Annotated in this window: 56 protein-coding genes, 1 tRNA gene and 4 pseudogenes (1 of these 61 only partly in view); 23 read left to right on the forward strand and 38 right to left on the reverse strand. The window is 39.8% G+C overall.

Annotation, left to right across the window (positions count from 1 at the left end; genetic code table 11):
* The first annotated feature begins 297 nt into the window (after positions 1-297).
* The 7 genes from AC0L6R_RS10955 (at position 298) to AC0L6R_RS10985 (ending at position 6,444) form a co-directional block, all read left to right on the forward strand.
* Positions 298-810, forward strand: coding sequence for a gamma carbonic anhydrase family protein (locus AC0L6R_RS10955; RefSeq protein WP_283411808.1), 513 nt, complete (start codon positions 298-300; stop codon positions 808-810).
* Positions 811-908: 98 nt separating this feature from the next.
* On the forward strand, positions 909-1,421 hold the full coding sequence (locus AC0L6R_RS10960; RefSeq protein WP_473271250.1) for a hypothetical protein: 513 nt from the start codon (positions 909-911) through the stop codon (positions 1,419-1,421).
* 117 nt (positions 1,422-1,538) lie between these two features.
* Entirely contained in the window at positions 1,539-2,252 is a 714-nt protein-coding gene (locus tag AC0L6R_RS10965) for an alpha/beta fold hydrolase (protein ID WP_473271251.1), read from the forward strand.
* Between the two features lie 21 nt (positions 2,253-2,273).
* Complete coding sequence (locus AC0L6R_RS10970; protein ID WP_473271252.1) at positions 2,274-3,230, forward strand: ATP-grasp domain-containing protein; 957 nt, start codon at positions 2,274-2,276, stop codon at positions 3,228-3,230.
* A gap of 24 nt (positions 3,231-3,254) precedes the next feature.
* The gene (locus tag AC0L6R_RS10975; RefSeq protein WP_473271253.1) at positions 3,255-4,373 is read left to right on the forward strand and encodes a carboxylate-amine ligase; all 1,119 of its coding nucleotides are present in this window, start codon (positions 3,255-3,257) and stop codon (positions 4,371-4,373) included.
* A gap of 43 nt (positions 4,374-4,416) precedes the next feature.
* Positions 4,417-5,247 (forward strand): type 1 glutamine amidotransferase, encoded by an 831-nt coding sequence (locus AC0L6R_RS10980; protein ID WP_346771393.1) that lies wholly within the window; start codon positions 4,417-4,419, stop codon positions 5,245-5,247.
* A gap of 6 nt (positions 5,248-5,253) precedes the next feature.
* Positions 5,254-6,444: a hypothetical protein gene (locus tag AC0L6R_RS10985; protein WP_473271254.1), complete on the forward strand. Its 1,191-nt coding sequence runs from the start codon at positions 5,254-5,256 to the stop codon at positions 6,442-6,444.
* A 63-nt stretch (positions 6,445-6,507) separates the two neighbouring features.
* Here the strand turns inward: AC0L6R_RS10985 and pyrE are convergent, their stop codons facing one another.
* Entirely contained in the window at positions 6,508-7,152 is a 645-nt protein-coding gene (pyrE, locus tag AC0L6R_RS10990) for an orotate phosphoribosyltransferase (protein WP_473271255.1), read from the reverse strand.
* 99 nt (positions 7,153-7,251) lie between these two features.
* Here pyrE and AC0L6R_RS10995 point away from each other — a divergent pair, with 99 nt between their 5' ends.
* A complete protein-coding gene (locus AC0L6R_RS10995) occupies positions 7,252-7,938 on the forward strand; it encodes an NUDIX hydrolase (protein WP_473271257.1) in 687 nt (228 codons plus the stop codon).
* Here the strand turns inward: AC0L6R_RS10995 and coaD are convergent.
* The 4 genes from coaD to AC0L6R_RS11015 form a co-directional block, all read right to left on the reverse strand.
* Positions 7,926-8,381: a pantetheine-phosphate adenylyltransferase gene (coaD, locus tag AC0L6R_RS11000; RefSeq protein WP_283411368.1), complete on the reverse strand. Its 456-nt coding sequence runs from the start codon at positions 8,379-8,381 to the stop codon at positions 7,926-7,928. The genes AC0L6R_RS10995 and coaD overlap by 13 nt on opposite strands.
* Before the next feature lie 168 nt (positions 8,382-8,549).
* A complete protein-coding gene (locus AC0L6R_RS11005) occupies positions 8,550-9,242 on the reverse strand; it encodes a DUF3822 family protein (RefSeq protein ID WP_473271258.1) in 693 nt (230 codons plus the stop codon).
* An 11-nt stretch (positions 9,243-9,253) separates the two neighbouring features.
* On the reverse strand, positions 9,254-9,835 hold the full coding sequence (locus AC0L6R_RS11010) for a hypothetical protein (protein WP_283411366.1): 582 nt from the start codon (positions 9,833-9,835) through the stop codon (positions 9,254-9,256).
* Positions 9,836-9,883: 48 nt separating this feature from the next.
* A complete protein-coding gene (locus tag AC0L6R_RS11015) occupies positions 9,884-10,393 on the reverse strand; it encodes an NUDIX domain-containing protein (RefSeq protein WP_283411365.1) in 510 nt (169 codons plus the stop codon).
* A gap of 14 nt (positions 10,394-10,407) precedes the next feature.
* Between AC0L6R_RS11015 and AC0L6R_RS11020 the strand changes: the two are divergent.
* Together AC0L6R_RS11020 and AC0L6R_RS11025 are read left to right on the forward strand one after the other, a co-directional pair.
* Positions 10,408-11,872, forward strand: a pseudogene (locus AC0L6R_RS11020) (ATP-dependent DNA helicase).
* Positions 11,873-12,088: 216 nt separating this feature from the next.
* Positions 12,089-12,484 (forward strand): DUF1573 domain-containing protein, encoded by a 396-nt coding sequence (locus tag AC0L6R_RS11025; protein ID WP_473271259.1) that lies wholly within the window; start codon positions 12,089-12,091, stop codon positions 12,482-12,484.
* A 120-nt stretch (positions 12,485-12,604) separates the two neighbouring features.
* Here the strand turns inward: AC0L6R_RS11025 and AC0L6R_RS11030 are convergent, their stop codons facing one another.
* From AC0L6R_RS11030 to AC0L6R_RS11040, 3 genes are all read right to left on the reverse strand, one after another.
* Positions 12,605-13,102, reverse strand: a complete 498-nt coding sequence (locus tag AC0L6R_RS11030) for a GNAT family N-acetyltransferase (RefSeq protein WP_473271260.1) — start codon at positions 13,100-13,102, stop codon at positions 12,605-12,607.
* A gap of 553 nt (positions 13,103-13,655) precedes the next feature.
* The gene (locus tag AC0L6R_RS11035) at positions 13,656-14,063 is read right to left on the reverse strand and encodes a cupin domain-containing protein (protein WP_473271261.1); all 408 of its coding nucleotides are present in this window, start codon (positions 14,061-14,063) and stop codon (positions 13,656-13,658) included.
* A 284-nt stretch (positions 14,064-14,347) separates the two neighbouring features.
* Positions 14,348-15,373 carry a metallophosphoesterase family protein gene (locus AC0L6R_RS11040; RefSeq protein WP_473271262.1) on the reverse strand — a complete coding sequence of 342 codons (1,026 nt, stop codon included), beginning with the start codon at positions 15,371-15,373 and terminating at the stop codon, positions 14,348-14,350.
* A 539-nt stretch (positions 15,374-15,912) separates the two neighbouring features.
* Here AC0L6R_RS11040 and AC0L6R_RS11045 point away from each other — a divergent pair.
* The 3 genes from AC0L6R_RS11045 (at position 15,913) to AC0L6R_RS11055 (ending at position 19,807) form a co-directional block, all read left to right on the forward strand.
* Positions 15,913-17,175, forward strand: coding sequence for a putative DNA modification/repair radical SAM protein (locus AC0L6R_RS11045; RefSeq protein ID WP_283411359.1), 1,263 nt, complete (start codon positions 15,913-15,915; stop codon positions 17,173-17,175).
* Positions 17,176-17,955, forward strand: coding sequence for a TIGR03915 family putative DNA repair protein (locus AC0L6R_RS11050; RefSeq protein WP_473271263.1), 780 nt, complete (start codon positions 17,176-17,178; stop codon positions 17,953-17,955).
* Positions 17,956-18,061: 106 nt separating this feature from the next.
* Positions 18,062-19,807 (forward strand): ABC transporter ATP-binding protein, encoded by a 1,746-nt coding sequence (locus AC0L6R_RS11055; RefSeq protein ID WP_473271265.1) that lies wholly within the window; start codon positions 18,062-18,064, stop codon positions 19,805-19,807.
* Positions 19,808-19,866: 59 nt separating this feature from the next.
* On the opposite strand, the gene AC0L6R_RS11060 is transcribed toward AC0L6R_RS11055, so the two are convergent.
* From AC0L6R_RS11060 to AC0L6R_RS11115, 12 genes are all read right to left on the reverse strand, one after another.
* On the reverse strand, positions 19,867-20,556 hold the full coding sequence (locus tag AC0L6R_RS11060; RefSeq protein WP_473271266.1) for an HAD family hydrolase: 690 nt from the start codon (positions 20,554-20,556) through the stop codon (positions 19,867-19,869).
* A 189-nt stretch (positions 20,557-20,745) separates the two neighbouring features.
* The gene (locus tag AC0L6R_RS11065) at positions 20,746-21,618 is read right to left on the reverse strand and encodes an alpha/beta hydrolase (protein ID WP_473271267.1); all 873 of its coding nucleotides are present in this window, start codon (positions 21,616-21,618) and stop codon (positions 20,746-20,748) included.
* 52 nt (positions 21,619-21,670) lie between these two features.
* A complete protein-coding gene (locus tag AC0L6R_RS11070; protein WP_283411354.1) occupies positions 21,671-22,012 on the reverse strand; it encodes an L-rhamnose mutarotase in 342 nt (113 codons plus the stop codon).
* A gap of 143 nt (positions 22,013-22,155) precedes the next feature.
* On the reverse strand, positions 22,156-23,466 hold the full coding sequence (fucP, locus tag AC0L6R_RS11075) for an L-fucose:H+ symporter permease (RefSeq protein WP_473271268.1): 1,311 nt from the start codon (positions 23,464-23,466) through the stop codon (positions 22,156-22,158).
* 8 nt (positions 23,467-23,474) lie between these two features.
* Entirely contained in the window at positions 23,475-24,239 is a 765-nt protein-coding gene (locus tag AC0L6R_RS11080) for an L-fucose dehydrogenase (protein ID WP_473271269.1), read from the reverse strand.
* A gap of 1 nt (position 24,240) precedes the next feature.
* Complete coding sequence (locus AC0L6R_RS11085; protein WP_473271270.1) at positions 24,241-25,239, reverse strand: PDDEXK nuclease domain-containing protein; 999 nt, start codon at positions 25,237-25,239, stop codon at positions 24,241-24,243.
* Between the two features lie 155 nt (positions 25,240-25,394).
* Positions 25,395-26,243 (reverse strand): amidohydrolase family protein, encoded by an 849-nt coding sequence (locus AC0L6R_RS11090; protein WP_473271272.1) that lies wholly within the window; start codon positions 26,241-26,243, stop codon positions 25,395-25,397.
* Positions 26,240-27,100: a fumarylacetoacetate hydrolase family protein gene (locus AC0L6R_RS11095; RefSeq protein ID WP_473271273.1), complete on the reverse strand. Its 861-nt coding sequence runs from the start codon at positions 27,098-27,100 to the stop codon at positions 26,240-26,242. The genes AC0L6R_RS11090 and AC0L6R_RS11095 overlap by 4 nt, the downstream gene beginning before the upstream one ends.
* Before the next feature lie 155 nt (positions 27,101-27,255).
* Positions 27,256-28,014: an SDR family NAD(P)-dependent oxidoreductase gene (locus tag AC0L6R_RS11100; protein ID WP_283411348.1), complete on the reverse strand. Its 759-nt coding sequence runs from the start codon at positions 28,012-28,014 to the stop codon at positions 27,256-27,258.
* A 60-nt stretch (positions 28,015-28,074) separates the two neighbouring features.
* Complete coding sequence (locus AC0L6R_RS11105) at positions 28,075-29,154, reverse strand: Gfo/Idh/MocA family protein (protein WP_473271274.1); 1,080 nt, start codon at positions 29,152-29,154, stop codon at positions 28,075-28,077.
* A gap of 24 nt (positions 29,155-29,178) precedes the next feature.
* Positions 29,179-32,193, reverse strand: a complete 3,015-nt coding sequence (locus AC0L6R_RS11110) for a hypothetical protein (RefSeq protein ID WP_473271277.1) — start codon at positions 32,191-32,193, stop codon at positions 29,179-29,181.
* Positions 32,194-32,346: 153 nt separating this feature from the next.
* Positions 32,347-32,955, reverse strand: coding sequence for a peptidylprolyl isomerase (locus tag AC0L6R_RS11115; RefSeq protein ID WP_283411345.1), 609 nt, complete (start codon positions 32,953-32,955; stop codon positions 32,347-32,349).
* A 98-nt stretch (positions 32,956-33,053) separates the two neighbouring features.
* On the opposite strand from AC0L6R_RS11115, the gene AC0L6R_RS11120 reads away from it, so the two are divergent.
* Positions 33,054-34,274: a GAF domain-containing sensor histidine kinase gene (locus tag AC0L6R_RS11120; protein WP_473271278.1), complete on the forward strand. Its 1,221-nt coding sequence runs from the start codon at positions 33,054-33,056 to the stop codon at positions 34,272-34,274.
* Here the strand turns inward: AC0L6R_RS11120 and AC0L6R_RS11125 are convergent.
* Complete coding sequence (locus AC0L6R_RS11125; RefSeq protein ID WP_473271279.1) at positions 34,249-35,403, reverse strand: 1-acyl-sn-glycerol-3-phosphate acyltransferase; 1,155 nt, start codon at positions 35,401-35,403, stop codon at positions 34,249-34,251. The two genes, AC0L6R_RS11120 and AC0L6R_RS11125, sit on opposite strands and share 26 nt — an antisense overlap.
* Positions 35,404-35,597: 194 nt before the next feature.
* Positions 35,598-35,679 (reverse strand) — tRNA-Leu (locus AC0L6R_RS11130).
* A gap of 222 nt (positions 35,680-35,901) precedes the next feature.
* Here AC0L6R_RS11130 and AC0L6R_RS11135 point away from each other — a divergent pair.
* From AC0L6R_RS11135 to AC0L6R_RS11150, 4 genes are read left to right on the forward strand one after another with little or no spacing between them, the layout of a single operon-like run.
* Positions 35,902-36,480, forward strand: a complete 579-nt coding sequence (locus AC0L6R_RS11135; protein WP_473271280.1) for a TetR/AcrR family transcriptional regulator — start codon at positions 35,902-35,904, stop codon at positions 36,478-36,480.
* A gap of 43 nt (positions 36,481-36,523) precedes the next feature.
* Positions 36,524-37,843 carry a TolC family protein gene (locus AC0L6R_RS11140; RefSeq protein ID WP_283411341.1) on the forward strand — a complete coding sequence of 440 codons (1,320 nt, stop codon included), beginning with the start codon at positions 36,524-36,526 and terminating at the stop codon, positions 37,841-37,843.
* Between the two features lie 28 nt (positions 37,844-37,871).
* Positions 37,872-38,984 (forward strand): efflux RND transporter periplasmic adaptor subunit, encoded by a 1,113-nt coding sequence (locus AC0L6R_RS11145; RefSeq protein WP_473271281.1) that lies wholly within the window; start codon positions 37,872-37,874, stop codon positions 38,982-38,984.
* 32 nt (positions 38,985-39,016) lie between these two features.
* Positions 39,017-42,190, forward strand: a complete 3,174-nt coding sequence (locus AC0L6R_RS11150; RefSeq protein WP_473271282.1) for an efflux RND transporter permease subunit — start codon at positions 39,017-39,019, stop codon at positions 42,188-42,190.
* A 150-nt stretch (positions 42,191-42,340) separates the two neighbouring features.
* Here AC0L6R_RS11150 and AC0L6R_RS11155 read toward each other — a convergent pair whose 3' ends face one another.
* The 12 genes and pseudogenes from AC0L6R_RS11155 to map all read right to left on the reverse strand — a co-directional run bounded on the left by AC0L6R_RS11155 (position 42,341) and on the right by map (position 51,321).
* The gene (locus AC0L6R_RS11155; protein WP_283411338.1) at positions 42,341-42,775 is read right to left on the reverse strand and encodes a hypothetical protein; all 435 of its coding nucleotides are present in this window, start codon (positions 42,773-42,775) and stop codon (positions 42,341-42,343) included.
* Between the two features lie 123 nt (positions 42,776-42,898).
* Positions 42,899-44,026 carry an ATP-binding protein gene (locus tag AC0L6R_RS11160; RefSeq protein WP_473271283.1) on the reverse strand — a complete coding sequence of 376 codons (1,128 nt, stop codon included), beginning with the start codon at positions 44,024-44,026 and terminating at the stop codon, positions 42,899-42,901.
* 390 nt (positions 44,027-44,416) lie between these two features.
* On the reverse strand, positions 44,417-44,692 hold the full coding sequence (locus AC0L6R_RS11165) for a type II toxin-antitoxin system RelE/ParE family toxin (RefSeq protein ID WP_473271284.1): 276 nt from the start codon (positions 44,690-44,692) through the stop codon (positions 44,417-44,419).
* Entirely contained in the window at positions 44,689-44,925 is a 237-nt protein-coding gene (locus AC0L6R_RS11170; protein ID WP_339864164.1) for a ribbon-helix-helix domain-containing protein, read from the reverse strand. The genes AC0L6R_RS11165 and AC0L6R_RS11170 overlap by 4 nt, the downstream gene beginning before the upstream one ends.
* Before the next feature lie 540 nt (positions 44,926-45,465).
* Positions 45,466-45,825 carry an SGNH/GDSL hydrolase family protein gene (locus AC0L6R_RS11175; RefSeq protein ID WP_473271286.1) on the reverse strand — a complete coding sequence of 120 codons (360 nt, stop codon included), beginning with the start codon at positions 45,823-45,825 and terminating at the stop codon, positions 45,466-45,468.
* Positions 45,826-45,929: 104 nt separating this feature from the next.
* Entirely contained in the window at positions 45,930-46,340 is a 411-nt protein-coding gene (locus AC0L6R_RS11180; RefSeq protein WP_473271287.1) for a hypothetical protein, read from the reverse strand.
* Between the two features lie 693 nt (positions 46,341-47,033).
* Positions 47,034-47,294, reverse strand: coding sequence for a hypothetical protein (locus AC0L6R_RS11185; RefSeq protein WP_473271288.1), 261 nt, complete (start codon positions 47,292-47,294; stop codon positions 47,034-47,036).
* A gap of 4 nt (positions 47,295-47,298) precedes the next feature.
* Complete coding sequence (locus tag AC0L6R_RS11190) at positions 47,299-48,048, reverse strand: LLM class flavin-dependent oxidoreductase (protein ID WP_473271289.1); 750 nt, start codon at positions 48,046-48,048, stop codon at positions 47,299-47,301.
* A gap of 135 nt (positions 48,049-48,183) precedes the next feature.
* Positions 48,184-48,453, reverse strand: a complete 270-nt coding sequence (locus AC0L6R_RS11195; protein WP_473271290.1) for a hypothetical protein — start codon at positions 48,451-48,453, stop codon at positions 48,184-48,186.
* 442 nt (positions 48,454-48,895) lie between these two features.
* Positions 48,896-49,333 carry a VOC family protein gene (locus AC0L6R_RS11200; RefSeq protein ID WP_473271291.1) on the reverse strand — a complete coding sequence of 146 codons (438 nt, stop codon included), beginning with the start codon at positions 49,331-49,333 and terminating at the stop codon, positions 48,896-48,898.
* 144 nt (positions 49,334-49,477) lie between these two features.
* Positions 49,478-50,275: pseudogene (locus tag AC0L6R_RS11205) on the reverse strand (SDR family NAD(P)-dependent oxidoreductase).
* A 280-nt stretch (positions 50,276-50,555) separates the two neighbouring features.
* Positions 50,556-51,321, reverse strand: a pseudogene (gene map, locus AC0L6R_RS11210) (type I methionyl aminopeptidase).
* Positions 51,322-51,795: 474 nt separating this feature from the next.
* Here map and AC0L6R_RS11215 point away from each other — a divergent pair.
* From AC0L6R_RS11215 to arsB, 5 genes and pseudogenes are all read left to right on the forward strand, one after another.
* The gene (locus AC0L6R_RS11215) at positions 51,796-52,128 is read left to right on the forward strand and encodes an ArsR/SmtB family transcription factor (protein ID WP_283411327.1); all 333 of its coding nucleotides are present in this window, start codon (positions 51,796-51,798) and stop codon (positions 52,126-52,128) included.
* A 39-nt stretch (positions 52,129-52,167) separates the two neighbouring features.
* The gene (locus AC0L6R_RS11220; protein WP_473271292.1) at positions 52,168-52,638 is read left to right on the forward strand and encodes a DUF6428 family protein; all 471 of its coding nucleotides are present in this window, start codon (positions 52,168-52,170) and stop codon (positions 52,636-52,638) included.
* A 21-nt stretch (positions 52,639-52,659) separates the two neighbouring features.
* Complete coding sequence (locus AC0L6R_RS11225) at positions 52,660-53,154, forward strand: low molecular weight phosphatase family protein (RefSeq protein ID WP_473271294.1); 495 nt, start codon at positions 52,660-52,662, stop codon at positions 53,152-53,154.
* Entirely contained in the window at positions 53,123-53,293 is a 171-nt protein-coding gene (locus tag AC0L6R_RS11230; RefSeq protein WP_473271295.1) for a hypothetical protein, read from the forward strand. Before AC0L6R_RS11225 ends, AC0L6R_RS11230 begins: the two co-directional genes overlap by 32 nt.
* 1 nt (position 53,294) lies before the next feature.
* Positions 53,295-54,336: pseudogene (gene arsB / locus AC0L6R_RS11235) on the forward strand (ACR3 family arsenite efflux transporter).
* A gap of 180 nt (positions 54,337-54,516) precedes the next feature.
* Here the strand turns inward: arsB and pelA are convergent.
* The 4 genes from pelA to AC0L6R_RS11255 all read right to left on the reverse strand — a co-directional run.
* Complete coding sequence (gene pelA, locus AC0L6R_RS11240; protein ID WP_473271296.1) at positions 54,517-55,572, reverse strand: pectate lyase; 1,056 nt, start codon at positions 55,570-55,572, stop codon at positions 54,517-54,519.
* A 36-nt stretch (positions 55,573-55,608) separates the two neighbouring features.
* Positions 55,609-56,040, reverse strand: coding sequence for a DUF4943 family protein (locus tag AC0L6R_RS11245; protein WP_473271297.1), 432 nt, complete (start codon positions 56,038-56,040; stop codon positions 55,609-55,611).
* Between the two features lie 108 nt (positions 56,041-56,148).
* Positions 56,149-56,394, reverse strand: a complete 246-nt coding sequence (locus tag AC0L6R_RS11250) for a hypothetical protein (RefSeq protein ID WP_473271298.1) — start codon at positions 56,392-56,394, stop codon at positions 56,149-56,151.
* A 185-nt stretch (positions 56,395-56,579) separates the two neighbouring features.
* Positions 56,580-57,357: the 3' portion of an alanine/glycine:cation symporter family protein gene (locus AC0L6R_RS11255; RefSeq protein ID WP_283411320.1), read on the reverse strand. The gene runs 644 nt beyond the window's last position; only the last 778 of its 1,422 coding nucleotides appear in the window; the start codon falls outside the window, past its right edge; it ends in the stop codon at positions 56,580-56,582.

The following is a 57,357-nucleotide window of genomic DNA, read 5'->3' on the forward strand; positions in this document are numbered from 1 at the left end:
CATTTAATAGCTGTAGCTGATTTGTCAATTGAAAGTGTAGTACCCTCAGCAGCTGCGACTTCTTGTGCTTCAGAGGTTTCTACTGTTTCTCCGGATTGGCCGCATGCAAATGTTAGCAGTGCAGCCGCTAGAATAAAGCCAGATTGTTTGATAGTTTTCATTGGTGTGAGTTTGTTTTCGAAATTATATGTATATACATGCAAACTCAAAGTTTGCTAAAAAGTTCATTACACAAAAGAAAATGTTAAACTTTGTTTGAGATTTTTTAGAAATCCGGCAACCTTGATGAGAATGAATATGGCATTGCAATTAGAAGTAAATGGGAAAAGCCCTTCTTTCGGAGATGGGTGTTGGCTAGCACCAAACGCAACTATAGTAGGAGATGTGCAGACGGGGGATAATTGTACAATATGGTTCAATGCAGTTGTAAGAGGGGATGTTCATGAAATTCGTATTGGGAATGATACAAATATCCAAGATGGTGCAATAATACATTGCACTTATCAAAAGGCAGGTACTTACATTGGTAACCAAGTATCCATTGCCCACAATGCCATAGTTCATGGCTGTACGATCCATGACCGAGTGTTGATTGGAATGGGGGCGATAGTGATGGATGGAGCAATTGTCAACTCAGGTGCGGTGATCGCTGCAGGGGCAGTGGTTTTAGCTAATACTATTGTAGAGGCAAATTCAATTTATGCCGGAATGCCCGCGAAAAAAGTAAAAGATACTGGTATTGAAATGGAGGAGGTGATTTCAAGAACAGCTAAAAACTATCCTATGTATGCAAGTTGGTTTAAAATCTAAATTTAGAATTTAGAGATCAGTTGTGATGACTTAACTTTTAACTTTAGACTAGAATCTTGTAACTTGTACCCAATTCATTTTTGGCAGAACATTTTTCTATGAAAACTATTTTTAAAGAGTTAGAAAAGCCCTTCATTTTAGTTATGCTTTTTGCCTTGTTTATTACTTTCAATTTCCTGCTGAATCGTTACATGCCACCAAATTTGGCATTGGATTTACGATTTGCCTATTCTGCTCGTGAGGCATTTAATGTTTTACATAGTATGGGAGAAGGCATGAGGCAACAGTATCTCATGGTAATATGGCTTTTGGACACCCCTTACATGGTTTTTTACTTGTTGCTGCTAATTGGACTTAATTGTAAAGTCTGGAAGCAAAAATGTCTGGTAGTTTTGCCTGTTATCACGGTATTATTGGATCTTTTCGAAAACCTCTCAGTTTCAGGATTAATACTAAAATTTCCTGTAGAAAGCGTGACGCTTGGGTACATGGCTTCATTTTTCAGTACCACCAAATGGTTATTTGTGGGGGCATGTTTACTCTATATAATGGTAGGATTGATCCGAAATGCACTGCATAAAATGAGACCAGACCTAGATTTGAATAGGTGATAATTAATCTTTTTTCAGCAACCTAACCCATCTTTCTTTTCTTTTTAGGATATTTTGACTAGTATTTGTAAATGAGAGAAAACCTCTGATTTTTCACTGTTAGTTGAAATTTTATTTATGCAAGAAGAATATTTAAAATGGTTTTCTCCCCACCTGCAGCGGGATGTGGAAATGTTGGTTTTTGGTCATGCAGGCTACCCTGTCGTTGTTTTCCCTACTTCAAAAGGCTCTTTTCATGAAAACCGGGACATGGGTTTAGTGAAATCGGCTCAGTGGTATATAGAGCAAGGACTCATCAAAATTTATTGTCCAATTAGCAATGATGCGGATAGTTTTTACAACAAAAGAATTCACCCACATCAGCGAATTCAGCATCATGTCGCTTATGACAAAATGATCTGTCATGAGATAGTAGAGCGAATCAGATTAAATACCCCTGTGGCTAAGGTGGTTATGGCTGGTTGTAGCTTTGGAGGATATCATGCTGCCAATTTTGCCTTTAGGCATCCCGGCTATGTGAGCCACATGTTTAGTATTTCTGGAGCATTTGATATTCGGAGCTTTATGGATGGCTATCAGCACGATGATATCTTCTATAATAATCCCTTAGAGTATTTGCCAGGGCTTCATGACCAAGAGTTATGGAAAATGGATATCGTTTTGGGAACATCAAATTGGGATATATGCTTTGATGCGAATATTAAGCTACATGATACACTTAGAGCCAAAAACATCAATCATTGGTTTGATGTAAGGCAAAACCGTCAGCATGATTGGGATGTTTGGAAAGAAATGTTCCCTCATTACCTCAGCAGAATTAAGTTTAATTAGGTCAACTTATTATCATACGATATGAAAAAAATAGGAATACTTTTCGGAATGGAGGACACTTTTCCTCAAGCTTTTATAGACAGGGTAAATCAAAAAGCTGAAAAAGGAATTGTCGCAGAAGCGGTACAAATTGACAAGGTGATCCAAAATCAATTAACAGAGTATGCAGTGATAATTGATAGAATTTCTCAGGATGTCCCTTTCTATAGAGCCTATCTGAAAAATGCTGCCTTAACTGGCACCGCCGTGATCAATAACCCTTTTTGGTGGAGTGCAGATGATAAATTCTTCAACAATGCCCTAGCAGATCAATTGGGAGTACCACTTCCCAAAACAGTGATTTTACCTTCTTCCAAACATCCGGATGATACCACTTCCAAGTCTTTTAGAAATTTGGTAGCTCCTTTAGACTGGGAAGGCATATTTAATTATGTAGGTTTTCCTGCTTATATGAAGCCATATGCTGGAGGAGGCTGGAAAAATGTTTACCGTTTAGAGGATAAGGAGGAGTTTTTTAGAACACACCCAGAAACTGGTCAGTTAGTAATGATGCTTCAGGAGGAAATTGTTTTTGAAGAGTATTTCAGAGTGTATTGTCTTGGTGGAAAAGCCGTAAAAATCATGCCTTACGAACCACGTAATCCGCATCATCTTAGGTATGTGGTCGATGGGCCACCTTCTTCAAAAAAATTATTGGCAACCGTCAAAGATTATACTTTGCGTCTATGCAAGGGGCTAGGCTATGATTTCAATACGGTAGAATTTGCGGTGAAAGATGGTATTCCCTATGCAATTGATTTTGGAAATCCCGCTCCGGATGCTGACGTGAATTCTGTAGGAGCAGAAAATTTTGAATGGGTGGTAGAAGAAGCTGCGAAAATGGCAATCAGCTATGCCAAAGCGCAGAAACCAGGTAAAATGAATCTCACCTGGGGGACATTTATGAGGGATTCTGTGAGTACTGCCAAGAGGTTCTAAAAAATTTCAGCTTAACGATATAACATGGCTTCATCACTGAAAAAGCTTCCCAAATTTACATTGGGGGTAGAAGAAGAATATCAGATAATAGATCCTGAAACTAGAGATCTTCGCTCTCACATGTCTAAAATTGTGGAGGGGGGAAAGATCACGCTGAAGGAGCAAGTGAAAGCAGAAATGCACCAGTCGGTGGTAGAAGTGGGTACCAATGTTTGCGAAAATGTAGCCCAAGCAAGAGCTGAAGTCTCTTCACTTCGAAATAAAATATCCGAATTAGCCGCTAAACAAGATTTAGTGGTTGGAGCAGCCAGTACTCACCCTTTTGCCAGATGGCAAGATCAGGAGATTACTGATGATCCACGCTACCATGTAATTGTAGACGAGTTAAAAGATATTGCCAGATCTAATCTGATTTTTGGTCTTCATGTTCACGTGGGGATTGATAACCGGGAAATTGCAATTCAGCTGATGAACCAAGCCTGTTATTTTCTGCCACATATTTATGCGCTGACAACAAATTCACCTTTTTGGGAGGGTAGAAATACAGGCTTTAAGGCATTTAGAGCAAAGATATTTGCCAAATTTCCGCGGACTGGGTTACCCGAATATTTTGATTCTGTACAGTCTTATGATAATTATCTGGAGACTTTGGTCAAAACGAACTGCATAGACAATCCCAAGAAAATATGGTGGGATCTACGGATTCATCCATTTTTCAGCACTATTGAATTCCGCATTTGCGACATGTGTCTCACTGTAGATGAGACTACTTGTATCGTTGCTTTAATTCAAGCGGTAGTTGCTAAACTCTATAAGCTTCTTTTGAGCAACACTAGTTTTAATATTTATAGAATAGCGCTGATCCGAGAAAATAAGTTTCGCGCAGCAAGGAATGGTATTGAAGGGAAGCTTATTGATTTTGGAAGGAAAATAGAAGTCCCTACTTCCGAATTGATCATGGAGCTTTTGGATTTTATAGACGATGTGGTGGATGAATTGGATAGTCGTCCAGAAATCGATTATGTACATCAAATCCTTAAAAATGGAACTGGGGCAGATCAACAATTAGCAGTTTTTAATCAAACTCAAGATTTGAAAAAGGTAGTAGATATGATCACGTCAAAGTTTACAGAGGGGATTTAAGGGCTTTTATTACCTTTGCGAGCGAAAAATAAAATTAGGCAACGTGGGAAAGAAAAAATTGAACTTGGCGATCTTAGATATGTACGATGGCGAGCCAAATCAGGGAATGCGTTGTATCAAGGAGATAGTGGCTAGATTCGATAGCCAGTTAACCTACAAGGTATTTGACGTGAGAGGCAAAGCCGAAATACCAGAAATCCGTGATTATGATCTCTTTATATCCACCGGTGGTCCAGGAAATCCAATGGATGGAGATGGTCATTGGGATTTAAAATATTTTGATTTTTTGGACCAGATATGGATCTGGAACCAAAATCATAATCATAAGAAATACATTCTCTTCATTTGTCATTCCTTCCAAATGGCCTGTAGGCACTTTGGATTAGGCACCCTTACTAAGAGAAAATCTACTTCTTTCGGAGTAATGTCAGTTCATAAGACAGCCGATGGACACAAGGATTCCTTGCTGCAAAATCTGGATAATCCTTTCTGGGCGATAGATTCCCGAGATTATCAAGTGATTCAGCCTGATTTAAAGAAATTCAAGGTCCTTGGAGCTAAAATTATTGCGCTGGAGAAGATTCGTGATCATGTGGAATATGAGCGGGCTATTATGGCTATTCGGTTTTCTCCAGAAATGGTAGGAACGCAATTCCACCCTGAAGCGGATCCTATAAGCTTCCTGGCGCATTTGAAAAAGGCTGAAGTCAAAGAAAAAATTATTGCGGTAAAGGGTAAAATTAAGTTTAGGAGAATGCTGGAGCATTTGGTAGATGAAGATAAAATCTACAAAACCAACGAGACGCTCATTCCAAATTTCCTTGAGCAATCGATCCAACTAGTTAAGGCTTCCAAATCTCTTACTTTAATTTAAAACGCCATGATTGAATCCTTGAGAGCTCAATTTAATAGGGAATTTTCTGTTGAGAAATATCAGGATTTCCTTGCCGATATAGCTGCGGACTTCAATTATGCGCCAACTTTCAGAGTAGCAGAAACCCCATTTTTCATTCCAAATGAGCTGAAAAAGCAATTGGAAGAAGCCTGTCTGGAAGTTTGTGATTTCGTTGGAAAACCAGACTTCAAAGCCCTTACTCAGCGGGCAATCGATCTAAATACTGAGGTTCCCCATGAAGATGCCCATACCCAATTTATGGCTATCGATTTTGGGATTTGTGAAGAAAACGGAAACATAGTGCCCAAACTTATCGAAGTGCAGGGCTTTCCTTCCATTTTCAATTTTCAATTCAATCTTTACCAAAAATTTCAAAAGCAGTATCCATTTATTGGTGAATTGACGCCTTATTTATCTGGGATGGATGCAGATCGATATTTGGAGAAACTGAAGGAAGTTGTTTTCAATGGACATGATAGTTCAGAAGTGGTTTTGCTGGAGATAGAGCCGGAAAAACAGAATACCAAGATAGACTTTTACTATTGCCGCAGAGATTTAGGAATTCCAGTCATTTGCGTCACTGATGTAATTAAAGAGGGAAATCAACTTTTTTATAAAGATGAATCCGGTACAAAAATTCATATCAAACGAATTTATAATCGAGTGATTTTTGATGAGCTGGACTTGCGCAAAGACTTGAAATTGCAGTTCAGTTTTCAAGATAATTTGGATGTAGAATGGGCTGGGCATCCCAATTGGTACACTAGGATTTCGAAGTTTATACTGCCCCATCTTCAGGGGAAATATTTTATAGAAACCAAGTTGCTTAGTGAGATAGACGAGATTCCTGAGGATCTGGAGAATTATGTATTAAAGCCTTTGTTTTCCTTTTCAGGCTCAGGAGTGATTTTTAATGTGGAAAAAGAGGATATAGGGCAAGTGAAGGACAAGGATCTGTATATACTTCAGAAAAAAGTAGCTTATGCTCCTGTGATTCAGTCTCCCGATGGCAAGGTGAAAGTGGAAGTAAGGATTTTGGTTTTGTGGCCAGAAAAGGACGAGAAGCCCTCTTTGGTGGGAAACCTTGCCAGACTTAGCCGCGGGGAGATGATTGGTGTAAAATTTAATAAAGATAAAGACTGGGTTGGAGGATCAATTGGTCTTTTTGAAAAGTAGGAAAGGGACTATAAAACAAAAAATGGCAGTGAGAAATCACTGCCATTTTTTTATTTATATAGCTTATTGCTTCCAAACCGATGGGTCTTTTCTCCATTCCGAAAGAGACTCCAGTGTATCATCTGTAATGTATTTTCTCTGCACAGCCATAGGTAGCATGGCTTCATAATGACTAAGGCAAACAAGTTTCACACCTGCCTTATTGAAGTTTTGAGTAGCCACATCAAATCCGTAGCTGAAAATGGCCACCATTCCCAGTACCTCAAATCCTGCGTCTAACAAATCTTGCGTTGCTTTGAGAGAACTTCCCCCTGTTGAGACCAAGTCTTCTACCACCACTACCTTTTGGCTCGGTACCACCTTTCCTTCTATCATGTTCTCCATTCCATGGCCTTTTGCTTTCGAGCGTACATAGATGAATGGCAAATCAAGATCATTGGCAAGTAAAGCTCCTTGGGGAATACCAGCGGTAGCTACTCCTGCAATTGCTTCCACAGTTGGGAAATAATGTTGAATGCTCCTGGTCAACTGCTCTTTGATCATGGTGCGAACCTTTGGAAAAGACAATGAAAGTCTGTTGTCACAGTAAATAGGGGATTTCCAGCCTGAAGCCCAGGTGAAAGGTTTCTCAGGTTGAAGTCTTATCGCCTGAATCTCCAATAATTTATCAGCTACTTCAGCAGCTACATTCGCGTCTAAAATTTCCATGTAGCAAAAATAAGAGATAAACTTAGCCTAAGGTTGTAGCAAGTGAAAAAAATATGCACTTTTGACTAATTGCAACCACGCCAAAACCTTTGATTCATCATGAGAATCTTTGTGAATGACAAACCTTTTGATCTGATAAGCTACGAAGAATTGAACCCTTCTAAGTCTTACGAAACAGTTTATTCTGATATGGAGGAGCTTCCTGCACATTTGCCTTGGAAAGATGATGTGCTTTTTCATGAGCCTTCGCATGATTTGATCATTAGGTTATTGTATATCCTGCGCACCAGAAAGCTCAAAGATCTGGATTCGATCACTTTGGTGACTAAGGATAAAGCAGCACTGAAAAAGTTTGTAAAGAGTCGTTTTTCAATTATTAAAGCTGCAGGCGGTATCGTATCCAAAAAGGATAAAATGCTCCTCATTTTTAGATTAGGGAAGTGGGATTTCCCTAAAGGAAAATTTGAAAAAGGAGAGACTCCAAAGCAATGTGCTGTACGTGAAGTGGAAGAGGAGTGTGCTGTGAAAGTGAAAGCGGGCAAGAAGATCTGCAATACTTGGCATACCTACACCCAAGATAGAAAAAGCATCCTAAAGAAGACCTATTGGTTTGAGATGGATTGCGTCAGCGATGTCGACATGACGCCGCAAAAAGAAGAGGGAATAGATGATATAAGATGGTTTTTTGAGGCAGATGCAAAAATAGCCTTAATCAATTCCTATCCTTCGATGCGGTATCTCTTCAAGCAATTTATAAAGAGCCACCTGAAACCTCAGACATTGTAAGGAAGGAATTCGGTGACGTCTCCGCCGAATCGATGAACTTCCCGAATAATGGTCGAACTAATCGCAGCATATCTTGGAGAGGTAATCAGAAATACCGTCTCCAATTCAGCATTGAGGTAGCGATTCATTTGACTAATTGTATTTTCGTACTCAAAATCGGTAGTATTTCTCAACCCCCTAATTAGAAATTTAGCGTCATGCTTTTTAGCTAGGGTGGAGGTAAGTTCGTTGTAGACAATCACTTTTACTCCAGGTATGTTTTCATACACACTCTCCACCTTATTCACCATATCATCTATTTCAAAATACCTGGATTTCTTAGTAGAGTTATAGCCAATTCCGATAATTACTTCGTCAAACAAGTTTAGACTCCTCATCACTATGTCGTGATGACCAAGTGTATAAGGATCAAAGGAACCAGGGAAAATGGCTATTTTTTTCATGTCAATAGTTTCTTTATTCACTTGACTCATGAGTATTTTGCTTAATCAAATTGCCAATTAGTTTCAAATAGATTGACAGATTTCAAATGTTTGAAACCATGCGTGTAATTTTGATTGGCATGAGGACTCAGGAGTCTAAAATGATGAAAATATTCTTTTCCCCATTCTTCAAGTAATCCCGCTTTCAGCAGTAGCCCCAAAAAGGCTGATGCGTACGTGATTTCTATCAAATTTCAATTGCTCAATGATAATCAATGCATACTTCAAGATATCTGCATTAGAATCTATAGAGAACATGTTGAAAGCAGTAAGTTCTTGGTTCGAAAAAGCTGCAGCATAAATTTGATTTCCAAATATGCTGATCAAAATTTCCTGTCCAATCAAATTGAACCTCTCTTTGAAGAGATAAGATAAAAAGGATACAGAACCATGATGAAAAGTCAATTCTGAAAAACGTGCTTGAAGAGATTTTTTCAGTTTTCCTTCTATTCCAGATAAAACCTGAAGGTTATTGCTGTCCAGAGGTGTGTTGAAATAGCTTGTGTTAGGATGTTGTTCGCTTGCAAACGACAAATAGGTAGCCTCTTCACCAGGTTGGAATAAAACTCCCGGAACTAGGCTAAAAATCGGATGATGTAGATAGATCGTAGCAGGAATGTCATTTTTCAACAAGTGATCAGATATCACCAGCTGTTCTAATGAATTCCAGTTGAAATTCAAATATTCGTGGATACAAATATTTGTATTGTTCTTATCCTTCGCGAAGATGAATAAAGAATCGGGATACAAAAAAAGTGATAGGCTTGATGCATCTTCCACATCAAACCTATCACTTTTGAATACTTTGAGGTTACTTTCCAAAATAGGAGGTTTTATTTCCAGTTACCTTCGGTAGAGGCGTCTGTTCTTGAACCTACTTTCAAAGCTTTCTCATTATTGTTAAGTCTTCTATCTGGGTTGATTGGAGCAGGATCTCTAATCTCAAATACAGAGATTTCATAGGAGTTTCTTTCCACCTTGTCTGCAAAGAATTCAAACTGTTTCCCTCCAGAACCTGGTACTATTACCAAGGCGTCAAGGTTGAAATCAGGATATTTTCTTTCATTAAATAAAGAATCAATAACAGGTACAGAACCCAAAGTATCGAACTCTACTGATACTTCTTCTGCGCCATAATCTAGCACCTTAGTAGTTTCAGTTCTTTGTACAAGCCAGATTTGACCAGTTTGGATGAAATTCTTTAATTCATTCCAGTTTGCAGCATACCTTCCATTAGAAGCTTGAAATGCGAGTTCTGCATCTCTTAGCATTTGTAATTTTTCGATTATTGCTGCCTCTGTACGTGCAATTCTTTTTTCGTCCTCAACTACGTCGTCAACACCTTTCCAGAGAAGGTAGCCAAGACCAATTGCCACTACGAAGAAGACCAAGGATAGTACTTTTGATAAATTCATTTGATAAATTTTTAAGAATCTGGGTAAGGTTGAAGGTTATAAATCGTGCTATTTTAGAGAATTATTTCCAAAATTAAAATATCCTCGCAACAATACTAAGTCCTCTAGTGATTTTATTCCCCAAAAGATTTGATGAAGGGCTTCATTAGGCAATGATCGGATTTCATTTATGTCCATCCACCTGATTTCTTCGATAATTTGAGAATCTGGATAAAGCTCAGGATCCGTTCCTAGTGTGAATTTCCCTCCAATTTTCTCCACGAGAAAGAAATGTTCCATCGCGTGAAGTGGTGTTGCCAGGTATTCATTAACGAAAAGATAGGCTTTTACTTCTACATCTAAGCCAGTTTCCTCAGAAAACTCTCGTTTTAGATTTTCTGAAGCACTAAATCCAAAATGCATTCCACCGCCTGGGACAGACCATAGTACTCTGCCGTTTCCCATTAAATGTTTGATCATCAAGATTTTTTCTTCCTCTATCAAAATACCATTTACACGTGATCTGAGTTGATTTCCAAACTTTGATTCGATTTCCTTGCTGATTTTGTCTTTTGGCATTTACATTCGTTTGTATGAGTAAAGATAATGAGTCACTGCCGAGACCCTCGACATTGCTGAGTAAATATTTCCCTTTTGAGCCTACCACAGGTCAGGCTACCTTTTTCTCTAAGATGAATAAGTTTCTTCTTATGGAGCCTGAGCAAAAGCCGACTTTCGTCTTACGTGGGTATGCCGGTACGGGGAAGACTTCTGTTATTTCTGCTTTAGTGAAAGCACTTCCCAAATTATCCATGCGTTCCCTTTTGCTTGCTCCAACTGGACGTGCGGCAAAAGTTATGAGTAATTACAGCGGACGTGCTGCATACACCATTCATAAGATTATTTATAAACCCAAGGCGGAAGATGGAAGTTTGGGTGGAGGATTTATTCTTCAAAAGAATTATTACAAGGACACCGTCTTTATCATAGACGAATCCTCCATGCTGGCAGATGATGGAGGAATGTCAGGAAATCTGCTCGGGGATTTGATCAGCTTTGTTTTCCATGGGCAAAATAATCGATTGATCTTGGTTGGAGATACTGCGCAATTACCTCCTGTGGGTAGTGATTTTAGTCCTGCGTTGGAAGCAGATTATCTATTGAGACATTTTCGCCTGGAAGCTGACTTTATCGAACTGACAGAAGTAATGCGTCAGCGATTAGAATCAGGGATTCTATATAATGCCACTAACCTCCGGGCATCAGTTGCAGCTGGAGAAGCAGGAGATACAGATCAGTACCAGTCAATTTAAAGATATGTTTAAAATGACCGGAGAGCGTCTGGAGGATGGATTGAGGTATGCGTATGATAAGTTTAGTACAGAGAACACGACCATCATCACCCGTTCCAATAAAGCTGCGGTCCAATACAACCTCTACATCAGGCGTACCATCCATTTTTTTGATGATGAAATAAGCTCCGGAGATTTGCTGATGATAGTTAAGAATAATTATACCTATATGGCTGAGTCGGAAAAGGTGAATTTTCTGGCTAATGGTGATATGGCTGAGGTTATGAAAATCCGCTCTTTTGAAGAATTCTACGGTTTACGATTTGCAACCTTGGAGCTGAGGTTGTTGGATTATCCAGAAGAGCCCCACTTTGAGGCTAAAGTGATCCTTGATACGCTATATTCTCCCAGTCCTTCTTTGAGTCGCGAGCAGTATAGAAGCTTGTATCAGCAGGTATCGGAAGATTATGCGGATGTCGCCAGCAAAGTAGAGCGAAAGGAATTGATTAGGAAAGATCCTTATCTAAATGCCTTGCAAATCAAGTTTGCTTATGCATTGACTTGCCATAAAGCTCAAGGTGGACAGTGGAAAGCTGTTTTTGTAGATCAGGGGCATCTTCCAGAAAATCAAGTTGATAAGGATTTTACAAGGTGGCTGTATACTGCGATGACTAGAGCTACAGAAGAACTCTATCTTGTGAATTTCGCACCAGTTTTTTTCGTAAAACCAAAAGAGATAGAGGGTTCTGATTTGGAAAGTTTTTAAATTAAATCTGCATTTAATAAACTTTTGGCAAGGTATTTTCATTTTAATACATCCAACAGCTTTAAAATCCGTTATTTTGAAGTTGATACAAAAAATTGAATATTTGAAGACCAAATAATAGCCATGAAATCGAGCATGGCAGATATCATCACACAGTAGGATAGTCATAAACCATGTGAGAGTTCATATGACCATTGAAAATAAAATATATAACAGATGAAAAAATTAGGATTTCTATTAACTGTATTTGCTTTGGTGTTTGCATTTAATGCAAACGCTCAGGAACAAAGTGGCGCGGTAATCACTTTCAAAGAAAAATCTATAGATTTTGGTGATATCACGCAGGGAGATAAAGTAGAGCATACCTTTGAATTGACAAATTCTGGAACCACTCCACTGATTATTTCAAATGTAGCTGTAACCTGTGGATGTACTGCTACGAGTTGGCCTAAGGAGCCGATTGCTCCTGGTAAATCGTCTGAGATCAAAGTTTCTTTTAATTCAGCCGGTAAAATGGGTAAGCAGAACTCTATAGTAAGAATTTACTCCAATGCTTCAGAGCCGATTGAAAAGGTATCCTTGATTTCAAACGTACTTCCAAAGACGAAGTAATCAGTAATTGAAAAACCATACTTACAGCCTCTTGAGAAATCAAGAGGCTTTTTTTGATCCGTACCTACAGTGAGGGGGAGAGGTCCTAGTCAAGATAACGATTGACAGTTCGTAGTTTTTTTAATCAATTCCAATTATTCTACTTCTGCGTTCTAATAATACGGTGTCTCGCCATATTCCATTCATTTTACCTATTTTTTCTCTATGTCCTATTTTTCTAAATCCGTGTTCTTCATGAATTTTTAAACTTGCAATGTTTTCAGGAAATATGCCTGCTTGCAATGTCCATAGTTTTTCGTTTTCACTTTCAGTAATTAATTTCCCAAGTATTTTAGTTCCTATTTTTTGTCCACGATATTTGTTAGCGACATAAACACTAACTTCGGCAACACCAGCATAAACACATCGTCCAGAAACTGCAGATAGAGCCGCCCAACCAACAATTTCATTGTCGATTTCTGCAACAATTCTACAGGGTTTAATATGTCCGTTGTTCCACTCGTCCCAAGTAGGTATTTCTTGCTGAAAGGTTGCGTTGCCTGTTTCAATACCTTGTCTATATATTTCAGCAACGTTTGTCCAGTCGTCTGCCGTCATAGGTCTATAAATTAATTTCATTTCTTTCTTATGAATTATTTGTTTCTACTGTGTCGGTTTATACAATACCCACCAATCTAGCTGGCTTTGGCTTGCGAGGGATTTTGAAACTAATACTTTGTGTGTTAAGCCTGATTTGAGTGATAATGATTTCATTTTTAAGTTGCCACGCCACCATTTAGGTAGTTAACATCTGCCTTGAATAGTGAATATATACCAAAAAGATGATCGTTCCAACGGGTGAAATGCGGAGCATTCATGAACATTATAGAATATAAATAAATCGTGAAGAAAGTGCTTTAAACGCGGAATTCACGATTAAAATAAGGGTAGGCTGGTACCCGAAACTAAGGAATTAGGGGTGATCGTTATCTGTATGATTTACCGTGAAAGTTTGAGTGATCAGAAAATATCCTGTAGACCCTTTGCATAGCCTTATCTTAAATGTAATTGGTAAGGGAAAGCTGGTGCCAAGAGCGACTACCTGCTTGCGGGAAGGCCAGTGTAGGGTGATGTGAGAGACGCACGGTGGGCTTATGACTTAAGATCGTTCAATAGACTAGCGGGTGGTTGTTTATTTATTTTTTTCAAACCACTTGACAATTGAAGGCATATTTCTCTCAAAACCTCCCGGGATAAAGAAGTTAAGAACTCCACACGTTTCTGTTGTCTTGTTTGCAAAGTCGTGAATAGTTTTTGCCGGTATTCTTAAAAAAGTTCCTTTTTCGACATCTACCCATTTTTTTCCAACGAGTATGGAGGTTGTTCCTTCAATTCCATATAACACTTCATCATTGTCCTCGTGTTGGTGAGCACCAGGTCCATCAGAGTTTGGTTCAAGCCACCATTCCGAAATACTGTATTTGTCATCACTTTCGTTTTCATCTACCTTAAATACAGCTGTCATTGACCCGCAGTTATACGTTCTGCCTTCGCCCGCTTTTAAGATAATGGTATCCGATTTATTATTTTTATGCTCCATTTTATTTTATGCTCTCCTCTAATTAGTTTGAATTTCATATAAATTGGAATGACTTGAAAATATCTTTGTCGCTCCTGAACGTCGCAAAGTTTTCCAATCCCATGCGCAATAATTTCTAATTTTGAACGGACTGGTTTAGGACTTTCCTAATCCTGATTTACTCTCGCTATCTGATACCTCGGTAGACCGCTAATAGGTGTTTTTGTGTTTTTCCAGAAGGAGAAGGGATGAATTTTAATAGCTTTCGGTTTTTTGTTTACGCAGGTTGACAGCAATAACTTCAGCTATCCCAGTACCTTTCTATCTTGCTCTTCCATAGGTTTAAAGTTGATATCTAAATAACCTCCACTCGCATTATCATCGCTCACTACTTGGGGTTTTCCATTGATTAGTTCTACCGAATTTTGATGGGTATGTCCTGCAAAGACGCCTAATAAGTTTGGTGCATTAAATACTTCCTTGTGAAAATTAAATGTCGTTTGGGTATGTCCACCTTCCGGCCATTTAGGACGCCTTTCTATTTCAAAATTGCGATCCGTGGCAGCTCCCCAGTTAGGGTTGCCACAACCAAAATAAATCATTTTTCCAGGAGCATACATCGGAATGTGAACAAGTAAAACCAAGGGCATTTTACTGGCAACTTGTTCTCTAAAAAAGGCCAACTGTTGCTCATTGATTTGGTAGGTAGAATTGTCAATCGCCAAAAATCGTATTCCTTTAATCTCATAAGCAGACATTAAGGGGTTATTGCCTTGATATAAGGGTAATAGCCGCTTCTCAATCCAACTGTCCCGCAAAGACTCCATGGAACCTTCCATTCCTTCATAATGCCAATCATGGTTGCCTGCGCTGTAAATGTAGGGGATGCCGGTTTCCTTTATTTTAGATAGCACCCATTCTATGGCTGCTTCAGAGGGGAAACTGAAAATATCCCCATTCAAAATTATTGCATCTGCATTCACCTCTTTTGCAAAGGCCAGCGTTTGTTCGAAGGATTCCTCTGGATTAGTTTTTATACCTGTTTGAAAGTGAGTGGTTTGGTTATAAGCCTTTGCCATTCGATTACTATATTCTTGGTAGGGAATCCCTCTTTCATCATCGGTAAATAGATGTGTGTCGGCAATATGAACCACCCGAAGCGACTCAGAGATTTGCTCAGCATAAAAGCTTACTTTTTGCTGGTCTATAGTAAGTGCTGTCTTAATCGGTTCGCTTGGGTTCTTTTCTTTGGTAGTAGCAAAGGATGTTGTGGACAGTCCAAGTCCCATTAAGGCTGTGGTGCTTTTTTTAAAAAATGAGCGGCGGATCATTAGGTGTTTTTTTGATTTAAAATTATAGAACAATAATACCTAATTTTTTTTAGCTCTGGGGTAGCCAATTTGCCCTTCACACATATAATACGCATTGGATTGTTCCCAATTATAGTAGTTGACTAATTGAAGTTCGTAGCTGATTTGACAGCTGGGAAGTGGGGCCTTCCGAATCAAAATCAAATCACTGGCAAAGAAGTAGATGATCCTAATTCTATTTATCAATGACTCATTTTAAAGAGTTGACTTTACTAAATCCGAAGTCTGACAATCTATGTCATAATACGCTCTATATAAGCTTAAAAAACATAAGATAGGCGAAGGTATGCAAGAACCAAAAACACAAGCCTCTCGTTTTAACAATTCGGATTAAGAATACACTAGAGAGAGAAGATTGTGCTATGCAATGTGATTTTACACAATTTCGTAGCTGCATACTATTGCTTAAGCTTATCAACCCATTACAGCAATTTTCGCAGCGTCCCACTGGTGAAGTGTTAATTAATTCATTCCCCATTCATATTTGATAAGTTCGGCCTATGTCTTTTGAACGCACACAAGAAAAATTAAAAATACTCGCTGACGCTGCAAAATACGACGTCTCTTGTTCTTCAAGTGGGAGCAATAGAAGCAATGCAACTAAGGGGCTTGGAGATGCTACTGGTATGGGGATCTGTCACTCATACACCGAAGATGGGCGATGCGTTTCTTTATTGAAAATTCTGCTGACCAATCACTGCATTTTCGATTGTGCTTATTGTGTGACAAGAAAAAGTAATGATATTAAGCGGGCTGCTTTTCAGGTGCAGGAAGTGGTGGATTTGACTATTAATTTTTATCGCCGCAATTATATTGAGGGCTTATTCCTGAGTTCGGGGATTTTCAAAAGTGCTGATTACACCATGGAGCGACTGGTGGCTGTCGCCAAAAAGTTGAGATTAGAAGAGAATTTTAACGGATATATTCACCTCAAATCAATTCCTGGAGCTTCGGATGAATTGATGAAAGAAGCTGGTTTGTATGCCGATCGCCTAAGTGTGAATATTGAGATACCTACTAAGGAAGGTTTGAAATTACTTGCTCCAGATAAAAATCGCGAAGATTTCATCAAACCAATGATTAAGGTGAAGAATGAAATCATTCAGTACAACTCAGAAAAGAAACTTATCAAAAGCACGCCTAAGTTTGCCCCGGCTGGGCAAAGCACGCAGATGATCATCGGTGCCAGTGGTGAAAGCGATCAGCAAATCATGTGGACATCAGATTACTTCTACAAAAAGTTTGAATTGAAGCGTGTGTATTACTCAGGATATATTCCTATCAGCAATGACAACCGCCTTCCGCAACTAGGTACCGCGGTACCTATGCTACGGGAAAATAGGTTGTATCAGACGGATTGGTTAATGCGGTTTTATGGGTTTGATGTACACGAGATACTGAATAATGAGCATCCAAACCTGGATCTGGATGTAGATCCAAAATTAGGTTGGGCTCTCAGGAATTTGGGGCATTTCCCTGTTGATGTCAATAAAGCAGATAAACATATGCTGGCAAGAATTCCCGGTTTGGGTATGAAGTCAGTCCACAAAATCATTCAAGCAAGACGTTTTCGAAGCTTAAATTGGGAGCACTTGCAGCGGATGGGAGTGGCACTCAATAGAGCTAAGTATTTTCTTGTTTGTGCATCCAATGATTTTGAACGCCGGGATTTGACAGGGGCTCAATTGAAGTCGCTTATTCTGCAAAATTCGACCAGTAAGTATCAAAAAATCCTGAGTCCACAGATGAATTTGTTCGGGTAAATGGTAAATGCTCAGGATGTTATACTGGTTTATGACGGTAGTTTCGATGGGTTTTTAACCTCGGTGTTTGAGGTGTTTGAATTGAAATTACAGCAGGTTTCTATATTTAGAAAAGGTTTTGCGCAGAACTCTTTGTTCGGGACGATCAAAGAGGTGCTGACTGATCCTTTAAAAGCAGATCGAGTATGGAAAGGTATTTCGAAAAAATCCTCTGCAACAGGCAAATCTCGTATATATTATGCTTTTCTAAGTGAAAAGCCAGAGGTGGAAAATCTCTTATTGCGATATATTCAGTATTTGTTCAAAAGTGAGATTCAGATAGATTCAGATTTTGGGAATGATGATGTGCTGAAAGTGACGCAGATCGCCAAGAGTGTAGGTAGAGAAAAGCATAGAATGGAAGCTTTTGTCCGATTTCGCCTGACAAAAGATGGGTTTTACTTTGCTACTATTGAACCGGATTTCAATGTCTTACCTCTTATTTCTAAGCATTTTAAGAGCCGATATGCAGACCAACAATGGGTTATTTATGATCTTCAACGTGAATATGGAATTTATTATAATCTGGAAACAGTTGATATCATACAATTAACATTACCAGAGAATTTTAATGCCACACAAAGCTCCTCTGAATATTTTGCAGCTGAGGAATTAGAATTTCAAACCTTATGGCATGACTATTTTAAAAGTACGAATATCCCATCCCGTAAAAATATGAAGCTCCATATCCAGCATGTTCCCAAAAGATACTGGAAGTATTTAAGCGAAAAAATGGAATAGGGAAGGGTATCTCAAGGGGCATTATGGCCTTTTTACAGCTTAAGTTCCTTTCGATTTGGAACTGAGTAGGGGTTTAATGGGTTTTTCAGGCTTAACACACTATTTCATGGCAAAAAAAGCAGAGCGTAAAGTGACCATGGGTCAGGTCTTTAAGACCATTATATGGCCCAGAAGAAAGCATTTATTTTTAGGTCTCTTTTTAATTATCATTTCCCGTCTGGCCAGTTTAGTGCTGCCTGGAGCAAGTAAAATCCTGATCGATGATGTCATTCCTTCCAATGATATGACCATGTTGAAATGGCTGATCGGCGGAGTAGTCTTGGCTATCGTAGTGCAGTCGGCGACTTCCTATGCACTCACGCAAATACTAAGTGTAGAAGCCCAGAATTTGATTTCTAAGTTGAGATCTCAGGTTCAGGCACATATCATCAAACTACCTATTCGCTTCTTTGACAATGCGAAAACAGGCGAGCTAGTATCCCGAATCATGACGGATGTGGAAGGAGTTAGAAACCTGGTAGGAACAGGCTTTGCACAGATGATTGGCGGAATTTTGACCTCTATTGTTTCACTTTTCCTATTGATCAGCATTAGCCCAAAAATGACCTTGTTTGTCCTACTTCCAGTGGTAGTATTTGGCTTAGTTTCCTTAAAGGCTTTCGGTAGAATTCGTCCTATTTTTCGCGAACGCGGTAAGATCAATGCGCAAGTAACCGGCAGACTTACTGAGACGCTGGGAGGTATTCGGGTGATCAAAGGATTCAATGCAGAGGAGCAGGAGATTAAGACTTTTGCCAGCGGGGTCGATGAGCTTTTCCAGAATGTAAAGGCGAGTTTGACCGCAACAAGTTTTGTGACCTCGATGGGAGCTTTGCTATTAGGTTTGGCATCCGCTGGAATTATGGGAATGGGTGGTTATATGATTATGCAAGGCGAGATGACCTTCGGTGATTTTCTTGCTTTCACACTATATCTAGGTTTTATGATCGCACCGATTGTGCAGATGTCCAATATTGGCTCTCAGCTTACCGAGGCTTTTGCTGGATTGGATCGTACGGAGGAAATCATGAATACACCACTCGAGGCTGATGATCGTACCAGAACTTTAGCCTTGAAGGAGGTCAAAGGAGATATAAAATTTGAGAACGTGTCCTTTGCCTATGAGGAAGATAAGGAAGTGATCAAGGGGGTAAACTTTCATGCACCTGCAGGTTCGGTGACAGCTTTGGTGGGAACTTCAGGTTCTGGAAAAACAACCATAGCTGGTCTTGCTGCAACTTTTTTAAATCCTGATTCAGGCAAAATCACCTTGGATGGATATGATCTGCAGACTGTAACTTTAGAGTCTTTTCGCTCCAGGCTAGGCGTGGTCTTGCAAGATGATTTTCTGTTTGAAGGGACAATCCGAGAGAATATACTTTTCCCAAGGCCAAATGCCAGTCTTGAAGATTTGCAAAAAGCAGTGGTGGCTGCCCACGTGCAGGAGTTCACGGATCGATTTGAGGATGGGCTAGATACCTTAATCGGTGAAAGAGGTGTAAAGCTCTCAGGTGGACAAAGACAACGTATAGCTATTGCCAGAGCGATTTTGGCCGATCCTAGGATTTTGATTCTTGATGAGGCTACCTCCAATTTGGATACAGAATCAGAAACGCTGATTCAGGCTAGCTTGAAGGAATTGATGAAGGGCAGGACCACATTCGTGATTGCTCACCGATTGAGCACGATTCGTCAGGCCGATCAGATCTTGGTAGTAGAAAAAGGTGATATCGTAGAGCGTGGCCAACATGATGAGCTTATTGCTCTGGAAGGAAGATATTATCAGCTTTATACGTATCAGTCGAGGATATAGCAGGATTTCGGATGAGGGCAGCCTAAGACCCTAAACCCGAAATCAATAATTCAAAATCCTCACATCCCTTTGATCATCTCGACCACCTGGGCGATATGCTCGGCCTGATAGAAATTGTCATGTTCGACTTCGTGCTCGATACGCTCGTGCTCCCAAGTGATGTGATAGGGGATATGAATGGCATGACCTCCAAGTTCCAATACCGGTAGGACATCAGATTTCAAGCTGTTTCCGATCATCAGAAATTCCTCAGGTGCTACATCAAGATGTCGGACGAGTTTGGCGAAATCAGCCACCTTCTTTTCGCTCATGATTTCTATGTGATGGAAATAATGGTCCAAGCCTGATTTCTTTAGCTTTTTCTCCTGATCCACCAGATCACCTTTGGTAGCCATTACCAGGCGATACTCACCCTGCAATTCAGCTAAAACTTCCTCAACACCTGGGAGAATTTCAACTGGCTTTTGCATCATTTCATATCCGATCTCTAAGATTTTGTCAATGGCTTTAACTGGAATTTTGTGTTCTGAAATCCGTAAGGCTGTTTGGATCATCGAGAGCATAAAGCCTTTGATCCCGTAGCCGTAAAGACCCAGGTTGCCGATTTCTGTAAGGTAAAGCTCTTTGATACTACTGTGCCTTGGCATAAACCCTTCCATCAAGCTGGCGAATTCTTCTTCAGCTTCCCGGAAAAATGGCTCATTCACCCAAAGCGTATCATCTGCATCAAAGGCTATAACTTTTATCATTTATTCAGATTGTAAGATTAATGAACTGGAAGGTTCAGAAGTTGGAAGGTGGTAAAGTGAAGTAGTAAGAAGTAGGATGTTGTCTCCCTGAGCGGAGTCGAAGGGTAATTAAGAAGCTATTTTGATAGGACTTAGTCTCCACTCAGTCTGGACAGACCAACTTTACAACTTTACCACTTTCCAACTATTTTATTTAAGATCAGTAAGCCAATCCAACAACACATCTCTCCAGCCGTCAACAGGTCCTTTTCCTAAGCCAAAACCGAAGCCATGACCGCCCTTGGGGTAGATATGCAGCGATGCTGGTACTTTGTGCGCATGGAGTGCATTGTAGTAAAGGAAACTGTTTTCAATAGGAACCCCAGCGTCGTCTTGCGCATGTACCAAGAAGGTTGGTGGTGTATTAGCAGTTACATTCAATTCACCCGAAAAACGATCTATCAATTCCTGACTGGCATTTTCACCAATTAGATTTCTTCTGGAACCAGAATGCGCGCTGGCATCTCGGAATGAGATCACTGGATAGGCTAAGATCGAAAAATCTGGACGAGCAGAAAGTGCATCAATCGCGTCTTTTGGTCTATCGACTTCATGTTCATACTGAGTGCTAACGGTAGAAGCCAAGTGTCCACCAGCGGAAAACCCTAAAACTCCAATTTTTCCTGGATCAATCATCCATTCTGCGGCATGATGTCTAGCCAAGCGAACTGCCCGCTGCGCATCAAGTAGCGGAACTTCTTTCGCATCTGTGAGAGATTTGGAGTCTGGAAGTCTGTATTTTACTACGATTCCTACAATTCCCTGTGTATTTAGCCACTTGGCAAAGTCTCTTCCTTCCCAATCGTAAGCCAAGATATGATATCCGCCTCCTGGAAAAATTACCACTGCTTGACCCGTGCGCATTTGCTTACTTGGTAAGAAAACTTCGATCTGTGGGATCTGCACATTTTCGATTCTGATAATTCCTTCTTCGACTGCTTTTTCTTCCAAGCCCATGTCATTTTGAAGAGGCGGAGTTCCTTCCCAAAGCGGAAGTATAATTTCTTGGGCATTTACGATCATGGTTATCATGATTAGGCTGAATACTAAAAAGGGCTTTTGCATAGGTTTTATTTTAGGCGTGAAAATCAAAAACTTTATCCATGGGTGCCCATCTCCAGTTCTCTGGTGTTCCAGGCAAATTGGTTTGGTAGTTACTTAGGAATTTTTCCCATTCCTGCACATGTGGGTTGGCTAAATCCATTTTCGCCTTCTTTTCAAATGAGAATTCCTCATCTGCCACTAATATCATGGTGAGTCTGTTTTCCCAGCGATAAATGGTCATTTGTAATACTCCGGCCTCCCGGATACTTTCAATGATTTCAGGTGCGACAGCCTTGTGGCATTCGTCATAGCCTAACTTAGCTTCCTCAGTGTCTTTGAGATCACAGATTAAAATATAGGTTTGGGTTTTCATGTTTACTATAGATTTACTCAGAATAATTAACCGTTATATTTTTGTCGATGGATTACAGGTTACTGCCGATATTTACCAAGACAAGATTCTTAAATACAGAAAGGATAATCTTCAAATTTTCCAATTTTAGAATCCTTCAATTACTACAACTTTACCACCTTTTTTACCCGAATACTAAATAGCAACACCATCACAAAGCAGGCAAGAGGAAGGATGAAGGAGAAGTTAACTTCTGGGACGCCCAGAATCAATGTATCGTCATATCCTACTCCACCAATATCCATAATCATTCCTTGCAGTGTAGGCATAATCGCACCACCCACGATAGCCATCACAAGATATGCGGCCGCAAACTTGGAGTCTTCACCCAAGCCATCCAATGCAATCCCGTAGATAGTAGGAAACATCAGGGACATGGCAAAAGAAATGGCTACCAAGGAATAGAGCCCAGGCATTCCAGGAAGGAAGATAGCTCCAGCAGTGAATATAATTGCCAGCACAGAAAAGATGCTGAGCAACTTAGTAGGAGAGATGTAGCGAAGCAAAAAGGTACAAACCCAACGTCCGATTAAGAATATTACCAATGCGGCATATCCATAATTAACTGCATCGGCATTCGATATGCCAAGTACTTCTGCGTATTGGTAGATGTAAGTCCAAACCATGATTTGAGCTCCCACATAGAACATTTGAGCAAGGGTACCTTCCACGAAGTTTCTGTTTTTCAGTAAGCGACCCATAGTAGCTTTGAATTCTACTTTGCCTGTCTCTTTGCTCTCTGGCATTTTGACCATCGCAATGATCACTAGAATCGCGATCACCACCAATCCCAGCATCACATAGGGATTCCTAATCACCATTAGATCGGCGGTTCGAATTACAGCTTTGGAGGCTTCATCAAGCGAGGAAAATATGATGTTGCCGTCCGTATCAGTTGCATTCGATTGAAGTGCATTTAATATAAATTGCTTCGCAACAAATAAACCAGCCAAAGCTCCCATTGGGTTAAATGCCTGTGCCAAATTCAATCGCTGAGTTGCTGTTGCCTCAGGTCCCATGGACAAGATATAGGGGTTGGCAGTGGTTTCGAGGAAAGCTAAACCAAAGGTCAAAATGTACAGTGAAGCCAGGAAAAAGCCATAACTCTCCCAAGCTGCTGCTGGATAAAACAGCAATGCTCCGAATCCGTAAAGACCTAAGCCAAGCAAGATTCCAGTTTTATAAGAATACTTTTTGATGAAAAAAGCAGCAGGTAAAGCCATTGTAAAATAGCCTCCGTAAAAAGCCATTTGTACCCAGGAGGCCTGGGTATTATTCAGTTCGAGTACTCTCTTAAACGCAGCCACCATGGGATTGGTGATGTCATTTGCAAAGCCCCAAAGGGCAAAAAGAGATGTGATTAAGATAAAGGGTAGGATAAGCTCCTTTGGGACTAATGCAGGTTTTTGGGTCATGGGTAGGATTATAAAGAACGGTCAAGATGGGTGTAGCCACCATCCACAAAGAGATGCTGGCCAGTGATATGTCTGGCTTTGTCGGAAAATAAGAAAATTGTCATGGAAGCAATTTCTTCAGGCGTAGTCATGCGTTTTCCCAATGGGATTTTGGCTGTGATCGATTCCAGTTTTGCTTTTGGATCTTCAAAAGTATTGATCCAATTTTCATAAAGCGGAGTAAAAACTTCAGCTGGAATGACTGCATTCACAGTTATTTCGTAGGGTAGGAGTTCGACAGCCCATTCGCGTGTGAGCGAAAGCTGAGCTCCTTTTGCTGCAGTGTATCCTGAAGTACCTCCTTGGCCAGTAACAGCTGTTTTACTACTGATATTGACGATGCTACCTTTTGCTTCTTTCAAATGCGGCAGGGCAAAATGTGCCAAATGATAGTAATGATTAAGGTTTTTGGCTACTGATTTTTCAAATGCTTCAGGGCTTCCCCTTTCTAAACCAACACTGTCATTTGCGCCGGCATTATTCACAAGTCCATCAATTCTACCATATTTCTCTAGCGTAAGTTTGACGGCTTTTTCGGCATCAGCAGCTTCGAAAAGTCGGATTGGAATCTGAAATGCTTCTCCCAAGCCGAGGATTTCTGCACCTTCTTTTTCCGAAGGATCAATCATCACGGGAATTGCACCTTCGGCAATCAATCCTCTGGATATAGCCCCGCCAATTCCTTTGGCTCCGCCAGAAATCAGGATGACTTTATTGGTTAGGTTTAGGTTCATTTTATAATAATTTCTTATGTTCTATTCTTGCTTTGGCTTCCATTAATACTTGATGCAATTTTGCTTCTAGTTCACTTTTAGGCGGTAATTCTGTCCAGTATTCGGCTACCATTATTCCGTCTTTTCCCATTTCAAGCAATTCTATTTGCTCATTACTTTTTTCGGCACATAGTATCAATCCTATCGGAGGGTTTTCACCTTCTTGTTTTTCGTATTTATTGAGCCATTTTAGATAGAGCTCCATTTGTCCTTTGTAGGCTGGTTTGAATTTGTTGAGTTTTAACTCAATAGCTACGATACGCTTCAGTTTTCTATGAAAAAATAATAAGTCAATATAAAAATCCACACCATCCAGTATGATCCGTTTTTGTCTTTCTACAAAAGCAAACCCCTTACCTAGCTCTAATATGAAATGCTCTAATTCCTTTAGAATTGCTCCTTCTAAATCATTCTCCAAATAACCTTCTTTTAAGCCTAGAAAATCCAAAAAATAGGGGTCTTTAAAACTAGATTGAATTTCTATGTCAGTCTCCGATAATTGGATTTGTGCGATTTCTTTTCGCTCAAAGGCTTTTCTTTCTATTTGATTTCTTAATTGTCTAATGCTCCACTTTTCTTCTGATATTTTTTTTATATAAAAATCTATAGCCGATGGGCTTTTTAAGGGAATGAGTGCTATAAAATGTGACCAGCTCAATTGTCGTGACACTGTCACGACAATCTGAAAATTCGGAAAGGTTTCCGCAAACTGCATCATTCTGCGAAGGTTTTTTTCCTGAAAAGACTTCCCGTATGCATTTGCTAATTGACCAGCAACTTTAGGGATCATCTCCTTGCCATATTCTGCTCGCTTATTTTCTAGAATATAGGTGTTTATTTTAAATCCAACTTGCCAGTAAACAAGGGTAAGTGTGCTGTTAACTTGAGCAGTGATTTCTCTTTTACCATTTTCAATAATGTCTGCCAAATCCTGAAACAGCAGCATTTCCTTGTCTTTCATAATATAGCTTCAGACTGTGTATAACTAGATTAGCATAATAAATATGGTCAAACATTAGTAGAACCAGTGTCACGAAAATTTGATAATTTGAAAAAACTACGGCAAAACGAATCAGAATGTGAAGCTATTTCTTTTTCAAATAATTAAAATTAAAATTACTTTTCTGGCTTTGGCATAGCAGAAATCCCATAAAACTCAGCACCAGTATTTCCCATAATTGCTTCTTTCTCGGTCTTGGAAAGTTTATCGGTAAAACGCTCGATGACTTCCAGAACCTGCTCATATTCTCCTGCAATCTTACAAACTGGCCAATCACTTCCAAACATCAGGCGCTTTGGACCAAATAGTTCGAGGACTACATCGAGATAAACTTGAAGTTCAGAAGCTGTCCACTTCTTCCAATCAGCTTCGGTGACCATGCCAGATACTTTACAGAAAATATAATCCCGCTCCGCAAGTGGAGTCATTTCCTTTTTCCACTCTCTCCAAATACCCAATTTGATATTTGGCTTTGCGATGTGGTCGATAACGAAAGGCTGTTCCGGCGCTTTTTTTACAAACTGCAAAGCAGCTTCCAATTGATTGTGAAAAATCAGAATATCGTAAGTATAACCTCGCTTTCCGATTTTTTCTATGCCTCGGATAAACTCCTTTCGAAGCATATATTCCGCTGGTTTTGACTGGAGGATTTCTCTGTAGCCCTTTAGCTTTTTTTGCGAAGCAAACTGATCCAGATCCTTATCTACATCATCAGAACCCAAATCAACCCATCCCACGACAGCTTTAATTTGCTCATGTTCTTCTGCCAAATCACATAGGAAGGCAGTTTCTCTGAAACTTTCATCTGCCTGTACTGCGACGCAACCATCAATCTTATGCTCTGCTAAAATCGGAAAGAGATCATCAGGAAGAAAGTCTCGCTGGATCACCTTCATTTCGTCGGTGATCCAGGAGTGTTTTTGTGGATTGTATTTCCAGAAATGCTGGTGGGAATCCAGTCTCATGCTTCTGGGTCGTTGATTGCAGTTTGCTTGGCTTCACCAAGCCCTTCGATGCCAAGTTCTACTACGTCACCTTCTTTCAAGTAAGTAGGAGGGGTCAATCCAAGGCCAACGCCAGCTGGAGTTCCTGTAGAAATCACGTCTCCAGGCAATAACGTCATGTACTGACTCAGGTGCTCAATCAATTCAGGAATATCAAAAACCAAATCTGACGTATTGCTGTCTTGGAGCATTTTCCCGTTCAGTTTCAACCAAAGTCTCAAGTTATGCGGATCTTCGATCTCAGTTTTGGTGACCAAAACTGGCCCAAGAGGAGCGAAGTTATCAGCACTCTTTCCTTTCACCCACTGTCCTCCATGATGTAATTGAAAATCACGCTCTGAGACATCATTGTGCACACAGTACCCTGCCACGTATTCCATCGCATTTTCCTTGCTTACATACTTCGCGCGCTTGCCGATCACTACAGCTAATTCTACTTCCCAGTCAGTTTTTACTGAATTCTTAGGAATCAAAATATTATCAAATGGCCCACAAAGTGAAGAAGTAGCTTTCATGAAGATGATTGGAACTTCAGGCACGGGCATTCCAGATTCTATGGCATGCATTCGGTAATTCAATCCTATGCAGATGATTTTTGAAGGTCTGGCGATTGGCGAGCCTAAGCGGGAACCAGCAGGGATTTCATTTAAATTCTTCTGATTCGCGTCCAACCATTCTTCAAGTCTTGCAATTCCGTTGTTCGTGAAAAAATCTTCGTTCCAGTCTTCATTGAACCCTGAGCAGTCCAAATATTTGCCATTTTCGTCTTGTATGCCTGGTTGTTCTTTGCCGGCTTCGCCGAATCGTATAAGTTTCATATTAGTATCAAGTATTTAGATTTTAGTATCAAGTATTAAGATTCAAGATGTTAGAGTCAAGAATCAAGATTTTAGCTTCAGGAATTATGAGTTTATAATTGAGTTCAATCAATGCGTTGAATTCGTAAATCACAAATCTTAAATCCCATATCGTATCACATTTTCAATCCCAAGAACCCTCCATCAATTGGAATATTTGTTCCTGTGATGAAGCTTCCAGTTTCTGAACTCACAAAATAGGCAAGTTCTGCGATTTCTGAAGGTGTAGCCATTCTTCCTATCGGCTGAGTAGCTGCAAGTTTTTCAAACATTTCCTTCTCCTGACCTGGATAGTTTTTTGCTAAGAACCCATCCACAAACGGCGTATGCACACGTCCCGGAGAAAGACAATTGCAACGAATCCCATCAGCAACGTAGTCTCTTGCCACACTTAATGTCATGGAAAGTGCCGCGCCTTTGGTCATGCTGTATGCAAAACGATCAGGAATACCTATCGTAGCAGCCACTGAAGCCATGTTCAAAATTGATCCACCGCCGTTTTCTTTAAGCTTTGGAAGAGCTGCCTTGATGCAGTTAAACATGCCTTTCACATTTACCTGAAAAACTCTGTCGAAATCTTCAGGAGATGTGGTTTCCACTTTGCCAATATGCGACACTCCGGCATTATTAATCAAGGTATCAATCTTACCTGGAATTGATTGAATAAGATTTTCAGTTTCTGCTGGATCAGCTACGCTGCCACACAAAAAGGTGACATCAAAGCCTTTTTCTCTCTCAGTTTGAGCTACTGTTTCTCCTATCTCGGGATTGATATCTATGAAGTAAACTTTTGTTTTTTTGGCTGCAAAAAGCTGAACCATGGCGAGCCCGATCCCGGATGCACCGCCTGTAATAAGTACTGTTTTATTTTCCATAATTAAAGCAAAACGGAAATTAGGGTCTTTGACCTAGACTCCCAAAATAATTTCCATGGATTATAATTTAACTGTTTCTCCGGTTTTCACAGATTCATCACATGCGAAAGCAATTTTCAAACTGTTTAGAGCATCATTCAAGTGATCCTCCAGATTAATGTTTTCTTGGATCGTACGGAGGAAATACTGCTGTTCACGATTACAAAGCTCCTGATGATCAGGTTCGTCTTTCAGGTCTATCCATTCATCCGGTTGGATAAATTTATTTTCTGAATCAATTGCCGCATGGTGAACCCGGATAGATTCTGTTTTCGTATGTGAATCTACATTGTCTGATTGACCACTAGCTCCGGCATCTTTGGCTGTGATGGAGACAGCGCCTTTTGGTCCAAAAACGTCTTTTACAAAAAAGGCCGTCTCGCTTACCATTGGTCCCCAACCTGCCTCATACCAGCCGACAGAACCATCTTCGAAGCGAATCTGTAGTTGACCGTAGTTGTAATTATCTGAAGAAATATCCTCTGTAAGTCTTGCGCCGATTGCGGATACAGATACGGGTTTTGATCGAGTCATCTGACACATTACATCGATGTAGTGCACTCCGCAATCCACGATAGGGCTGAGACTTTTCATTAGATTTCGATGCACATCCCACATATAGCCCTGACTTTGCTGATTGAGATTCATTCGCATAACGAGAGGCTTTCCGAGTTTTTCGGCTTCGTTAATGAACCGAATCCAAGAGGGATGATGTCTTAAAATATAGCCTACTACCACTTTTTTGTTTACTTCTTTAGCTTTTGCGATAATCCGCTCGCAGCCTTCAATGGTATCAGCAAGTGGTTTTTCAATGAAAACATGACATCCAGCTTCCAAAGATTTTACAGCAAAATCCTCATGCGTATCTGGGTAAGTAGAGATGCAAACTGCATGAGGTTTAGATTGGGTTAATGCCTCATCGAAATCTGAATAAAGTGGGTAGTTAGCTTGAAGTTGCTCGTTGAGTTTGTTTTTGGAACTGCCGCGGGAAACGAGACCGCAAATTTCAAACTCAGAAAAATTGTGGTAAGCCGTCGCATGCGCGATTCCCATATTTCCGCAACCGACCACTAATATTCGTATTGGCTTTATCGTACTCATATACTTTGGGTGTTTCTTTTACTGTTATTGATTTTCATTTTCATCGATGACTTCGACAAGCTCATCTTCTTTGGATACTTTTCCCACCTGCATGTTATAGTCCTCAGCATTTCCGGTGATTTTGATAGGTATTCCAAAGATCCCAAGGGGAGGTAATCCGAGCCGGAATCCTATACTCATGTCGCCATCCAAACTAACTTGCCCTTCAAAACGAGGACGGAACCCTGCGATTCTCATTTTGGTGCGAGGAATTGTCATTAAGTTATTAGCAATGCTCGTATGGATTTCAACATCATTCAGGTCAGGATCTTCGAGCTCATTATTCTCTGTTTCTTTGGCTATGGAATTCATAAGCTTGAACCCCTTCAGTTTGATGGCTTTCAGCCCTAAAGTACCCTCACCGGTAATCGAAGGAAGTACAGGTTCCATATTTGCATCAAGCCTGCCAGCCAATTCATAATTCAGAGAAGCCTGGCCACTGGCATATTCTGCGAAAGAAGCCATTTCTCTGAAAAGTGGAATTTCCTCATATGCTCGATGAATATCAAATTCCTTAGCATCTATCTGATAATCAAAATTGGCGGAAAAAGGAGTGGAGGCCATGTAATTTCCTTTCATTTCCACTGTGGCACCTATGATCTCAAACCTAGTTTTGTTTAAGGAAAGCTCACCTGGTTTTGTATTAATCTCACCAGTGAAGTTCTTCAGTTTAAGTTCTCCGAATTTCATTGAGTCTACGGAAGCTTTTACCATCACATCCATATTCAAGGGCGGAACGATGACGCCAGAAACTTCTCCGATACTATCGATTTCTACTTCATTACTTTCTCCGAAAAAGGCGAAATCATCCAAATCTATATAAGGGGAGTGGAAGACTAGACTTCCTTTCAAAAGCTCCTCAGGATTACTTAAATATCCCAAGTAATTGCTGAAATATCCATCTGCTTTGATTTCATTCTTTTCGTATCCAAACAGAAAATTTTCAAAGCTGATTTTGTCTTGATTGAATTCCAGATTTCCTTTCTCCAATCTCAATGGTTGGGGAAGAAGTTGAGTTCGAACCAAAATATTCTCTACTTCGATAGTCCCCTGATTTTGAAGGTTTTGAATTCTCCCGTTTGTGGCGTCGCTTTGTAATCCTTTGAGATTTACATCAGTTATCAAATACCCATCGACGGACATATCCGAATCACCGAAAACTTTGAAAAGCTCTCCTAAATCCAGCTTTCCTTTTGAGCTCAGATCATATCGGATATCATTTAGATTTTCAATATTCGCAGTGAGCGTAAATGGATTGTTTGCAAAGTTGAATTGTATAGGCTGTACCTCAAATTTCAGATCAGAATAGGAAGTGCTACTGCTTTGCATTTTCAGCACCATCGAAAGATCTTTGATTGCTTCTGGATGATAAGGCGTTTGGATAAGTCCCTCTATCAAGCTGAAATCAGCATCAATAATTGGAATAGTTTTTTGCTCTTTATTAAAGTTTCCCTTGGCCAAAAGATCCATGTTGATCATTCCTCTCAGGACGAAACCTGAATCTAAAGGATAAAATTTAGGAATATCAGCGAGGTCAAAGCTGCTTTTTATTTTACCATCAACTGCCTGATCACGATTTTTATTATAGGCAAAATATCCATCAGTCACCTGGTCCAAGACCTGAAAGTGAATTTTTTTGAAATCTATTCCAATATGCTCTGGTAAGCTATCAGGACTGTTTATAGATAAATCAATCGAGATATCTTTGATTGCTTCGGGAAGCTCAGTCCATTTGAAATATCCTTTGGAAAGTCCTGCTGAAAATGAAAAAACTGGGATGCTACTTGTAATGTATTTAGGCTCTCGGAGGCTTTTAGGGTCCTTTGAACTCACGAACTGTCCCCGCGATGTCAGGTTAAGATCCAATTTTCCGCTGAAGTCCAGTGATTCAGTTCCTAAGGCTTCATTCAATATTCCTAAATCAAGTTTTGCTTCCAGGTCGGAATCCAATTTCATGGGATTGAGCTCAGCTAGATGGATATTTCCTTTCAAAAACCCATTTCCTAGTGAGAAACCGATACTATCTACATCAACTCTAGTAAGATTAGGCTCCAAGTCTGGTACCATCACATTCATGCTCAGACGCAGGTTTTCGATGGGAGTCGAGGCGGATTCATGTTCCAAATACCCATCTCGAACCTGTAGATTCAAGGCCAAAGCAGGCATTTGATCTTGTTCGGGCAGATATAGACCCTGAAATGAGCCCACAATATCGCCTGTGCCACGGATACTAGTTTGTCCTAGATTAGGCATCAATTCAGTTGGTATGACTGAAAGCATATCTTTCAACTCAGCATTAAAGGATTCCAGTACAAAATTCATATCGTATCCTCCCTCTAAAAATTCAAGTTTACCCACAAAATTTACTGGTAATTCATTGATTTTAAGTTCGTTTCTCACAAAAGTTAATTCAGTTGACTCGGTGTTGATCCGTGTTTGAAGACTAGCTGTAACGCGGTTTCTATCAAAAATGGCGAAGTCCTCATAGATTAATCTGAACTCTTGAATTTCCAAGTCACTACCCAATGATAGAATATCATCGGCAAGGTCTCCTCCGCCTACATAATCAATACCCCTTGCCTCACATATCATGTCCAGCGAAGTGTCTTGGTAGAGGAAATGGCTGTTTTCCAGAAAGAATCCTTCGATCTCCAACTCCAGACTGCTGGAAGTAGTGTCTGCCTCCTTTCTGTCCGAAGATGGGGTTAAGACGTCAAAATTGGATAAACCTTTGTTGTCCCGCAAAATCTTGATTACCGCCTCATTCAAATAAAGTTGATCCACTTTATAATTGTCCGAGAAGAGTGAGGGGATGTTCACTCCAAGGTCTAGCTGCTTGGTATAAAGCAAAGTGTCCTGCTCAAAAGGTGCTGAGCCTGCTATGAATAGTTCATCCAAAGTGATCGTCAAAGAGGGGAAATGACGAAAAAAGGTTAGCCCAATTTGTGAAAAGTGTACTTCACTCTCAAACTGATCATCCAACATTTTTTGAAGTTCCACCTGTATTTTATCCTTAAAAATGAAAGGAAATAAGAGTAAAAAAGTAAAGGTGAGCCCAAGAAAACCAAGTAAAAACTTAAAAGCTTTCCTTTTAAAGAAAGGATTATTCATTAGGGGGAACGATTAAGTGAAAAGTCTCCAGACAAATTTGCTTTATGAATTTCGCATTTTCTCAACTTGAGCCTTTTCCTTGTAAATTATTTTCACGGATAATGTTATAGGTTTAATAGGCTCATTTGTATGATCTCGCTTTACTCTGACGATTTGCTCTATGACACTCATACCTTTGATGACATGGCCAAAAATCGTATAATCACCATCCAGTCTGGAGATTCCCTCAGGATTTTGAACAATATAAAATTGGCAGCGTGCAGATAATTTGCCGGGATTGTCATCTCGACCGGCACCCACAGCACCATAAACATGCTTCAGTTCTGGTACAAACTCAGGCTCTAAAAGATATTTGGGATCCGTAAATCCTTCCTCCGTATCTGGGCAACCACCCTGAGCAACAAAGTTTGGGATAACTCGATTGAACGTCAATGAGTCCCAATAGCCAGCATTTGCCAACTCAATGAAGCTTTCCATATGCTTAGGAGTGCGCTCATCTAGTGCGATCAAAATTTCACCAAAGGGTGTCAGGATTTGACCTACAGGTACATTTGTATCGCTGGTTTGAGCAAGTGCTTTATTTTCCTGAAAAAGAAATATGTTTATTACTAAGAAAAACAGCACCAGGAGAGGTCCATATAATCTATTCATTCGTAGATGTTTGATTTTAGAAAAAGTAATTGCCTTTTCATTTGGATAGGAAAATGAAATAAAGATTTTTTGTGCCAGTAATAGTTAAAAGTAGTAAAATGAATCAAATATCTTCCTTGCAAGAGAATGAATTAGATAGGCTTTTGGCCTTAAGTAATCTGGGAATAGATTACTATGAGCCAAAGCAGGGATTAAATTATCTGACTGAGTTGGCAGCTAAAATCAGCGGGACAGAAATTTCACTTGTCAATCTTATCGATTCATTTACACAATGGAGTGTGTCCTCCTATGGCATAGATATTACCCAAATGCCAAGGGAGGATTCTGTTTGCCAGTACACCATTCAACCCTTTTCCGGCGAAAGTTTTGAAGTGAAAGACTTGAGTACTGATGCACGATTCAAAAATAAATTTTATGTAAAAGATGTCCCTAATCTAAGGTATTATATGGGAGTGCCTTTGACTTCTCCAGAGGGATATAACCTCGGGGCACTTTGCGTGATGGATAGTCAAATGATGCATCTTTCGGAGGATGTTAAGGAGTTATTGAAATTGATAGCAAGGCAGATTGTTGACAGACTTCGCGTAAATAATTTGATGGCAAACCTTAAAAATAAAGTAAAGGAGGCTGAATTGAACCAGCAGAAATTGGCACATGATATTCGAGGTCCGATAAGTGGGGTGATTGGTTTAGCAGATTTAATTCTTGATGAGAAATTGGCGCCTAGTCCTGAGGAAATCATGGAATATACAGATATGATTAAGCAAAGTAGCTTGTCCCTGCTTGACCTATCAAAAGATATTCTGTCTAAAAGTTATGATGAGAATTCTAACAGAAGTCGAAATTTAAAAGAAGGAGAAACCAACTTGGTAAAACTGAAAGAAACACTCATGCGACTTTTAGCTCCGCAGATAAGAATAAAAAATATTGACTTTACAGTAAAACTAGATCAGGAGAACCAATTCGAGTCATTTTCCAAATTGTATGTGCTTCAGATTTTAGGGAATTTACTTTCCAACTCTATCAAATTCACTAAGACTGGAGGTGAAATTTCCGTGCTAATGAATTTGAAAAGAAAGGAGTTGGATTTGATTTTAGAGCTGATTGTTAAGGATAATGGAATAGGGATGAGCAGTGACAAAGTGGAAGAAATATTTGATGGAGGCACATCCCCTGACGAAGGAACTCATGGAGAAATTGGATTTGGTTTGGGGTTGAACTTGGTGAAAAAGCTTGTGAGCCAACAAAATGGAACCCTGGAAATTGAGTCCAAACTAGGTGTAGGAACTAAGTTTAAGATAGAGATGAAGGTGAACTAGTCTGCAATGCAGCCTTCTGATTGTTAACGGGGTTAGCATACATTGCCAAAAAGCTTTTCACCAGAAAGTCATTTTTCATATTCACTTTTTCATGCATTCGTTTTTCGAAGGAACTTTTCTCCTCTTCGGAGTAGAAATCCACATATTCATTATCTCCATAAAGTAAATCATGGGCGATATAATTGCTAGGCCAAAGTTTATATCCTGCCCAGATTTTTTGATCGATAGTTTCAGCCAGTTTACTGAGTTTGTCAGGTTGACTGATTTCCATTTTCGAGATCTCCTGAATTTCCTTATCTAATAGCCCATTCACTTGAAGATGGATGCGTTTTTTGGTGCCCATGATTCCACGAAGCAAGTTCATGAAATCCTCATTCTCACTTTTGATGTATTTTTCATCCCGGGATTTGGCTAGCCATTCTGGCATTTTCAAGACGTCCGTAGGATCATATTCATAAGAAATTGAGATTGGCACCACTTTGATTTTTTCAAAATATCCAAAAGGATTTGCGCCTTCTTCTGAAAGTGTAAGCATTTTCAGAACTCCCCGATGGGTCGCATCATTACCGTCTTTCGTCCTTCCTTCCCGCTGTGCTGTCCAGACTGATCTATTTTCAGTCAATAAAGATTTTTTTATGTAGGCAGAAGCCAATTGCGAACTTTCAAGCAAAGCTCTTCCTTGAAGTCCACGCTTGATAGCAAAGTTTCTGTTCAGTCTAGAAAGTGTGTGTAAAAAGGGCTTTTGGATCAAATTATCACCAATGGCAGAAGTGGTAAGAATTAGACTGTTTTCGTAGAGGCAGGAGTTTAGAAGAGAAGTATCTAAGATGATGTCTCTGTGGTTCGATATAAATAGGTAAGCCGTATTAGGCTGCAATTGCTCGAAACCGCCTGTACTTAAGCCATCAGAGCTTTTTTCTATGACTTTTTGAACCCCAGGGTAAATGAAATTCACCTGAAAGTCACGCAATGAATGGGTATGCACCATTAAATCCTTCCAATGTTCTTTTGTATCGTTAGGAAAAGTGAAACTCATCATGGCTTCCAGCATAGGATCATCTACAATCTTGCGGATTGCAGCATTAGCTTCTACGTCATAAAAAGGCCTGATTGAATCAAATTGCGACATAACTATCTTTTGGGTGGTCTGCAAAAAGCAAATTTTAGCTTAGAAATCTAAGCTAAGATACATCTATCGGAGTTAATTTACCTTAGAACTACCTAATGAGGTGATTATCGGAGTGGAATAAGGGATCAATTTTTTTGGAGAAAAAAGGATTTTCCAGAAAAACATAAAACCTCCCGATATTTCAGGAGGTTTAGTGCGGATAGAGGGACTCGAACCCCCATGCCTCGCGGCGCTAGATCCTAAGTCTAGTGCGTCTACCAATTTCGCCACATCCGCTTCAATTGGAATGCAATGTTAGTGATTCTAACTTTGAAATAATATTAAAATGGAGGTTTAAATGTATGGATGGAGTTTGATTTCACAGAACCCATTCATTTTCACCTGTTTTATTTTTCAATTCTGTGCAGGATTTTTTCTCTCCTAAAATTTCTGAAGAATTTTTTTCAAATACTGGAACTAATGCCAGCTTAGAATGATTGAACGTTCATTCAGTTATTTATGGAGAACTTAATAGACAAGAAGCAAAGCATTATTGAAAGCGCTCTGGAATTGGTGTATGAAAATGGATTTCATGGCTGCCCAGTAAGTCAGGTTGCTAAAAACGCAGGTGTAGCTGCTGGAACCATCTATACTTATTTTGAAAATAAGGAGGATTTGATCGTAGGTATTTATGAACATGTGGCTCAAAAAATCATGAACTACATATCGGAAAGAGATGATGCCTCCTTGGAATTTGAAAATAGATTTTTCGATTACTGGCGAAATTTCACTGAATTCTATGAGAAGTACCCTGCAATTCATGGGTTTTATGACCAGTTTTTGAATTCACCTTTTAATTCGGAGGAGATCCAAAATAAACCAAACATATGGCATGAATGGGCTCATAAGTTTTTTCAGTCAGGTATGGATAAGGGAGCGATACGGGTAACTAATCCGGTGGTTCTATCCATTTTGGTCAATACCAATATCGCCTCGACGGTACGGATCAAAAAGAATTTCAAAACAAAACTTGCTAGAACTAATGTGAATCTAGAAGAAATATCTCATCTCATTTGGGCTGGGATAAAAGCTGACTAACCCTATAACCTTTTTAATTTCTTACCAACTAATTATTGATTGCATGTTTAAGAAACGTTTACTGTTAGTGGGACTGAGTGCTATACTCATGTCCAAAGCCGCCTACAGTCAGGAAGAAAGTACTGTGCCACGAGGAGTTTTGACTCTGGATCAGGTGATTGAATTCGCTCTGGTGCAAAGTCCGATTATCCGGCAAGCTCAGATAGATGAGGAAATCGGAGACAGAGATATCAAATCAAATCTGGCCGAATGGTATCCTCAAATCACAGCCTCTGCAGCAGGAGCCTATAATATTAAACTTCAGCAGCAGATCATCGGAGACCAGTTGATTACTTTCGGACAAAAGTATAATTCCAATGTGTTACTTCAGGCTGACCAGACTCTCTTCAATAGGGATCAGCTTTTTGCTTCCAAGTCTTCTAAGTACTATCGGCAGCAATTGCAGCAAGTCATCGAGAATGCTAAGATCAACACGGTCGTAGATGTCAGTAAGGCTTTTTATTCTATACTTCTTTCAGAGGAGCAAATAAAAATTCTTGACCAAAATCTAGATCGTCTGGAGAAGCAATATACTGATGCGTACAGCAGATTTGAAGCTGGGCTAGTAGACAAGACGGATTATCAGCGTGCTTCGATTGCTTTGACCAATGTGAAAAGTGATCGAAATAGAGTCGCAAATTCCTTTGAGGCAAAGTATGATTACCTCAAGCAACTGATGGGATATCCGGATAGTCTAGACTTTGTAATTGAGTTTGATGTGCAGGGAGCAGCCGGCAAAATTGGTGAGGATACCGCGGATCCTTTGGTTCTGGAAAATCGGATTGAATATCAGCTTTTGCAGACTCAGCAAACACTAAATGAGATTCAGACTAGCTATGAAAAGTGGAATTATCTTCCAGAATTGTCTGCCTATTATAGATACAATTGGAATTACTTCAATAATAACTTTTCAGATCTCTACAGAGCTGCTTTTCCTATTTCTTCGGTAGGTGTCAATCTTGCTATTCCTATTTTTCAGGGGGGTAAAAGAGTTCATAAAGTAAAAGCTGCAGAACTGCAGGTGGATCGTGGAAAAATAGAAATTGAAAATCTAAGTAACCAGATTCAGACTGAATATTCCACTGCACTTGCTGACTATAACAGTAGCGTCTATGAATGGCAACTGATCAGAGAAAATATGGAGATGGCTGAGAATGTTTATGACATCATCAAGCTGCAATACGACGAAGGAATCAAAGCTTACGTGGAACTAGTCGTGGCTGAAACCGACCTCCAAACCGCCCAAATCAACCACATTAATGCATTCTATCAGGTCTTGGAAGACAAGCTTGATCTAGAGCGAGCATTAGGCACCCTCAACTAATTCGAATCCCTTTTAAATTTTATACTATATGAACATATCATACAAACTCATAGCTTTTTCGGCCTTGATTTATGCAGGGTTTTCTTGCGGTCAAAAAGAACAGGCAGGACAGCAGGCACCGGCTGCAGTAGCCGTCACAACTTATACTGTGGTAAATAAATCTGTAACAGGCATAGACGAATACCCTTCATCCATTGTGCCACTGAATGAAGTAGAAATCAGACCGCAGATTGGTGGATACATCACAAACATTTATGTGAAAGATGGCCAGGAAGTTAAAAAAGGTCAGAGACTGTATGAAATAGATAGAAGCAAATATGCTGCATCACAGCAGCAGGCAAAAGCAATGGTGGAAAGTGCTGAAGCTAACCTTGCCAGATTGAGCAAGGATTTCGATCGCTATAAGAGATTGGATGAGCAGGATGCTATCGCAAAGCAGCAACTAGATCATGCTGAGAGTGCGGTTTTGGATGCCAAAGCTCAACTGAGTTCGGCGAAAGCACAGTTAGAATCAGCAAATACAGATTACCAATATTCTGTATTGACTGCGCCATTTGATGGTACAGTCGGGATATCACAAGTTAGATTGGGGGCACAGGTTTCTTCAGGTCAGCCATTATTGAATACCCTTTCTTCCAATGATCCCATGTCTTTGAATTTTGTGATCAATGAGCGGGAGATTCCAAGGTTCAACAAACTGCTGAGAGCAGAAGATAACCCAGATTCACTCTTCAGAATCCGATTTAGTGATAATAGTATTTATCCTTTCAATGGCACCCTTACTACAATGGACAGGGCAGTAGGGCGTCAATCTGGCACAATTGCACTGCGAGTTCAATTTCCAAATCCAAACAATGAGCTAATAGCAGGAATGACCGTAAACTTGATGGTTCTGAATCAGGATTTAGGTGAACAAGTGGTAATTCCCTATAGAGCAGTAACTGAGCAAATGGGAGAATACTTCGTGTATGTGGTGCAGGATGATAATACTGTAAAACAGCAGAATGTGCTGCTTGGAACACAAATAGGGGACAAAATCGTCGTGAGATCTGGATTGAGCGAAGGAGCCAAAATTGTGGATACTGGTATTCAAAAGCTACGAGATGGAGTTCAGATTACTGAGCAGACTACAGCCCAATAAACCGTTTTTCAATAAAACTTGATTAATTACTAATGATATCAGACGTATTTATAAAACGGCCAGTAACCGCAATGGTGATTTCGATTGTCATCGTGCTGGTCGGTGTTTTAGCTATATTAAATCTCCCCGTTACACAGTATCCTGACATTACGCCTCCGGTAGTATCAGTGTCAGCCAACTACACGGGTGCAGATGCAAAGACGGTGGAGCAGACTGTAGCTACTCCCATAGAAACCCAAGTGAATGGTACTCCTGGGATGGCTTATATTTCCTCGAATAACACCAGTACGGGACAGATGCAGATGAACGTCACCTTTGAAGTAGGGACAGACATTAACATCGCGACACTGGATGTACAGAATAGAGTGTCCATCGCCGAACCCTCTCTTCCGGAGGCTGTGCGTCGATTGGGGGTAACGGTAAGAAAGAGGAATCCATCCATTATGATGGTATTGAGTATTACTTCACCTGAAGGAACTCATGATTCTAAGTTTCTATCCAATTACGCTAACATCTTTATCAAAGATGCACTTCTTCGTGTAAACGGTGTAGGTGATATTACAGCGATCGGTCAGGATTTCAGTATGCGTGTTTGGCTGAAGCCTGATAAACTCGCTCAATACGGAATCACTGCTCGCGAGGTGACTGCAGCCATTCAAGAACAAAACTTACAAGTAGCAGCAGGTACAGTGGGAAGTATGCCTCAATACGATACACAGGCATTTGAATATCCGATTACTGTAAATGGTCGTCTGGAAAGAGCTGAGGAATTTGACGACATCGTATTAAGAACTAATCCTGAGGATGGTTCAATAGTTTACCTGAAAGACGTCGCTAGAACTGAATTGGGACAGTTTGACTACGGTAGATATTCTACCCTGGATGGGGAAGAAGCAGCGATTTTGCTTGTTTATCAGGCTCCGGGAAGTAACGCCTTAGAAACGGCTGAAGGTGTATACGCAGCTTTGGATGAATTGCAAAAGAGTTTTCCTACAGATATGAAGTACACAGTTCCTTTTGAATCTGTATCTGTAGTAGAAGTATCCATCAATGAGGTGATGCACACGTTTGTGGAGGCATTGATTCTCGTGATTATTGTAGTATTCCTTTTCTTGCAGAGCTGGAGAGCGACTTTAGTGCCTGTTTTGGCGATTCCTGTATCTATTATTGGAACGTTTATTTTCTTCCCTTTGCTCGGATTTACGATCAATACGCTGACGCTTTTTGGTTTCGTATTGGCTATCGGTATAGTGGTGGATGATGCGATTGTGGTAGTGGAAGCAGTTCAGCATTACATAGATTCCAGAAAGATATCTGCAAAAGAAGCTACTCGTCTTGCGATGAAAGATATCACTGCGCCGGTTATAGCGATTGCCTTGATTTTGGCGGCGGTATTTATTCCGGTAGGTTTTATCCCAGGTATTGTAGGTAGAATGTATCAGCAGTTTGCCATTACCATTGCGATCTCAGTATTGCTTTCGGCCTTTGTAGCGTTGAGTTTGACACCTGCTTTGTGCGTTCTCTTGCTGAAGCCTTCTGAAGTAAATGAAAATGGTAAAGGACTGAATAAGTTCTTCTACAAGTTCAACTTGTGGTTTGAGCGTACTACTGCAAGCTATACCAATGGGGTGAGAACAAGCATCAAAAGAGCACCACTTGTATTGATTTTACTCGTTTGTATTTTCGCTGGTACTTTCGGGCTTTTCCAAACCAAACCAACCGGTTTCTTACCTACTGAGGATGAGGGAAGACTTTATGTGACTCTTCAGCTTCCTGAAGGTGCTGCGAGTAACAGAACGCAGGCCGTGATGCAGAAGATGAACGCTATTTTGGAAGAAACCGAGGGCATCAATCACGTAACTGGTATCGGAGGGTTGAACGTGATCAACTTCTCCTTCAAGCCAAACGCGGCTACTTTCTTCGTACAGATGGATCCTTGGGATGATAGAAAAGACCCTTCTCTGCAACTTGGAGGTATGTTGGCAACTTTGAATCAAAAGTTTGCTTCAATTACCGAAGGCAGTATTGTGGTGGTACCTCCTCCTGCGATTCCAGGATTGGGTAGCACAGGTGGATTTAGCTTTATGCTGGAGCAGCGATCTGCTACTGGAGATATCAAGGAGTTTGAAGGAGCACTTGGGCAGTTCCTAGCTGCGGCCAATCAGCGTCCGGAAATCGCTATGGCGTATAGCTTCTTTACTGCCAAAACTCCCGGATATCATGTGACAGTGGATCGAGAGAAAGCTAAGAAATTGGGAGTTCCGCTTACTGAGATCTTTACGACTATGTCGAATTACATGGGAAGCTCCTATGTGAATGACTTCACCAGATATGGCCGAAACTTCCGTGTGGTAGCACAAGCGGATACAGCTTACCGAGCTGGAATGAACAACTTAGAACAATTTTATGTACAAAGTAGTGGAGGAGAGGCAGTGCCTTTGAGTGCGTTGATTAGCTATGAGGTGGTAGAAAATGCGCCAGTTATTTCTCACTATAACTTGTTTCGATCTGCGGAAGTAAATGGTAATGCCGCTCCTGGCTATAGTTCGGGTCAAGCCTTGGCAGCCTTGGAGGAAGTTGCAGCTCAAACCTTACCGGCGGGATATGGCTATGACTTTTCCGGCTTGAGTAGAGAGGAACTTTCCTCTGGAAGTAGTACTATTCTGATTTTTGCCTTGGCGATTGTTTTGGTTTCCTTGCTATTGGCAGCCTTGTATGAAAGCTGGTCAGTCCCATTCTCAGTTCTATTGGCTTTGCCTCTAGGTGCTTTTGGTGCGATCATCGCCCTGCATTTCCTACCGAAGTTGGATAATAATATTTATGCACAGATTGGTTTGATTACCCTGATTGGTTTGGCGGCGAAAAACGCCATCTTGATTGTAGAGTTTGCCAAGGAACGTGTTGACGTAGGAATGCCACTACTCCAGGCAACCTTGGAAGCGGTAAAATTGAGACTTCGACCGATTATCATGACTTCTCTTGCCTTCATCCTCGGTGTGGTTCCATTGGCTATTTCGAATGGAGCTGGTGCTGTAGCAAGACAGACAATTGGTTTTACCGTGATTGGAGGGATGCTTGCGGCTACCTTCTTGGCAATCTTCTTTGTGCCAGTCCTGTATGTGGTGATTACCAAAATTGCTTACGGTAAAAAAGGCTTGGCAGAGCTAGAAGCTAATTATGATCCAAGTAAACATGAGCATCATTAAGTAGTTTCTCTAATTATAATTGAAATGCCCCCAGAAAGTGATGAACTTGATGGGGGCATTTTTTTTTGATTAACCGCAGAGAGAACGGAGGATTTCGTGGAGAGCGCAACTTTGGTTATCCTGCTTCTCCAAAAGTTGGATATTTAAGTATTATTTTTTAATGCCGAATCCAAATGGAGCTTTTAATAAACCTGAATCATACATGTTTATGTAGATGGACACTGTATCTTTTGAATTCGCCCAAGTGACTCTATAATTGTCCAACATCGCGGTTCCCATTAGGCCGTTTTCACTTTTAACAGGGCAGCAACTTCCTTGTCGATAATAGTAGATTTTTTCTCCATTTGGGCCTGTCAATGCATTTAAGTAACGTCTCTCGTTTAAAGGGCCTTCAGAGTCTTTAGCTCCTCCCACTTCTACAGGATTTTTAGGAGAAAGTCCATAGGATTTGTCGGTCGAAATTTCATTCACAACAAATGTATCATTATCCTTTAGCTGTTGCTTTACGTTCTTGGAGAGTGGCTGAGTGGATGAGCATGAGATTAGGAAAAATATGGCCCCAATAAAAGTTAATTGTCTCTTCATTTTAAGTGATTAGTTAATTTATAGACGTATGGAAAAGTTGATTCTAAATTAAGAATTTCGTCATGTTTACCTAGATTTAATTGCAATAAATAAAATGAAATTTTCAGCTTTCCAGAATTCCCTTTATTGAGTCAGCACATCCAAATAATTTTCTCGATTAACAACTCGAAACTCAGTTTCTGGATATGCCTCTTCAAAACCCAGAGGCAATTTGGCCTTTCGCTCTGGATTCCATTTCGCCTCAAAAGCAAATAACTTGCCTTCACGCTCTTCCAGCCAGTCCAGTTCTTTTCCTGTCGTTGTCCTCCAAAAATAAACGTTAGAATGAATGCGATTGTAGCTCAGGTATTTCATTCGCTCACTGATTATGAAATTCTCCCAAAGCGCTCCTTTGTCATTTCGTAAATCCAAGGAGTTGAAATTATTGATAATGGCATTTCGCACGCCATTGTCCCAAAAGTAGATCTTTCTGCTTTTTTTGAGCTCTCGCCGCATATTCCTGCTAAACGAGTTCAGACGAAAAATCACAAATGCCTTTTCTAGCAAGTCTAGATACTTTTCTGCTGTTTCCTTATCTATCCCAATTGTATTTCCCAGGTCATTGAATGTAACCTCTGAACCGACCTGAAGTGCCAAAGCCAGTAATAACTTCTGTAAAACTGTAGGCATACGAACATCTGCCAAACTCAAAATATCTTTGTAGAGATAGCTGCTGGTAATTTCCTGAAGTGCTTCTTGTGCTTCGCTTGGTTGGTTGATTACTTCAGGATAAAAGCCAAAGATCATCCGCCGCTCCAATAGCCGTTTCTCTTCCCTAGGAGAAGTATGCAAGCAAAGTTCTTCTATAGAAATTGGGTAAAGTTGAAACTCTCGTTTGCGACCTGTCAAAGGCTCTTTAATTGAGTTGGCTAAGTCTAATGCTGATGAACCTGAAGCTATGACTTGAACTTCGGGAAATTCGTCTGCCAATATTTTCAACGTAAGACCAATATTTGGTACACGTTGAGCTTCGTCAATTACTACCAATTTATAACCTCCGATAAGGGACTTTAGGGCTGAAGTTGTAACTTCAAAAAGGCTCTGGCGATCATCTGGGTTATCACAATTCAGCCATAAAACTTTCTCATTAGGAAAATCCAAGACCTGCTTCATGAGCGTAGTTTTCCCTACCTGTCTAGGCCCGATGATTACCAAAAGCTTTCCTTGATGAATCCTTTTTCGCAGCTCAGATTCTATTTGACGAGTTATCATGAGTTAAAAATATGTAAATTCTCGATCGTAACCGAAAATTAACATGTGAATTCTCGGTTACGATCGAAAGATTTCATGTTTTCGCTGGTTTGTAGGCTGGAGATTGCAAATCCAGAGGGGCTAATTTTACTTTCGCTAGTCTCTAAAGTAAAAATGGCTCTTGCTAAAAGGCAGATAGGCCAGTCCTTTTAAATAGTTGGATTTATTTACTTTTCTGATTTCTATCAGGTTTTCAAAAGCAACCAGCCTTTTTTTTGTGTTCAGTCTAAATAAAGGATTTCGTTAAGAGCAGCTACAGGAGAGGAGGGGGTAGTTTCATACTTAAAAAAACAATTTGTGTTGCCTGGCTTTTCCAGATGTAGGATGAAGGTTGAGTTTGTTATGGTTATTCTAGAATTCTTGCCTTCCTATTATTCGGATTATTTCCGGTATTTCATCAGTAGATAGTTTGAAATAGATTGTATCTGATCCACAAACACAATAATGATAAGATTTTCGAATATGTGATGCTTGCGGGAATTGATATGGATTTTTACCAATTCGTTCAAAACAGTTGAAAAGTGCCTCGAAATATTTGTCAGCCTGCGCTTCCCCAAAGTTCATAAAACCGAATCTGTATATTCGAACAATGTCATCTTCTGCTTCTTGACTGAGCAGGTAAGTCATTTTAGGCCGTTTTTTGCTAAAGCTAAAATCTCATCCTTAGTTTTCTTGGAGTAGCCACTTTCTTCACCTTTTATCAATTCTAGTCGAAGCAAGGCTATACTTTCCTGCCGTTTTCGTTCTTGTCGAATCAGGTCATTTACCAACTCACTTTTGCTAGCATATTCCTTAGCAGCTACTTTTTCTTGTAGCCAATTGTCATTTGGATCGGTTAATGAAATGCTCTGTCTTCCCATGATTAACTAGTTTGGTGTAAATATACACCATATCTGTGTTTTGTCAACCTACGATTCATGCCTCTGAGTCTGTATTTCAACAAGTAATGAGAGTGAAAATAGGAAGGTTAAGAGATACACTCTTAGATCTCCAATCTTTCACTCAATTCCTTTATCCATTGACGGGCAATTAATTCATGACCTGCGGGCATGGGGTGAATGCCATCCCAAATCCAATAGTTAGCAGGAGCTTTTTCGCAGGCATCTTAAAAGGGCTTTTGCAATGCTATAAAAATGGCATCGTAGGTTTCAGCTAATTTCTTTACTGTTTTTTGCATTTCGGAAATTACGCCTTGATAGGCTTCTGTCTTTTCCTGGGGTCCATTCAATTCTGATCATATCATCAGCGGGGAGAACAAATGGTTCACAAAGAATTAGTTGAGTGTTTGGTAAGGCTTTTTTTGTTTTATCTAAAACCTGAATATAGGTCTCCTCCCAAGTTTTAACAGAATATTCATTTTCTATTATTCGGGATATATCATTCACACCAATCAAAAATACTTAGCACATCGGAGCCAGGTCAAGGGTGTCTTCTTGCCAGCGAGCATTTAAATCCTGAATGGTATTTCCGCTAATGCCTCTGTTATAAAACATTAAGCCTTTATCCACATAGTCGAACCAAAGACGACTTGAAATAATGTAGGGGTATCCATGCCCCATGACATGATTCCAGTCTTGGTTTCGCGAGCGGTTTCCATCAGTAATTGAGTCCCCCTGGAACAGAATTGTTACCCCCTTTCCACTTTTATTCATACCGTAATTTTTGCTGTGATTTTTTGCTGAAAGAATACTTGGTGAATTAATGATGCCTAATCCAGTTACTCCCAAATTCAAAAAAAACTTCCTTCGTGAATTGGGCATAGATACTATGATTTTTAATTGATTTAGCTCTAATGTTTTGGGCAGCTGTATGCTTCATGAAGTGTTCTCCAGGGTATTTGGATTAGGTTTTGTTGAAGGATGTTTTATTTTTCTTTTAGTCTTAAATACTTATTCCTGCCGAATGTAAAATGATATGTCACATAGAATACAAATGGCAGAATTAACAACATCAATAAGATTGGGTGAAGAATTAATTTTTCTTTAAAAGCGAAAAATATAATACTAATCATGGCTGCTATTGGAAGCATAAACTTTCCTAGTTTAAACCCTGATAATTCAATCTTTTTGATTTCATTATCAGATAAGTTGATTGTGAAAGTTTCGCTTCCACACCAATCAATTTTTGATTTTAGGGTATGCTCTCCCGATTTAATTTCAAAATCCTTAATCTCACCGTTTCCAATTACATCAATTTTTTCTCCATCTAAATAGATTCCAATATCTCTTAGCCCATTGTTCCATTCTGAGGTTCTTTCGATTATCAATTTTGCCATAAATTTATTTTTTTAATCTGCTAAAACGGTTGTGTATGGTGAGTTTGCATCGCAGGGTACAAATGCGCTATACACCATTTTACCATTTACTTTCTTAAGAAATTCCAGTATTAGTTTTATCTATTAAAATCCATTTATAAATAATCCAGATATATTTAGAATCCCAACTTGCTCCAAATTCCTTAGCCAATTCGCCTTCATTTATTAAATTTACCGTGAACGGATTTTTAGTTTCGAAGTCAAACCAATAGAGATAAAAATAATTAGTTTCTTGCAAGTCAGAACAATCAGAAGTTGAGGTACAAATCTTTAAATTATAGGGTTTAAACTCGCTAAAATATTCAGTGACTTGTTCTTTGGTGGGATTGAGATCAGAAATAATACCAATATCTTTAAATTCATTTTCATCATATTGTAAAACATAACTTTCATAGTTATTCCCAATCTCCTTGATTAAGGAAATCTTTCACCTATTGTGTAAAAAGTAATGGTTTGGATGGAGATGTCGAAAGAGCATAGCAATTCCTATCCTTTTCAAGAAAATCATGTATGTGTTTAAGTCTTAATAAATGATAATACCCATAATTACCGAATTCCCTCCCTTTAATTGCGACTTAATCCTAATTGCCCACAAACCTCGGGAGATCTCCAATACTAACTTACTAATTACACTTTAATGAAGGTGTGATAAACTCAATTTTTATCTTTTACAAAAGGGACAATCTCGGAGCCAATAAGCTCGATCGCTTTCATCAATTTTTGATGGTCTTTAACGGCATCCATTTGGAAGGTTAATCTTTCCAGTCCGCCTAAGGATTCACTGTGTCTCAAGATTTTATCCACGATCTCTTTGGGTTCTCCTACCAATAAGGCTCCAGTTTCGGTGTTTTGAGCGTCAAATCCAGCTTTTGTCACCGGACCAAATCCTCTTTCCCTACCAATTTTATCAAACATTTCTTTATGGCTCAGGGTAGAAGTCAGCGATGGCTTCCTGTCTGGTTTTGCCAACAAATCCTATAGAATGCAATCCTACTTTCAGGTCACTTTGGGCAAATCCTGATCTTTCTCCTGCTCTTCGGTATAAGTCCACCAAAGGCGCAAAACGATGCGTCTCTCCGCCAATGATCGCCACCATCAAGGGTAAACCTAGCTTGCCAGCTCTTTCAAAAGAGGAGGGAGTACCACCAACTCCAACCCAAATAGGCAACTTCTCTTGTTTAGGACGAGGATAGATGGCTTGGTTCCGAAGTGCCGGTCTAAATTTCCCAGACCAGGTGACCACCTCATTGTCTCTGATTTTTAAAAGTAGATTCAGTTTCTCTTCGAATAGCTCATTATAGTCCTGAAGATTTAAACCAAATAGGGGAAATGCATCGGTAAATGATCCTCTCCCGGCTACTATTTCTGCACGACCCTCGGAAAGCAAATCCAGCGTAGCATAGTTTTGAAATACACGAACGGGATCGGAAGCACTCAGTACGGTGACGGCACTTCCAAGTCGGATGTTTTTGGTTCTGGCAGCCGCTGCGGCCAAAATCATAGAGGGAGCGGAGTCCAAAAAGTCCTTGCGATGATGCTCTCCAATGCCGAAATAACTCAAACCTGCTTGGTCTGCTAATTCTATTCTCTCCAAAAGTTCTCTTAGTGATTTAGAACCATCCAACTGATTGTCGGGGGAGGCTGCGAAACTATCAATTCCTATTTCCATATAGCTGTATTATCTTGTTAAACTCAGTTGATTTCTCTAACTGATGTTTGGCTAAAAGGTTCTTTTTAGGACTTGATCAAGCTATGGATATAGAACTTTTACCTAAAGCTATATTCTAGATTAAGGTTTCGATCTTCATTCTGGCGTGTTCATTATCAGGATTGAGTTCCAGAGATTTTGTATAGTTTTCGATTGCTTTTTCTTTCCAGTGACTTCATAAAACTCTCCTAAGCTGTCAAAGGCATTAAATGAATTAGGATAGTTTTCTGTATTCAGAATAAAGAAATCCATTGCCTTAGCCTTATCATTTTGTGCCATTTGGTAGCCTAGTTGATTGACCAGATACTCAGGCGGGCTAAAATCATAGTATAGTCGATTGGAAATAATTTGGAAATGTTCCTTCAATTGTTCTATGCTTTCTACATCCCGGTAGGTAATGCCATACCCTTCAAAAATTGCAGAAATGCCATTGTGAAATGCGATAGGAGGTACTGAGCCATGGTTTTCATGCTCGAAATATTCAAGTTTTGCCCGAAACTCGCCTTCACTTTTGCTATGTATGGCTTCGTAAAACCGTACATGGCGATCTCGATTGGTAAAGTTTCTTTTGCCCCAATTCGCTGTGGCTTCTGATTTGTATTCTAAATTAAGAATTATGTCTAGGTAGCGTTTGGTTGATAAGATTTTAATTCTCAGGAATATTGAGTGATTCTTTATTCTAGGATAGAGCTTTGGTTATGCATTTAGCAAATTATCTTAACTCGAAGAAAGGATTAAAAATTAACACTCCCAACAAGACTAGGCTTATTGGGAGCATACTATTGGTACTGATTTAGGTGATTACAACTTAGACTTTTCCTTTGTGTCTTGGGTCAAAATCCACCATCCATTCAATCCCGTATTTGTCACGGAACATCCCAAAATAAGAGTCCCAAGGACTTTCATCCATAGGGACTTCGATAGTGCCTCCAACAGTAAGTCCATTAAAAATGCGTTCAGCTTCTTCCTTGCTTTCTGCGGCAATTGATATTTTAGACCTGTGTTCATTTTCATTTACCTTACCCATTCTTTCAGGGACGTCGTTGCCCATCAGGATATTTGGACCGATGGGTAAGGCAATGTGCATGATCTTTTCTTTTTCATGCTCTGCTATTGGATTTTCAGGGATATCCATGTCTTTGAAGCGTGTGATATTTGCGAATTCTCCGCCAAAGACAGATTTGTAAAAATTGAATGCTTCCTCTGCATTCCCGTTAAAGTTGATGTATGGATTAATCAGTGCCATAGTTATTTTGAATTTGTAGTTTCTTTGATTTTTACCTATTCAAATCTACTGATTAGGCACAAAATAGGTGAGGTCTAAAAACGTCAAAGGCTGGGAGGTATGCGTCAGTAAAATTGGGTAACACCTGTAAATTCGCTAACCTTTTTATTCTGGTTTTGGACCTTTTGAAACAATTGTTCTCACCAAGCCGGGAAACCAACCTTGCAGCCATACCAAAATCCTTCCGTGGGCTGTGAAAATATAATTTCTCTTCCGCTTAATAATAGCCTTTACCATAACTTTCGCGGCTTTATCTGTAGGCCACATTAAATTTGAAGGACGCGGGTCGTTTCGTTCAGGATGCCAAACTCCATCATTATCAATTTTCGCAATTTCCGATTCCACAAAGCCTGGATGAATGGTTGTACAACTCACACCGGTACCCTTTAATTCTACCTGCAGGGTCAGACCAATGGAGTGAACTGCTGCTTTTGATGCGCCATAAGCCCCGACATTAGGATTAGGAAGATAGGCTCCAACACTACCTACCAATCCAATGCGACCTTGGTTTTGCTTCAAATGTGGCAGCGCGTATTTTACAGTCAGGGCTAAACCTGTGACATTTCCGTTCAATTACCTATTCCAATCTTTGGCAGTCAACTTATCTATGCCTCCAAAAACGCCAAACCCAGCATTGGCAACAGCAACATCTAAGCGTCCCCAGGTGTCAATAATGCTTTGAACGGCATTTTCTATGGATTTCTCTTCCAAAATATCAACAGGAACAACCAATGCTTCGCCACCAGAATTCTTAATTTCAAGAGCAATCTCTTCTAAAAGTTCTTTGCGTCTGGCTGAAAGCACCACTTTGTATCCTAAGCTTGCCCATTCAAAGGCCATAGCTTTACCTATCCCGGACGAAGCACCTGTTATCCAAACTACCTTTTCTTTTGCGTTTGCCATTTTAAGTCATGTTAAAAATATAATTGGATATTCGAGCTAAAGCACAACGACCAGTATAAATGCAATTCCCAACTTTCTTTTTTGTAGTTGCTTACATCAGGTATTTGAGGTTTCTCTTAGACTAAAATAAGGATTTCATTCAGATAAATTAGACTGTATTGAGGTAGGATTAGAAATCAGAAATAAGGGATATGCTTCCTTGGCATTTTATGGGGTTACGCAGAGGAAGTATTCAAAAAATAGAAGTTTTTAAACTCTCCTAATTGAGAGTTTAAAGACATTAATCCCAAAGTCCATTTGCCTCAGTCAAAATAACTGGAGCCTCATCAGTGATTAAAATAGTCTGTTCGTGTTGGGTGACAAATCCTCCTTTATTCCCTACGAGCGTCCAGCCGTCATTCTGCTCTACGGCATAGGTAGAATTGGTTGAAATGAAAGTTTCAATTGCGACAGTAGTGTTTTTCTTAAACCGCTCCCTGTTGCTTTTGACTCTATAGTTCAAAATATCGGAAGGCTCCTCATGTAAACTTCTCCCTACGCCGTGACCAGCTAAGTTCTTAATCACTTTGAAGCCTGATTTTCTTGCTTCAGTTTCTATCAAATGCCCGATATCAGCGATTTTCACTCCACCCTTAATGGCATTTATTGCTTTGTGAAGAATGTTTTTAGAAGCATCCACTAGAGGCTGATGATTATAAATATCTTCCCCAAGGACAAAAGAACCGCCGTTATCCGACCAAAAACCATTGAGTTCGGCAGAGACGTCAATATTGATCAGGTCTCCATCTTTTAATATTGATTTTCTCTGAAGGAATGCCGTGAGCAGCAACTTGATTTACGCTGATACAGGTGTAACCAGGGAATTTATAGGTTTCATACGGCGCAGATTTGGCACCGTAGCTTTTCAAGATTTCCCCACCGTATTCGTCCAGTTCCTTGGTAGACATGCCGATTTTGGCGAATTCTGTCATAAGTCTGAGTGTAGTTCCCACTACTTCAGAGATTTTTTTCATTCCGATTAGTTCGGTTTCTTTAGTGATTGACATAGCTCATTTATTTTAAAAATTATCCGCAATGATGCGAATAGCAATAATTTTGTTTCCTAATTCGGGGACCAAAGTAGCTAAAATACTAGTGCATCTAATGGTTTTAGTACGATGTGAATAAAGGCCAAATGTATTTATTCCGTATATCCGCTTTCCTAACGGTAAATAGGATAAGAAATCTAGGACAGGCTTCTTTATTTAAACATTGATAAAAGAAATTCATGATTAACCGCATAGTTGCCAGTCACCTTAGATTCTTTGCTTATCTGGTTGGAAGCCCAATGACCGAGGCGGCCTCAATTCTTAAGTTTAAGATATCCTTTTTTGCTTTTGACTCCATACTGGCACAAAAGCGGATATATATAAAGAAATTTCAAATCATTTAAGTTCCTTCTTCAACCCTGAAGGTTTTTCACTATTACAGTTTACTTTTAAACTTATTAATCGTAATATTGCAATGAAACAATAATAGTCATGGGACTCACTAAAACAGAAATATTTTCCGAGCAACAAAACGAAATCGCTGTTTTTGCTAAGGCATTCGCTCATCCAGCACGAGTAGCTATTCTACAGCATCTCTTCAAAATGGACAACTGCGTATGCGGGGATTTAGTAATTGAGATAGGATTGGCGCAACCTACGATTTCCCAGCATTTGAAGGAATTGAAGCAGCTGGGTTTGATCAAAGGAAATATAGAAGGAACAAGCGTCTGCTATTGTATCGACCGAGAAAACTGGAATAGGATGAAAAAGCTCTTGAATGAGTTTTTTGACCAGGATATCAGCACATCGGGCAATTGTTGCTAGAAAATAAATTATCGAATTATCACACTAAATAATTGAGTTATGAAATTATCTGAGGTAAAATCAGCTTTGGCCAACTTAAAAACCATTGCTTTTCAATTGCCAACCGGAGAGTTGGTTCCTACTCACTTTCATGTCACTGAAGTGGGTAAAATCACTAAAAATTTTATTGATTGTGGGGGTACAGTGAGAAATGAGCATGTCGCAAATTTCCAGCTTTGGAATGCGGATGACTACAATCACAGACTTCATCCAGAGAAGTTGTTGAGTATTATTGAGCTTTCTGAGAAAGTGCTAGAATTGGAGGATTTGGAAGTAGAAGTGGAATACCAAGCGGATACCATCGGGAAATTTGGATTGGATTTCGACGGTGTAAATTTCCAACTGACCAGTAAGCAAACGGATTGTTTGGCGAAGGATAAATGTGGTATCCCGGTGCAAAAGCCAAAAGTAAGACTTTCTACTTTGCAAACTACGGAGGGATCTTGTACTCCGGGATCCGGCTGCTGCTAACAAAGAATAAAAATCGAAATTATGCATACGGCACAAAACACTCTTTTGCCTGCACTTAAACTCAGTGTGGAAAAAGCCAGAAATCTTTCTATTTCAGCTGAAAGACTTGAAGTTCTTCAGGTTTTGATTGATTACATTCAGTCTAAAGTCAACTCAAGCGAAGAACTTGTACTCAATTTTATTTGCACTCATAATTCCAGAAGAAGTCAGTTTTCTCAGATTTGGGCGCAGACTGCTGCAGACTATTTTGGGATTCCTGCGGCCTGTTATTCCGGTGGGGTAGAGGTGACTGCTTTCAATGATAGAGCTGTTGAATCTATTAAACGAAGTGGATTTAGAGTTTCTAAGAAAGGAGATGACAATCCAACCTATTTTGTATTTCATTCCGATGATTTGGAGCCTATTGTGGCTTTTTCGAAGGTTTTTGATGACCCTATCAATCGAGCCGCCCGATTTGCAGCGGTAATGACCTGCTCACATGCAGATGAAAACTGTCCTTTTATCCCTCGGAACTGATAGTCGTATTCCTGTACGATATGAAGATCCAAAAGCATTCGATGATACGCCTCAGGAAGCCGAAAAATATGACGAACGCTCCATGCAGATTGCTTCTGAGATGTTCTATGTGTTTTCTCAAATAGCAATTTCTATTTAAAATGGGCCAGAAACAGCTAAGTTTCCTCGATCAGTACCTTACACTTTGGATTTTTCTCGCCATGGCTATAGGAGTGGGGATAGGTTATTTCTTTCCCTCCAGCTCTATTGTAATTAATTCTTTTAGCGTAGGAACAACGAATATTCCTATAGCCATAGGTTTGATTCTCATGATGTACCCTCCGCTCGCGAAGGTGGATTACTCCCAATTGCCGAAGGTATTTAAGAATGTGAAAATTCTGTCAGTATCCTTGGTGTTGAACTGGATTATTGGTCCGGTTTTGATGTTTGCGCTGGCTATAATTTTCCTACAGGACTACCCCGAATACATGGTGGGCTTGATCTTGATTGGGCTTGCGAGGTGTATTGCAATGGTCTTGGTGTGGAATGATCTGGCGGATGGAAGCAGTGAATATGGAGCTGGTTTGGTTGCGCTAAACAGTGTTTTTCAGGTGTTTGCATACAGTTTCTATGCATGGGTGTTTATAACGGTGCTTCCTCCTTATTTCGGCTTTGATGGAGCCATAATTGATATTTCTATCTGGACTATCGCTGAAAGTGTGACTATCTATCTGGGTATTCCATTTTTGATGGGTATTCTAAGCAGGTATTTTTTAGTGAAGGCTAAGGGTGAAGAATGGTATCAGAACAAATTCATTCCAGCCATATCACCGATAGACGCTTATTGCTCTGCTTTTCACAATTTTGGTGATGTTCTCCTTTAAAGGAAAACTGATTGTACAGATTCCTATGGATGTAGTCAGAATAGCAGTTCCATTGTTAATCTTTTTTGGCTTGATGTTTTTGATTGGCTTCTTTATGACAAAAGCTTTAGGAGCTGATTACGACAAATCGGCTTCTGTGGCATTTACTGCTGCCGGCAATAATTTTGAATTGGCTATTGCTGTGGCTATTGCAGTATTTGGACTGAATTCCGGGCAGGCCTTTACGGGTGTGATTGGCCCCTTGGTGGAAGTTCCCGCGTTGATATTGCTTGTGCGGGTTTCCTTTTGGCTGAAGAAAAAGTACTATTCTAAAGTTTAAAAAGATATGCTTACCGTTCTCTGAAAAATACCCTAAACTTTGGGCTAATAGAACTTGAAAACTAGTGTTCCAAACAAATGCCTTTTTCTTAATTCCGTACACTAAAAGCTAATAAGCCCGAATTTTTCCTCGGCTTATTAGCTAGTTTGACTCCCGCATTTCTCCAATCTGGATATTCTTTCAAAAGTTTTTCCGGTGCATTGGTGTACCAACTGTAGCCATTTCGACGTTCGTATCCAATTTCAGCAAGGGAGTTTTTCTTGATTCCGTCTCAATCACCAAAAAAGGCTTTTCAGTTTGCAGATCATAGAATCGAGCCCACAGCGCTTCTGCATTCGGATCAGAAACTACAATTCTATTTTTTTTGCCATCTGCATTAATTTCTGTTTCCAGCTTGATGCCTTCTATTTTGTGATTTTCAAACCAGTTGATAGCTCCATCAATTGCAGAGATGACTTCCTCTGAAGGATTTTCGAGTTCCATTAGCAGTTGTACGATGCGGACGGATTCAGAACCACTAAAGGAGGGAAGTTCGTAAGAACGGGCTTTCGCCGGAGCTAGCGTTTTTTCATCATGTTGTGCACACCAAACAGTAGGGGAACCATCCACGACGATTTGAGTTTTGAGTATGCAATCAATCCCAGAATTAAATGATTTGTGAGCTTTGCCAATTATTTTCTGATCTAGTTTCAATGCTGAGTAGGCTTGGTCTTCTGAGTAAATCTCTCGGAGAAACTTCAGGGTATTCACCATAGCATCATCGTTGTAAGTGATGTGTCCTGAATAGTCGACAGATCCTGTCCGAACAGGGAAAAATTGTGGCCATCCGCCATTTTCGTATTGAGAGCTGAAGATGTAATTCAAGCCTTTTTCAAAAGCTTCTTTGTATCGGTAATCCTCTATATGGGCATATATTTTGGCGAGAAACCTCAATTCTGTGATCGTTGCACCATTATCGAAAGTTGCTCCTATATTCTCCTTATTTTCCTTAATTAGAGTTTTTTCTGAGTCTGATAAGGGTTGATGATATTCCTTGTTTTTCTCCCAGCCACCAATTTCCTTTTGAGCTAGTATGACATTTTCCGCCACAGCTTTTGCTTGAGCAGAGCCATACCAATTTTCCGGCATTTTTGTAGCAACTTCTTTCCATCTCAAGCTGAGATAATCCGCGTCTTGCGCAGAGGAGGTAGTGATAAATAACCCTATCAAAAATAGGATAAGAATGCTGGACTTCATGGTTATAGTTAAGATAATGACAAGTAAGCAATTGAATTAATGCCAGCGATATTCAGTGTTCTTCAAAGGGTCTGTTTCTTTAAACCTATTAAAGTCCTTGTTCTTGTTGCTTTCCCACCAGTCATTGTATGATCTAGCAATCAATTCTCGGATCTCACTATTTTCAAGCAGTAGTGATGAATTGTCCCTTTTCTGTACGATCGGATTTTGGGATGGAAAAGTGCCAATCAAGTATTCGCTGTCTATTGCTCTTGCTCTAATAGATTCTATTGTCCACAAAAGATACATGCCTAAGCTGCAGTCTGGTAGCCAAAGAGAAGAAATAATGTTTCTAGGAAAGTCTTTGATCAGCTGAGTATCATTTCTATAGGCTAAAAGTGCGGGAATATCCCGAGAAGAAAATTCCGGCAGTTCGGAAGCATCGTATTTTCCTTTTTTTAATAATTCCACATACCTGTCTACTGTCATATTAGAAGGGGCTGAATTTTCCTCACACCCTAGTAAACTCATTAGGAAGAGACAGGCAAGAATTGTTCTTAGCGTTTTCATAGGCCTAAATCCTTCATTTTATAAGGTCTAACTCGCAAAATGGAGATTTTTCCCTGATTTCATTTCCCTGATTTTTCTCCATATTTCCAGCCACATACGAGTTTTATGGATGAAGCGTTTGTACCAATTTTTCTCTGATGACAAATCAAGCTCGTACTTTTCCAGAATCTGTCGTTTCAGTTGATAGATTCTCTTTTTGAATTCAGCTGAACTTTCCCAACTTTCTTTTCCTCTTTCAAAAATCCTCGATTGATTTTTTGGGTTGATATTCATATCAGTTAAAAGTTTGGTATTCAATAATTTGTTTAAGCTAATTTGTCACATATTAACAATTTCTGTATTAATAGCACAAAAAAAGCCGACAATTAGCTTGTCGGCTTTTGAATACCCTATCTATTTAAAATCAGGTATTTACTAATCTGTGTTGTAATAATCCGTGCGAACACTGCGGATAAAAACTACTTCCAGAAATCAGCATTATCGATCCCAGCATCTTTAGCAATAAATACAGGATCTTTACCTTCTTTCTTCTGGCGCTGATAATCTTTCAATGCTTTGAAAGCTGGCTTACGGAGGAGAATGATTGCTATGATATTCAACCATGCCATGAGGCCTACTCCGATATCACCCATGGTCCAGGCCATTTCAGCAGTTTTAATAGATCCATAAAAGGTTGCTCCTAAAATTGCGATTCGGAGTACCCAAATGCCCCATTTATTATTTGTCTTTCTAATTAAATAACTCAGGTTTGTTTCTGCGATATAGTAGTATGCCATTATTGTTGTAAAAGCAAAAAACAATAAGGAAATAGCCACAAATCCAGCTCCCAGGGAAGGGAATTGGGAGGCTACGGCAAATTGAGTGTATTCTGGGCCGAAAGCTACTCCAGGAAGGTTTTCTACTATAAATCCACCATCAGGATTAACAACATTGTATTGACCTGTGAAAAGTATCATCAACGCAGTGGCAGTACATACAAAAAGGGTATCTACATAAACTGAAAAGGATTGAACCAATCCTTGCTTTACTGGGTGGCTTACCTCTGCAGCGGATGCAGCATGTGGAGCGGTTCCCTGACCAGCTTCATTCGAATAGATTCCTCTTTTTACGCCCCAAGCGATAGCCATACCAAATACACCACTAAATGCGGCTTCCAAGTTGAAAGCAGATTTAATGATCAATGCAAAAATCATAGGGACTTCGGTAATGTTTATTGCGATGATCACCACAGCCATC

Source organism: Algoriphagus sp. 10J20-15, from assembly GCF_055809615.1.

What these genes read in the sequence shown, in the direction of transcription:
- AC0L6R_RS10955 (WP_283411808.1), top strand. Translation starts at nt 298, where the DNA reads ATGGCATTGCAATTAGAAGTAAATGGGAAAAGCCCTTCTTTCGGAGAT.
- AC0L6R_RS10960 (WP_473271250.1), top strand. Translation starts at nt 909, where the DNA reads ATGAAAACTATTTTTAAAGAGTTAGAAAAGCCCTTCATTTTAGTTATG.
- AC0L6R_RS10965 (WP_473271251.1), top strand. Translation starts at nt 1,539, where the DNA reads ATGCAAGAAGAATATTTAAAATGGTTTTCTCCCCACCTGCAGCGGGAT.
- AC0L6R_RS10970 (WP_473271252.1), top strand. Translation starts at nt 2,274, where the DNA reads ATGAAAAAAATAGGAATACTTTTCGGAATGGAGGACACTTTTCCTCAA.
- AC0L6R_RS10975 (WP_473271253.1), top strand. Translation starts at nt 3,255, where the DNA reads ATGGCTTCATCACTGAAAAAGCTTCCCAAATTTACATTGGGGGTAGAA.
- AC0L6R_RS10985 (WP_473271254.1), top strand. Translation starts at nt 5,254, where the DNA reads ATGATTGAATCCTTGAGAGCTCAATTTAATAGGGAATTTTCTGTTGAG.
- pyrE (WP_473271255.1), bottom strand. Translation starts at nt 7,152, where the DNA reads ATGGAAATTTTAGACGCGAATGTAGCTGCTGAAGTAGCTGATAAATTA.
- AC0L6R_RS10995 (WP_473271257.1), top strand. Translation starts at nt 7,252, where the DNA reads ATGAGAATCTTTGTGAATGACAAACCTTTTGATCTGATAAGCTACGAA.
- coaD (WP_283411368.1), bottom strand. Translation starts at nt 8,381, where the DNA reads ATGAAAAAAATAGCCATTTTCCCTGGTTCCTTTGATCCTTATACACTT.
- AC0L6R_RS11010 (WP_283411366.1), bottom strand. Translation starts at nt 9,835, where the DNA reads ATGAATTTATCAAAAGTACTATCCTTGGTCTTCTTCGTAGTGGCAATT.
- AC0L6R_RS11015 (WP_283411365.1), bottom strand. Translation starts at nt 10,393, where the DNA reads ATGCCAAAAGACAAAATCAGCAAGGAAATCGAATCAAAGTTTGGAAAT.
- AC0L6R_RS11025 (WP_473271259.1), top strand. Translation starts at nt 12,089, where the DNA reads ATGAAAAAATTAGGATTTCTATTAACTGTATTTGCTTTGGTGTTTGCA.
- AC0L6R_RS11030 (WP_473271260.1), bottom strand. Translation starts at nt 13,102, where the DNA reads ATGAAATTAATTTATAGACCTATGACGGCAGACGACTGGACAAACGTT.
- AC0L6R_RS11035 (WP_473271261.1), bottom strand. Translation starts at nt 14,063, where the DNA reads ATGGAGCATAAAAATAATAAATCGGATACCATTATCTTAAAAGCGGGC.
- AC0L6R_RS11040 (WP_473271262.1), bottom strand. Translation starts at nt 15,373, where the DNA reads ATGATCCGCCGCTCATTTTTTAAAAAAAGCACCACAGCCTTAATGGGA.
- AC0L6R_RS11045 (WP_283411359.1), top strand. Translation starts at nt 15,913, where the DNA reads ATGTCTTTTGAACGCACACAAGAAAAATTAAAAATACTCGCTGACGCT.
- AC0L6R_RS11050 (WP_473271263.1), top strand. Translation starts at nt 17,176, where the DNA reads ATGGTAAATGCTCAGGATGTTATACTGGTTTATGACGGTAGTTTCGAT.
- AC0L6R_RS11055 (WP_473271265.1), top strand. Translation starts at nt 18,062, where the DNA reads ATGGCAAAAAAAGCAGAGCGTAAAGTGACCATGGGTCAGGTCTTTAAG.
- AC0L6R_RS11060 (WP_473271266.1), bottom strand. Translation starts at nt 20,556, where the DNA reads ATGATAAAAGTTATAGCCTTTGATGCAGATGATACGCTTTGGGTGAAT.
- AC0L6R_RS11065 (WP_473271267.1), bottom strand. Translation starts at nt 21,618, where the DNA reads ATGATCGTAAATGCCCAAGAAATTATACTTCCGCTTTGGGAAGGAACT.
- AC0L6R_RS11070 (WP_283411354.1), bottom strand. Translation starts at nt 22,012, where the DNA reads ATGAAAACCCAAACCTATATTTTAATCTGTGATCTCAAAGACACTGAG.
- fucP (WP_473271268.1), bottom strand. Translation starts at nt 23,466, where the DNA reads ATGACCCAAAAACCTGCATTAGTCCCAAAGGAGCTTATCCTACCCTTT.
- AC0L6R_RS11080 (WP_473271269.1), bottom strand. Translation starts at nt 24,239, where the DNA reads ATGAACCTAAACCTAACCAATAAAGTCATCCTGATTTCTGGCGGAGCC.
- AC0L6R_RS11085 (WP_473271270.1), bottom strand. Translation starts at nt 25,239, where the DNA reads ATGAAAGACAAGGAAATGCTGCTGTTTCAGGATTTGGCAGACATTATT.
- AC0L6R_RS11090 (WP_473271272.1), bottom strand. Translation starts at nt 26,243, where the DNA reads ATGAGACTGGATTCCCACCAGCATTTCTGGAAATACAATCCACAAAAA.
- AC0L6R_RS11095 (WP_473271273.1), bottom strand. Translation starts at nt 27,100, where the DNA reads ATGAAACTTATACGATTCGGCGAAGCCGGCAAAGAACAACCAGGCATA.
- AC0L6R_RS11100 (WP_283411348.1), bottom strand. Translation starts at nt 28,014, where the DNA reads ATGGAAAATAAAACAGTACTTATTACAGGCGGTGCATCCGGGATCGGG.
- AC0L6R_RS11105 (WP_473271274.1), bottom strand. Translation starts at nt 29,154, where the DNA reads ATGAGTACGATAAAGCCAATACGAATATTAGTGGTCGGTTGCGGAAAT.
- AC0L6R_RS11115 (WP_283411345.1), bottom strand. Translation starts at nt 32,955, where the DNA reads ATGAATAGATTATATGGACCTCTCCTGGTGCTGTTTTTCTTAGTAATA.
- AC0L6R_RS11120 (WP_473271278.1), top strand. Translation starts at nt 33,054, where the DNA reads ATGAATCAAATATCTTCCTTGCAAGAGAATGAATTAGATAGGCTTTTG.
- AC0L6R_RS11125 (WP_473271279.1), bottom strand. Translation starts at nt 35,403, where the DNA reads ATGTCGCAATTTGATTCAATCAGGCCTTTTTATGACGTAGAAGCTAAT.
- AC0L6R_RS11135 (WP_473271280.1), top strand. Translation starts at nt 35,902, where the DNA reads ATGGAGAACTTAATAGACAAGAAGCAAAGCATTATTGAAAGCGCTCTG.
- AC0L6R_RS11140 (WP_283411341.1), top strand. Translation starts at nt 36,524, where the DNA reads ATGTTTAAGAAACGTTTACTGTTAGTGGGACTGAGTGCTATACTCATG.
- AC0L6R_RS11145 (WP_473271281.1), top strand. Translation starts at nt 37,872, where the DNA reads ATGAACATATCATACAAACTCATAGCTTTTTCGGCCTTGATTTATGCA.
- AC0L6R_RS11150 (WP_473271282.1), top strand. Translation starts at nt 39,017, where the DNA reads ATGATATCAGACGTATTTATAAAACGGCCAGTAACCGCAATGGTGATT.
- AC0L6R_RS11155 (WP_283411338.1), bottom strand. Translation starts at nt 42,775, where the DNA reads ATGAAGAGACAATTAACTTTTATTGGGGCCATATTTTTCCTAATCTCA.
- AC0L6R_RS11160 (WP_473271283.1), bottom strand. Translation starts at nt 44,026, where the DNA reads ATGATAACTCGTCAAATAGAATCTGAGCTGCGAAAAAGGATTCATCAA.
- AC0L6R_RS11165 (WP_473271284.1), bottom strand. Translation starts at nt 44,692, where the DNA reads ATGACTTACCTGCTCAGTCAAGAAGCAGAAGATGACATTGTTCGAATA.
- AC0L6R_RS11170 (WP_339864164.1), bottom strand. Translation starts at nt 44,925, where the DNA reads ATGGGAAGACAGAGCATTTCATTAACCGATCCAAATGACAATTGGCTA.
- AC0L6R_RS11175 (WP_473271286.1), bottom strand. Translation starts at nt 45,825, where the DNA reads ATGCCCAATTCACGAAGGAAGTTTTTTTTGAATTTGGGAGTAACTGGA.
- AC0L6R_RS11180 (WP_473271287.1), bottom strand. Translation starts at nt 46,340, where the DNA reads ATGGCAAAATTGATAATCGAAAGAACCTCAGAATGGAACAATGGGCTA.
- AC0L6R_RS11185 (WP_473271288.1), bottom strand. Translation starts at nt 47,294, where the DNA reads ATGTTTGATAAAATTGGTAGGGAAAGAGGATTTGGTCCGGTGACAAAA.
- AC0L6R_RS11190 (WP_473271289.1), bottom strand. Translation starts at nt 48,048, where the DNA reads ATGGAAATAGGAATTGATAGTTTCGCAGCCTCCCCCGACAATCAGTTG.
- AC0L6R_RS11200 (WP_473271291.1), bottom strand. Translation starts at nt 49,333, where the DNA reads ATGGCACTGATTAATCCATACATCAACTTTAACGGGAATGCAGAGGAA.
- AC0L6R_RS11215 (WP_283411327.1), top strand. Translation starts at nt 51,796, where the DNA reads ATGGGACTCACTAAAACAGAAATATTTTCCGAGCAACAAAACGAAATC.
- AC0L6R_RS11220 (WP_473271292.1), top strand. Translation starts at nt 52,168, where the DNA reads ATGAAATTATCTGAGGTAAAATCAGCTTTGGCCAACTTAAAAACCATT.
- AC0L6R_RS11225 (WP_473271294.1), top strand. Translation starts at nt 52,660, where the DNA reads ATGCATACGGCACAAAACACTCTTTTGCCTGCACTTAAACTCAGTGTG.
- AC0L6R_RS11230 (WP_473271295.1), top strand. Translation starts at nt 53,123, where the DNA reads ATGAAAACTGTCCTTTTATCCCTCGGAACTGATAGTCGTATTCCTGTA.
- pelA (WP_473271296.1), bottom strand. Translation starts at nt 55,572, where the DNA reads ATGAAGTCCAGCATTCTTATCCTATTTTTGATAGGGTTATTTATCACT.
- AC0L6R_RS11245 (WP_473271297.1), bottom strand. Translation starts at nt 56,040, where the DNA reads ATGACAGTAGACAGGTATGTGGAATTATTAAAAAAAGGAAAATACGAT.
- AC0L6R_RS11250 (WP_473271298.1), bottom strand. Translation starts at nt 56,394, where the DNA reads ATGAATATCAACCCAAAAAATCAATCGAGGATTTTTGAAAGAGGAAAA.